The sequence below is a fragment of the Kitasatospora sp. NPDC023120 genome (assembly GCF_055560835.1).
Genome location: NZ_JBVHHY010000015.1, coordinates 55923 through 112034, shown reverse-complemented (window position 1 = coordinate 112034; position 56112 = coordinate 55923). Strand labels below are relative to the sequence as shown.

Genomic DNA, 56112 nt, shown 5'->3' with positions numbered 1-56112 from the left:
GTGCGGTTGCCCTGGACGTTGCTGTGCCCGCGCACGGGGGAGGGCCCGGCGCCCTCCCGGCCCAGGTTGCCGCGCAGCAGCAGCAGGTTGACGATCTCCCGGACGGTGTCCACGCCGTGCTCGTGCTGGGTGACGCCCAGGCACCAGCTGAAGATCGACCGGTCGGCGTCGCGGTAGATCCGCGCGGCCTTGAGGATGCCGGCCCGGTCGAGCCCGCTCTGGCGCTCGATCTCCTCCCAGGGCGTGGACTCGCAGACGTCCCGGTAGGCCTCGAAGCCGGTGGTGTGGCGGTCGATGAACAGCCGGTCCAGCGCCTTCTCGTCGGTCGCGGACTGCTCCAGGACGGCCTTCGCCATGCCGCGCAGCAGCGCCATGTCGCCGCCGATGCGCGGCTGGAGGTTGAGCGTGCTGGTGCGGGTGGACCTGTTCAGCGCCATGTCCGTGAAGTCGTGCGGGATGATCGTCCGGGTCGCCGCCGCCTCGACCAGCGGGTTGACGTGCACGATCTGCGCGCCCCGCTGGAACGCCTCGGCGAGCGCGGTGAGCATCCGGGGCGCGTTGGAGGCCGCGTTGACGCCCAGGATGAACAGCGCGTCGGTGACCTCCCAGTCCTTGAGGTCGACCGTGCCCTTCCCGGTGCCGAGCGCGGCCTGCAGGGCCCGTCCGCTGGCCTCGTGGCACATGTTGGAGCAGTCGGGCAGGTTGTTGGTGCCCAGCTCGCGGGCCATCAGCTGGTACAGGAAGGTCGCCTCGTTGCCGAGCCGCCCGGAGGTGTAGAACGCCGCCTGGTCGGGGTCGTCCAGCCCGCGCAGCGTCCGGCCGACCAGGTCGAAGGCGTCCTTCCAGCCGATCGGCACGTAGTGGTCGGTGGCGGCGTCGTAGACCATCGGCTCGGTGAGCCGGCCCTGGTTCTCGAGAGCGAAGTCGCTCCACCCGGACAGCTCGGTCACCGAGTGGGCGGCGAAGAACTCGCGACCGACCCGCTTGCGGGTCATCTCCCAGGTGACGTGCTTGATGCCGTTCTCGCAGATGTCCAGGTGCAGGCCCTTGGTGTCGTCGGGCCAGGCGCAGCCGGGGCAGTCGAAGCCGGTGTTCTCGTGGTTCATCCGCATGACCGCCCGTGGCCCGTCCACGTACGCGCCCTCGCGGGCCAGGAAGCGGGTCACGCTCTTCGCCGCGCCCCAGCCCGCGGCGGGGTGGTGGTACGGCGCGAACCGCGGCGCGCCGTCGGGGGAGGGACCGACCTCCTCCTTCGGGGCGGCGGGCGCGCTCTCGCCGGAGGTGCTCACGGCATCATCGGAGGTGGTCACGGGAATCGCCTTCCGTCGCACGGGTCGGGGCTCGGCGGACACCCGGCGCTCCCGTCGAGGTACGGCGGACGCCTGGCGCGCGCGTCGGGGTCGGCGGACACCTGGCGCTCCCGTCGAGGCTATGCCGGGCGGTCACCGCCCGCGACCCGAGCCTCCGAGGTCATGGCAGGCTGCCGAGGACGGTGGCGATCTCGGTGCGCCGGGCGACCTCGAGCAGCGCGCGGGCCATCACCGAGCCCGGTTCCCGGGCGGCGATCACCAGGCCGATCGGCGCGCTGAGCACCGGCTCCACCAGTGGCACGGCCTGCATTCCGTGCGGCACGCCGAACACGTGCAGCCAGGCGTACGGCACGACGCTCGCCCAGTGTCCGGTCCGCACGTGCGCGAAGAGCGAAGCCACCGAGTCCGTCTCGACCCGCGGGGTCGGCGCCAGCCCGACGCCTGCGAACACCTCGTCCAGTACCCGCCGGCCCTGCATGCCCGTGTGCAGCAGGCACAGCGGCAGCCGGGAGGCCTCCTCCCAGGTCGCCCTCGGGTGCCGGGCCAGCTCGTCGGCCAGGCTGGTCAGCAGGACGTACCGCTCCTCGTACAGGGGGAGCGTGCGCAGGTCGTCGGAGCCCGGGTCCGGCAGGTAGGTGACGCCCGCGTCGATCTCGAAGTTCCTTACCTGGCGTAGGAGTTCCTCGGATCGGAGGTCGGTGGACAGCTCCACGGTGGCCAGCGGATGGGCGGCGCAGAGCGGTCCGGTGAGCAGGGAGACGGCGCCCGAGGCGGTCGGCACCGAGCCGATCCGCAGTCGTCCGCTCAGACCGGTGCGCAGCGCGTCGACCTCGTCCCGCAGCGCGTCCCGGTCGGCCAGGATCCGCTGCGCCCAGAGCACGATCCGCTCGCCCTCGGGGGTCAGGCCCTCGTAGGCCCGGCCGCGCCGCACCAGCAGCACCTTCAGCTCCTCCTCCAGCTTGCGCACGGCCTCGGAGAGGGCGGGCTGGGAGACGTGGCAGGCCTGGGCGGCGCGGGCGAAGTGGCGCTCCCGGGCGAGGGCGACGAGGTACTCGAGCTGGCGGAAGAGCATCTACCGGGCGCCTCCTTCGTCCCCGGCTCCCCGCGAGTCCCCGGCTCCCCGCGCGCCGTCGGCTTCCCGCACGCGGTCGGCTTCCCGCACGCCGTCGGCTCCTCGCGTGTCCCCGGCTTCCCGGGCGCCGCCGGTGGTCTCCGTGTCGATGCGGTCGGTGCGGGTGTAGACGTTCATCGACTCGCCGCGCAGGAAGCCGACCAGTGTCAGTCCGGTCTCCTCGGCGAGGTCCACGGCCAGCGAGGAGGGCGCGGAGACCGCCGCGAGGACCGGGATGCCCGCCATCACGGCCTTCTGCACCAGCTCGAAGGAGGCCCGTCCGCTGACCATCAGCACCGTGCCGCGGGCCGGCAGCAGCCCCTCGCGCAGGGCGTGCCCGATCACCTTGTCCACCGCGTTGTGCCGCCCGACGTCCTCGCGCAGGCAGAGCAGCCGCCCGTCCGCGTCGAACAGGCCGGCCGCGTGCAGGCCGCCGGTGCTGTCGAAGACCTTCTGGGCGGCGCGCAGCCGGTCGGGCAGGGCGGAGAGCAGCGCGGGGGTGACGCGCAGCCCGTCCTCGGCGACGCTCCAGGGCGCGGTGGTGCGCACCGCGTCCAGGCTGGCCTTGCCGCACAGGCCGCAGGAGGAGGTGGTGTAGAAGTTGCGCTCCAGCGAAGCGTCGGGAGCGGGCACACCGGGGGCGAGGACGACGTCGACGACGTTGTAGGTGTTGCCGCCGTCGGCGGTGGCGCCCGCGCAGTAGCGGATACCGGCCACCTGCTCGGCGGCGTGCAGCACGCCCTCGCTGACCAGGAAACCGGCCGCCAGGTCGAAGTCGCTGCCGGGGGTGCGCATGGTCACCGTCAGCGGGCGCCCGCCGACCCGGATCTCCATCGGCTCCTCGGCGGCCAGGGTGTCGGGGCGGTACGAGGGCGTGCCCTGGCGCAGGCGCAGCACTCTGCGCGGTACGGTCACTCGGCCCATGGTCGTCGGCTCCTCGGCGGGGTCGGTCCGGTCTGTACGGATGAATCCTCTGCATCCTCGCCTGCATCCTCGCTCCTCCGGTGGCCCGGGTGCACCGCCGGGGAGCCGGTCCCGTGCAGATGGCGGCGGCTGTGCGCGGCGGTGACCGCCATGCAGAGCACGCCCACGACCGCCATGCCCGCCAGCAACGACGGGTAGGAGGCGTGGCCGGCGGTGCCGGCGAGCAGCAGCGGGGTGAGGAAGCCGCTGGAGGTGGTGCTCTGGTAGAGCGAGGCGGAGGTCGGTCCGGAGGGCACGGGCGTCAGCCGTTCCACCTCGCGCAGCCCGGCGCCGAGCGTCAGCCCGTAGCCGGTGCCGAGGACGACGGCGGCCACGACCACCAGGGCGACCGAATCGCGTTCGGCGGCGAGGGCGCCGACCAGCAGTCCGGCGATCACGGTGGCCATCGCGGTGAGCGTGGCCCGGGCGCTGCCCGCGTCGTCCAGCCGGGCCGCGAACGGCTGGGCGACCACGCCCATGGTCAGCGTCAGCGCCGCGACCAGGCCGCCGAACAACGGTGCGTAGCCGGGCACGCGGTCGGCGACCAGCGGCGGCAGCACGACGTACGCCACGGTGGCGGCGCCGAGGACGGCGGGGCTGGCGGGTAGCACCACGTAGCGGAACCGGGGGTGGCGCACGGCGGCGCGGTGGTGCTCCCCGAGCGGGGCCGGGCGGCGCGCCGCGGCGGTGTCCGGGAGGCGGCGGGTGGCCCACAGGACCAGCAGGCAGGCCGCGGCGTGGGCGAGGCAGGGCAGCACCGTCGGGTCGGGCAGCCACTGCGCGAGCACGCCGGATGCCAGCGCGCCCGCCGCGAAGCCGACCCCGGTGGCGTACATCGCCCGGCGGGCCGAGGCCACGGGCGACACGGACGGACGGGAGAGCTCCCGCATCCAGGTCGTCCCCGCCAGGAACACCAGCCCGGCCGCGAAGCCCGTGGCCAGCCGGGCGACGTACCCGGTCGGCTCGTCCGTCACGGCGAGCAGCGCGCTCGCGGCCGCCGACAGGCCGAGCGCGCCGCGCACCACCCGCCGACGGCCGTACCGGTCCGCAGCCGGGCCGCCCAGCAGCAGGCCGGGAACCAGCCCGACCAGGTAGACCGAGAACATCGCGGCCAGCGACAGCGCCGACCAGTCGGTGCGCGCCCGGTAGACGGTCGCCAGGGCGGTGAACTGGTTCGCGCCCCAGGCGGCGACGGCCACGGCGGCCGCCGCAGGGAGCCAGCAGTCGGGGGTGCGCATGTGCTGGCCCCGTCAGCCGGCCGGGGCCGGTTGCGGGCGGCTGAGTACCGCCTTCGAGGTGGGCGTGTCGCGGTGGTCGGATTTCCCGGCGAGTTCGAAAAAGGAATGCCCGTGGAAGAACTCCGGGGCGTCGATACCCGGCAGGGCGGCGGAGAGGTCGTCGACCGGGTCGTCGATGATGCCCATGCGCTGTGCCGCCCCATTTCCGGGTTTCCTGGATCTCTCCTTCCAGTGTGTTGTGCGAGGTCGCGGCACGTCAAAGAGGCAATTCCTGTGACCTGATAGGCGACGCTTATCTGGGCGGTAATTGGGGCGCTAATCGGGGCGCCAGTCGGGGGCGCTTATCGGGCTTTCGGCGCGGCTTTCCGGGCATCTCCGATGGATTCCGGGATATCGCCGAAGGACGGGCGATCGGGAATTCCCTAGCCCGCACCCGGCCCCACCGACACCACGACCGCGCTGGTCGCGCCGCCCGGTGTCTCGTAGTTCACCGTCTCCCCGGCGTGGCGCCCGAGCAGCGCCTTCCCGAGCGGGCTGTCGGCGGTCACCAGGGTCAGCTCCCGCTCCTCGGCGAGCTCCGCGATCTCGACGGTCTCCTCCTCGCCGTCCGCGAACCGCACGGTGACGGTCGACCCCACCCCCACCGTCTCCGTGGACGGGGCCCCGGCGACCGACGCCTCCCGCAGCCGCCCCTCCAGCTCGGCGATCCGCCGGTCCAGCCGCGTCACCTCCGACGCCCGCTGCAACTCGTCCGCCGCATCCGCCCGATCCCCCACCGGCTCCACCCCACGAAGCGTCGCGGCCACCTCCCCCCGCTCCGCCCGCAGTTGCGCCAACTCCTCCTGCACCGCGTGCAGGCCCTCGGCACTGATGGGTTCGGGACCGCCGGTCATGCCTGCTCCCGGGTCTCTCGCGAAACGCTCAAACACCGGACGCTCCCATTACCCCACCCCGCCGCAGCCCGGGCAACTCCTCCCCGGGCAACTCCCAAGCAGTTCCTCCCGAGACGGGGCCGGTGCCGGGGCGGGCTCACCCGATCGTCGTGGTCGCCCGCTGCCCCGGCACGACCGGCCGGAGGAAACCGCTCGGTTCCCCGTGCCAGGACACGGAGAGCGCTTCCCGGGCCCGGGTGCACGCGACGAAGAGCAGGTTCAGCTCGCCGTTCAGGTCCTCCCGGTGCTGCTGCGGGTCCGCGTCCTCCGGGGTGAGCGCGGAGGGCAGCGGTATCAGGCCGTCGCTCACGCCCGTGACGGCGACGCAGCGGAACTCCAACCCCTTCATCCGGTGCATCGTCCCGACCCGCACGCCGGGGGACGGCGCGTCGCCGAGCAGGAGGGCGGGCGTCCCGGCTCGCTCCAGGGCCCGGGCGATGTCGCGGCCGAACCGGACGGTCCGGGCGGTGACGCCGATGTCCTCCGGGCTCACGCCGGAGGCGGTCCACTCCCCGACGCGGGCAACGACCGCCCGGATCTCCTCGGCCTGGTCGACGTGGCCGTGCGCCTCGGGGTGCGCGCCGTGCAGGGTCGAGTGGTAGCCCACCAGGGTGTCCTCCCCGCCGTCCAGGTCGTCCGGGCGCTCGCCGGTGAGCAGGGAGGCGGACCAGCTGAGGATCTCGTGCGTGGTCCGGTAGCTGACCCGCAGCCGGGACGAGCGCCCGACCACCTGGATCCCGAGCGCGCGCAGCGAGACCCGGTTGTTCCCGTAGATCCGCTGGTGCGGGTCGCCGGCGAGGAACAGGTCGTCCGGCCCGGGCGCGACGAGCGCGCGCAGGAACCGCCACTGCGCGGGGTGCAGGTCCTGCGCCTCGTCGACCACCACATGCCGGAACAGGCCGTCCCGCCGCCCGTCCGGTGCCCGCTCGTCCAGTGCCCGCTCGTCCAGTGCCCGCGCGGCCCGCGCGCAGGCCTGCAGGAACGTCCACTCCCCGGCCCGCCGCAGCTCCTCCTCGAACGCGGCCACCGCGCTCCACAGCTGGGCCTTCTGCAGCGGACCGAGGGGGGTGCCCCGGCCGGTCCGCGGTGCCTTCAGGTACTGCTCCTCGCTCTCGACCGCCTGGGCCAGGACAACCTGCCGCCACTCCTGGTCGAGGAAGACATCGGTGAATTCGAGCCCGAGCCGCCGGGCGATCCGCCCCCAGCGGGCGAGGAGCGCGCGCTGGTCGACGGCGAGCTTCGGCGGGGCGCCGCCCGGGGACCGGCGGAGCACCTCGTCGGCCAGCGCGTCGATGGTGACCACCCGGACCTTCGCCCTGATCCGCTGGTCCGTGATGAGCAGGGCAAGGCAGCGCTCCAACTCCGCGGCCAGGTCCTCGGTGTAGGTGGTGAGCAGGACCGACCCGTCGGGGGCGTCCGGCGGCAGCCGGCGCGCCAGGTGGTAGGTCCGGTGCAGGGCCACCACCGTCTTGCCGGTCCCCGGGCCGCCGCTGACCCGGGCGGGCCCGTTGAACGAGTCCCGGTAGGCGATCCGGTACTGGGCCGGGTGCAGGAATATCCGCCAGGCGTCGAACGGGCGCTCCAGGATCTCCAGGAGCTCCTCGGGGCAGGACACCAGGGCGACCCGGCCGCGCGCGTGGGCCATCGCCGAGACCAGTCCGTCCCCGGACCGCGCGGCCGCCGGGGCCGCCGCCCGCGCGTACGCCTGGACGATCTCGCGGTCGATGTCGGCCGGCTCCATTCCGCTGGCCAGGCCGATCAGCACGTCGAACTGCTGCTCCGGCAGGACCCGGTGGAGCGCCTCCAGGTGCGCCTCGTCGGGCAGCAGCCGGATGATCGGCAGGATCTCCTCGTCGACGCCCAGACTGCGCAGGACCTTGTCGGACCGGTCGGCGAACAGCCGCCGGGGCTCGTCCGAGGCCCGGGTCCGCAGCGACTCCGTGGCCCGCTCCAGCGCGACGTCGTTGCGAATTTCCACGCCCTGGGTCGCGGCGTTGACCGAGGCCCGGTGCTTGCACGCCCAGTCGTTGGCCTTGTCGTGCGGGAGGACCTTCAGCAGCAGGTAGCCGTCACCCCGGTCGGCCTTGAGGACGACACCGCGCCAGAAGTCGGTGATCCGGATGGTCCGGATCCTGGGGTCCCGCTGATGGGTGATCTTTTCCAAGTGCGCGCCGGCGTGCGTTGCCCCAGTGAACTTCTCGAAGGTTTCGAAGACCCTCCGCTGCACCGACTTCTCCAAGGCCGCGAACTCCATCAGGAAGTCCCGGTGCATGCCCAGCGTCGCCACGCGGCCCCCTCGTGCTTCTGTCCGTTCGGGCGTGCGATCACTGTATCCGGCCCCGACGATCACCCGGGACGCGTACGCACGGCTGCCGTCCGCCCGGCCGGCCGGCGATGGGACGCCCGATTCGAGCGGCCCGCCACCGGCCGGGGCATTTCGCCGGACCGTCCCACCCGGTCGGCCCCCGGTCACCGGATCAGCGGCGCGACCAGCAGTTCCGGCAGCACCGGTTCCAGCCGAAGCCGGCCACCGTCCCGGTCGACGGCCCGGAGGGCCTCCAGGCAGGTCAGCACCCACCGGGCGTCGGGCACCTCCTGGTCGGCCAACAGCTAGCGCCAGAGGCCGAGTTGGTGCGGACCGAGGATCAGGACGGCGGCCCGGGTGACGTCCGCCCGGTCCGGCACGAGGGTGCGGGCCGGGGCCACCGCCTCCCGGCAGGTGTCGTCGCCGGTCTGCTTCTTCGCGAGGTCGCTGATGATCATCCGTCGTCCGGCAGGCCCTGACCGACTGCCGGCCCGGTCGGTGACCGACCGCAGCGTCCGGCGTCTTCGGGGGCGACCTGCTCGTCGACGCCGAGTAGTGCCGAGCGGTCCCCGCGGGGGGTACCGGGGGTGGGGCGTTCTATCCGGGTAGACCGTGTGGGGTGAGGGTGGCGGTGATCACCTTTGGGGGTGGAGGCCTCGGGGAAAGCGCAGGTGGGAGGGGTGGCGGCGGGCGGGTGAGGTGGGCCCGGCCGCTGGGCGGGGAGCGGGCGAAGCTACCATGTGGGCAACACCCTCAGCTCGAAAGATGGACTTGTGACTGTCAACGACGACGTGTTCACGGACTGGAAGAACCGCGAGGAGATCGCGGAGTCGATGATCCCGATCATCGGGCGGCTGCACCGGGAGCGGGACGTCACCGTTCTGTGCCACAGCCGTTCCCTGGTGAACAAGTCGGTGGTCAGCATCCTCAAGACGCACCGCTTTGCCCGGCAGATAGCGGGCGAGGAGCTCTCGGTCACCGAGACGATGCCGTTCCTGAGCGCGCTGACCGCCCTGGACCTCGGCCCCTCGCAGATCGACATCGGCATGCTCGCCGCCACCTACAAGGCGGACGACCGCGGTCTGTCGGTGGAGGAGTTCACCGCCCAGGCCGTCGCGGGTGCCACCGGCGAGAACAAGCTGGAGCGCCGGTCCGCCCAGGACGTCGTGCTGTACGGTTTCGGCCGCATCGGCCGGCTGGTCGCGCGACTGCTGATCGAGAAGGCCTCGGCCAACGGCCTGCGGCTGAAGGCCATCGTCGTGCGCAACGGCGGCGGCGATGACCTGGTCAAGCGCGCCTCGCTGCTGCGTCGCGACTCCATCCACGGCCAGTTCCAGGGCACGATCACCGTCGACGAGGCGAACAACAAGATCGTCGTCAACGGCAACGAGATCACGGTGATCTACTCCAACGACCCGAGCGAGGTCGACTACACGGAGTACGGGATCAAGGACGCGATCCTGATCGACAACACCGGCAGGTGGCGTGACCGCGAGGGTCTGTCGAAGCACCTGCGCCCCGGCATCGCCAAGGTCGTGCTGACCGCTCCGGGCAAGGGCGACGTCCCGAACATCGTGCACGGCGTCAACCACGACATGATCAAGCCGGACGAGCAGATCATCTCCTGCGCCTCCTGCACCACCAACGCCATCGTCCCGCCGCTGAAGGCGATGGAGGACGAGTACGGTGTGGTCCGCGGCCACGTGGAGACCGTCCACTCGTTCACCAACGACCAGAACCTGCTGGACAACTACCACAAGGCCGACCGTCGCGGCCGCTCGGCGCCGCTGAACATGGTGATCACCGAGACCGGTGCCGCCTCGGCCGTCGCCAAGGCCCTGCCGGACCTCAAGGCGAAGATCACCGGCAGCTCGATCCGCGTTCCGGTGCCGGACGTCTCCATCGCGATCCTCAACCTCCAGCTCAAGCGGGAGACCAACCGCGAGGACGTCCTGGAGTACCTGCGCAACGTCTCGCTGACCTCGCCGCTGAAGCGCCAGATCGACTTCATCGACTCGCCCGACGCGGTCTCCAGCGACTTCATCGGCTCGCGCCACGCCTCGATCGTGGACGCCGGCGCGACCAAGGTCGAGGGCGACAACGCGATCCTGTACCTGTGGTACGACAACGAGTTCGGCTACTCGTGCCAGGTCGTCCGGGTCGTGCAGTACATCTCGGGTGTCGAGTACCCGACCTACCCGGCTCCGGCGGTCTGATACGCCGGTCGGGCTGTGCGACGGGGCGGTGACCGGTTGGTCGCCGCCCCGTCGGCGTACCCGGGGTCTCCGGAGGGCGGTACCGTGCTGGGCGGGCTTCGGGCTTCGGGCTTCGGGCTTCGGGCTCCGGGGTTCGGGCTTCGAGGCTCGGGACTCGGGCGGTAGGAAGGGCGGGGATGGTGGACGGGTGGCCGACGGTCGAGCTGGACCCGGTGCGGCGGCTGCGGGTGATGGCGGCGGCCGGGGCCGGGCGTCCGCTGTTCGCCGAGCGGCGGCTCGCGGCCGGGTTCGACGAGGTGTGGTCGGTTGCCGCTGACCTGTCCGGTGAACTGCCCGGACTGGTCAGCGGGTTGCGCTCCTTCGAGATCGGGCCTGCGCGCGGCGGCGAGGCGCGCGGTGGCGGGGCGGGCGGGGAGCGGTTGGAGGGGCTCGCGGTGAGCGTGCTCGGGCACCGGGAGCGGTTCGACATCGTGCTGCGCAGCGGGTGGTGCCTGATGCAAAGCCGGGTGCTGCTCGGCGGCATGGCCGCCGTGCCGGACGGCGACGGGACGCGCTTCGCCCTGCTCGCCGCGCTACGGGTGCCCGGGACGGGGCCGGTGCAGCGCTTCTTCGGCGGGCTCGTCGACCGGCGCGGCGAGGTGCTGCTGGACCGGTTGGAGCGGCGGACCGGTTCAGCGCGCGAATAGGCGGCGGACGGCGGCGGCGACCTCCTCGGGGCGCTCGTGCGGCAGGAAGTGCCCGCAGCCGGGGAGGACTTCGGCGGTCAGGTGGTCCGCCCGCGCGCCGACGGGGGAGAGCAGGGCGGGGCGGATGACCGGGTCCAGCTCGCCGCCGAGCAGGTGGGTGGGGACGGTCAGCCGGCGGTTCCGGAACCGGCCGAGGGCCAGGCGCGGGATGTCGCGGACGACGAAACCCCAGTGCAGCCGCTCGGCGGCGCGCGCGGCCTCGGGTGTGCTGCCCGCGGCCACGTACTCGGCCGACTCCTCGGCGGGCCAGGGGGTTTCGGCGCTCACACCGCGCCGGAGCAGGTGGGCGAGGAGGCCCGGGTAATGGCGGACGACCCGGCGGCCGATGCCGGGGTATTCCAGCAGCGCGGTGTACCAGAACCGCCAGGCCGTACCGAGCAGGGCGCGTTGGCGCGGCCACGGGTGGGTCATGTTGAGCGCGAGGAAGCCGGTGAAACGCTCGGGTGCGCGCAGCGCCAGCTCGAAGCCGGTCCAGGCGCCCCAGTCGTGGCCGACCAGCCCGACGCGTTCGAGGCCGAGTCGGTCGAGGGCGGCGAGGACGAGGCGGGCGCGGTCCTCGGTGGTGTGGCCACCCCGGCGCGGGGCCTGCGACCAGCCGAAGCCGGGGAGGTCGAGGCAGAGCAGGCGGAACTCCCGGTCGAGCAGGGGGAGTAGGTGGCGCCAGGCGTACCAGTGCTGGGGAAGCCGTGGAGGAGGAGCAGGGGCGTTCCCGGGCCCGTGTCCGTGTCCGTGCCCGAGTCCGTGTCCGTGCTCGGGCCTGTGCTCGGGCCTGTGCTCGCGTTCGCGCGCGGGCCGGCTTCGGCGAGGTGCAGGCGGGTGCCGTCGACGTCGACGAAGTGGTGTCGGACGCCGGGGAGTCGGGGGAGGGGGCGGGGGTCCGTACGGTCGGTCATCGGGGTCTCTCTTCCGTTGCCGGGTGGTGTTCCCGGGAGGGGCCGGACGGCCTCCTCGGAAGAGGAGAGGGCGGCGCAGGCGCGGACAATCCCCGCGCCCGGAGGAAATTTTCGGCGGTCAGGGTTCGTCGTCGGCCCATGCGGTGCGGAAGCCGCGCCGGGCGCGGAAGAGTCGTGAACGGACCGTTCCGAGCGGGAGGTCGAGGATCTCGGCCACCGACTGCTCGTCCAACCCCTCGACATGACGGAGGGTCAGGACGGCGCGGTGGTCGGGTGGCAGGCGCTCGAGGACGTCGCGGATGTCGGCGGCCAACTCGCCGTCGCGCAGGTCGGGTTGCTCGTCGGCGGCGCCACCGGGCGAGGCGTCGGAGGGTCGGACCGGGGACGCCGTGGCGCGGCTGGCGAAGCGGACGGCCTCGCGGGCGGCGATCGCCCGGCCCAGCCGAACAGGGCCTCGGGGGACTTGAGTTGGCGCAGGTTGCGGACGATCGCGATCATCGCCTCCTGGGCGGCGTCGGGCGCGTCCTGCAGGGCGATCGGCGCGCAGACGCGGCCGACGTACGGCATGAGCAGGCTGACCAGCTCGTCCAGGGCGAGGGCGTCGCCCTGCTGGGCGGCCCGGACCAGTGGGGTGAGGTCCGGTCGTCGGCTGTCCGTGCCTGTCATGTCGTCCCCCCGGTCGCCGGTCACCGCCCCGGGTGGACCGTACTGGATGGGCGGAGGGGGCGTGGCGGCCGGCAGGCGGGCAGGCGGGCAGGCGGGCAGGCGTGGGGGTGAGCAGGGGGTGGCGGCGGGTGGGGGTGGAGCTGCGGCTATGTTGAGGGGTCACTGACAGCCGGAGGGAGCGGGCGATGGGGATGGGTGGTCGGCGGATGGCCGCCGCTGTGGCGGCCGGGGTGCTGATGACGGTGCTGGCCGGGTGCTCGTCCGGCGGGTCGAAGAGCACCGCCGGGACGGCGTCGGGAACGCCGGGTGCGGCGGCGAGTACGGCCGCCGCCACGGCTGCGGGTGCCTCGTCCGCGTCCGGGTCCGCGGCTCCGGCCGCACCGTCGTCGGCGGCCACCGCGGGTGCGACCGGGGCGGGCTCGGCGCCCGCGCCCGCACCCACCTCGGCCCCCGCCGCGGCGGCGCCCAGTGCGGACCTGGAGGCGGCGCTGCTGGACGACAAGCTGGTCGCCCAGGTGATGCCGGACGCCAAGGCGATGGCCGGTTGGGAGGAGGAGAAGCGCCGGGTCGACACCGCCGACCACAGCGTCACCTGCACCGCCGCCATCTCCTGCGCGGGCAAGCCGCTCAGCGCGTCGGTCCGCTACTCCTCGGGCGACGTGGTCACCCGCTTCATCGTGGAGACCCTGCCCAGCCGGGACGCGGCCAAGAACCGGCTGAAGGAGACGTACGCCTCGTACGCCACCGGGCCGTTCAAGAAGATCGACACCCCGGCACTGGGCAGCGAGAGCCAGGCCTTCCAGGGGCCGCTGGCCGAGGGGGAGGGCGTCGGCATCGTGGTGCGCTCGGGCACCGTGGTGGCGAGCGTGACCACCGAGGGCGGTCCGGTGAACGTGGCCGCGACCCGGCGGTTCGCGGTGATGCTGGTCCAGCGGATCGAGCAGGCGCAGGCGGGCAAGACGCCGGACGCCGGACCCGGTCCGGCCTGACGGAACCGGTGACGGGCGAGCCCCTGGCGGGTCCTCGCCCGTCCCGTAGTGGCCCGTCGCCCGTCCCCGGTGCGGTATCGGGCCGTCCTCGGAGCGCCCCTCGTCTGTCCGTGGAGCAGCTCCTCGCCTGTCCGTGGAGTAGCTCCTCGCCTGTCCCCGGAGCGGTGTCGGCCCGTCACCGGGCCTGGGGGCGCTGGGCTGGGGAAACCGATGTCAGTCGAGCGTGATATGTACTCATCTCGGGTGGCCGCAGTGCGGCCATGCGAAAGATGCCGATGACGTTCGAGGGGGCCACCACATGCCGCTGTTCCGACGCCGCTCCGGCGGGGAGGCCGCGCAGGACCGCGTGGGGCGGCGCGGGTTCGGGTTCGGGCGGCGGGGCGCCGAGGCGCGTGCCGCGGCCCGCGCTGCCGAGCCGCGGCTCGACCCGACCTTCGGGGACGAGTCCGTGCGCCTGCTGCTCGGACAGGCCGCCGCCGGGGACTGGGCCGCCCTGCGCCCCGCGCTGGCCGCCGTCGAGGACGGCGTCGAGCTGACCCGCCTCGCCGGGGCGATCGCCGAGGTGAGCGGGGTCGAGGAGTGGACCGGGCGGGTCCTCGCCGACACCCCGGACGACACGCTGGCGCTGCTGCTGTCCGGCGCCCGCCAGGTCGACTGGGCCTGGGAGGCGCGCACCGGCGCCCGGGCCAAGCAGGTCGGCGAGGAGCAGTGGAAGCTGTTCCACCAGCGGCTGGACACCGCCGAGGAGCAGCTGCTGGAGGTCGCCGAACGTGAGCCGTCCTGGCTCGCCCCCTGGTACTTCCTGCAGATCAGCGCGCGCGGCGCCTCGCTCGGCCCGGAGGTGGCCACCTGCCGCTTCGAGGCCGCCCTGCGCCGCGCGCCCGGGCACGCGGCCTCGCACCGGCAGCGGCTGCAGCAGCTGTGCGCCAAGTGGGGCGGCTCGCACGAGGAGATGCACGACTTCGCCCGCACGGTGATGCTGGCCGCGCCCGAGGGCAGCCACCTCGGCGAGCTGGTCGCGCTCGCGCACCTGGAGCACTGGCTGGACCTCCCGGACGGCGAGGACCACGCCTACCTGACCAGCCCGACGGTGCTGGCCGAGCTGCAGGAGGCGGCCTTCCGCTCCGTCCTGCACCCGGACTTCAAGCCGGCGCACGGCTGGCAGGGCGCCTTCAACGCCTTCGCGATGGCCTTCTCGCTCGCCGACCAGCGCAAGACCGCCCGGCTGCTGTTCGACGCGCTGGACGGGGTCGTCACCGAGTCGCCCTGGCACTACCTCGCGGGGGACCCGGTCAAGACCTTCCGCGTCCACCGCGACCGCTGCGCCGGGTACTGATGCGGACCGCGAACCGATGCGGACGGCGTTCCGATGCGGACGGCGTTCCGATGTCGACTTCTTGACGGCGGCAGCCCGCTTGACGTCGACCGCCCGCTGACGTCGACCGCCCGCTGACGTCGACCCGCCTTCCCGTGCCGAGCTGCCCTCCGGCGCCGAGCGCGCCCCGTCGAACCACACCCACCCCGCGATCGAAAGAGCCTCCGGTGTCCCCAACCGACAACCCGACGAGTGCGCACACCTTCCAGGTCGACCTGCGCGGCCTGGTGGACCTGCTCTCCCACCACCTCTACTCCAGCCCGCGCGTCTACCTGCGCGAGCTGCTGCAGAACGCGGTGGACGCGATCTCCGCCCGCCGCGCCCTCGACCCCGACGCGCCCGCCCGGATCACCGTCCGCGCCGACGACGAGCTGTCCGTCACCGACACCGGCGTCGGCCTGACCGAGAAGGACGTCCACACCTTCCTCGCCACCATCGGCCGCAGCTCCAAGCGCGACGCCGACGGCCGGCTGGACGGCGCCGGGCTGGCCAAGGCCCGCGGCGACTTCATCGGCCAGTTCGGCATCGGCCTGCTCGCCTGCTTCGTGGTAGCCGACGAGATCACCGTGGTCACCCGCTCCGCCGCCACCCCGGACGCCCCGGTGATCGAGTGGCGCGGCAGCTCCGACGGCAGCTACACCATCCGTACCCTGCCCGCCGAGGCCAAGCCCGAGCCGGGCACCACCGTCACCCTGGCCCCGCGCGCCGACGCCGCCGAGTGGACCCGCCCCGGCCGGGTGCTCACCCTCGCCCGGGACTTCGGCAGCCTGCTGCGCCACGACGTCACCGTGATCGACGCGGGCGGCACCGAGCACCGGGTCAACCGCACCCCGCCGTGGGCGCAGCGGTACGGCTCCCCGCTGGCCAAGCGCGACGCGCTGGGCGAGTACTGCCGCACCACCTTCGACTTCACCCCGCTCGACACCATCGAGCTGGACCTGCCGCTGGTCGGCCTGCGCGGCGTCGCGTACGTGCTGCCGGACGCCGCCCCGCCCTCGCGCCGCAACGGCCACCGGGTACACCTCAAGGGCATGCTGCTCTCCGACCAGGCGGACGAACTGCTGCCGGACTGGGCGTTCTTCGTCCGCTGCGTCGTGGACACCGACGGCCTGCGTCCCACCGCCTCCCGCGAGGGCCTGTACGCCGACGAGACGCTGGCCGCTGTCCGCGACGCGCTCGGCGCCCGGATCCGCGACTGGCTGACCGGCCTGTCCGCGAGCGACCCGGCGCTGCTGCACCGCTTCCTGTCCGTCCACCACCTGGCGGTCAAGGAACTCGCTCGCTACGACGACGAGTTGCTGCGGATGATGCTGCCCTGGCTGCCGTTCGAGACCACCGACGGCAACGTCACGCTGGACGAGTTCGCCCGCAGCCACCCGGTGGTGCTGGTGACCCGTACGGTCGAGGAGTTCCGCCAGGTCGCCCCGATCGCCGGCGCGGCCGGACTCGGCGTGGTCAACGGCGGCTACACCTACGACCGCGACCTGGTGCACCGGCTGCCCGAGATCCGCCCCGGTGTCTCGGTCTCCGACCTCGACCCGGGCACCGTCACCGCGCACCTGGACACCGTCGACCCGGCCGCCGAGCTGGCCGCCAACGCCTTCCTCGCGATCGCCCGCGAGGTGGTCGGCAGGTTCGACTGCGACGTCGCCCTGCGCAGCTTCCACCCGACCAACGCGCCCGCCCTGCTGCTCGACAACCGGGAGGCCCGGCACGAGCGAACCCGCGCCCAACTCGCCGACGAGGCGGACGGGTTGTGGGCCGACATCCTCGGCTCGCTGCGCGCCGAGGTGCCCCGCGCCCAGCTGGTGCTCAACCACCTCAACCCGCTGGTGCGCCGCGCCGCGACGGTGACCGACCGCGAGCTGGCCGTCACCGCCGTCGAGGCGCTGTACGGGCAGGCCGTGCTGATGACCCGCCGTCCGCTCAAGGCCAGCGAGTCCGCCCTGCTCAACCGCTCGTTCATCAGCCTGCTCGACCATGCCATGCTCGGCCACGAGGCGGGCGAGGCGCGTGGGGCCGGTGAGGCCGGTGGAGCCGGTGGAGCCGGTGGGGCTGGTGGGACGGGCGGGGCCGGCGGGTCCGGTGGAGCCGGCGGGGCGAACCGCGACGACGCGAAGGAGGCGTGATGCTGGACAGCCCCGACGCGGTGATGGCCGCGCTGCACGAGAACGACTCCCGCCCGTACGGCCGCACCCGGACCGTCACGGCAGAGGAACTCGTCGACGCCGCCGAGCAGTTCGAGGACACCAAGGTCCGCTCGATGGCCCTGCTCGAGCTGATGGAGGCCTACGAGTACGACGGCGAGCGCAACAAGAACCCGGTCGTCTTCGCCCGCGTGCTCAAGCTCTGGGACCAGGACCCGGACGGCTTCGGCGAGTGGGCCCGCCACCAGGTGTTCTGGCGCTTCAAGTGGGTGGCCGGAGCGCTGCGGGACAACCCGGACGTACCGTTGGCGGCCGTCGAGCGCTGGCTCACCGAGCTGCGCGACCGCTACCGCGCGGCCGGCTTCGGCCTCCAGCCGTACTACGCCGAGCGCTACCACCTGGCCGACGTCACCGGCGTCGGCGTCCAGGACGCGTACGAGCTGTGGACGGCCCGCCCGCGTTCCGAGATGAGCGACTGCCACGCCTGCGAGACCCGGGCCCGCGCCCGGCACTTCCTCGACCTCGGCGACGACACCCGGGCGCTGGAGATCCTCGCACCGGTGCTGAGCGGCCGCAGCAGCTGCGAACTGGAGCCCTACCTCAGCCAGTCCGTCGCCCTGCTGCCGCTGCTGCGCCGGGGCCGGCTGGACGAGGCCCGCTCCGCACACCTGACCGGCTACCGCTTCGCGCGCGGCAAGTCCTCGATGCTGGGCGCCGTCGCCCGGCACATCGAGTTCTGCGCGCTGTCCGGCAACGAGCCGCGCGGCCTCGAACTGCTCGCCGAGAACCGCGACCTGTTCGCGGTCACCGGCGAGGCCGCCTCCCGGCTGGACTTCCTCACCGGCGTCGAGGTGCTGATCGCCACCCTGGCCCGGGCCGGCCACGGCGAGCTCGCGGTGACCGGCCCGGCCGGCGGCGCCTGGACGGTGGACACCCTGCTCGCCCACCTCCGCACCGAGGCGGACGCGCTGGCCGCCCGCTTCGACGCGCGCAACGGCACCGACGCGGTCAGCGCCGCGCGGCGCGCCCGGCTGGCCGTCGAACCACTGCTCGCCGAGCCGCTGGCGCTGGGCGTGCGCGCCGCCGTCGCGCCCGAGCTGTCCGCTGCCTCTGCCGGCTCTGGCGGCTCTGGCGGCTCTGGCGTTGCCGGGGTCGCCGGGGTCGCGCCCGCGCCGCGTCGGGTGGTCGAGGCGGAGCCGGAGGACTTCACCGCCCTGGTGGTCCGGGCCCGCGAGCTGGAGGTGCTCGGGCACCCGGACTCCGACCGGCTCTGGAAGCGGATCGCGGAGCGTGCCGCCGCCCCGGACTTCGTCCACCCCGAGGGCACACAGGTCGGCAGCCCCGAGCGGCTGCGCGCCGAACTCGCCGAGCAGCGCGCCCACGAGGCGCTGCAGCGCGACGACTACGCCGAGGGCAAGGCGGGGCTGCTGGTCGCGGCCGAGCTGTTCGACGCGGCGGGGATGCCGGGGTCGGCGCTGATGGTCCGCACCCGGACGCTGATCGCGGACCTGGACGAGGACTCCGGTGCCGATGATGGCGCGGCTTCCGGCGGTGAGGACGGAGAGGGCAGCGAGGCCTCCGGCGGCGGCAAGCGCAAGGTGGCCGACTGGGCGGCGCTCGATTCGGCGCTGGCCCGGGCCGTGGAGCTGCGGGCGACGGGCGAGCTGACCGACGACGACTACCTGATCGTGCTGCAGACCCGCGCCTACGCCGCCCACCACGACCTGGTCGGGGCGCTGCCGGAGCCCTCCGCCGAGACCGCCGCGCGCTTCGAGGAGGCGGTCGGCGGCTACCACCGGACCGCTGTCGAGCTGGGCTCCGCCCGGCGGGCCGCGACTTCCCGGCAGTACACCGCGGACGCCGCCGCCAGGCAGGGCCGACTCGCCGAGGCCCGTGCCGAACTGCGCGAGGTGCTCGGCCAGTTGGACGCGGCGGAGCTGCCCTGGCACACCCCGCGGGTGCTCGGCCTGCTGGGCCAGGTGCTGCTGCAGAGCCGTGAGCCGGGTCAGGCCGTCGAGGTGTTCCACCGGGCGCTCGCCGAGGCCGCGCGCTGGGGCGACGACTCCTACCCGTACGCGCCGACGTACATGATGCTCGGCCACTCCTGCCTGCAGGTGGGCGACCTCGGTGGCGCGGTCCGCGCGCTGTCGGAGGCCGCCGCGCGCTACGACCGCAAGGGTCCGGAGGCCGCCGAGGAGGCTGCCCAGGTGCGGCTGCAGCTGGCCGACGTGCTGCGCGACACCGGCCGGGCGGCGGACGCGGTCGCCGTCCTGGAGTCGGTGCTGCTCGACGCGTCGGCGGCACGGCTGGACATCCGGATGCTCGCCCAGACCCGGCTGGACCTCGCCCGAGGCCTGGTCGAACTGGAGGAGTACCGGGACGCCGCCGAGGAGTACCTGCGGCTGGCCGACCTGGTGGCGGACTGGGAGGACCAGGAGACCCACACCATGGTCGCCTGCGAGGCCACCCTGGCGCTCGCCCAGGCGGACCGCTGGGACGCCGCCGAGGCGGCGCTCGCGCGGGCCCGCGAGGCCCACGGCAAGGCGCCGAAGGTCGACCAACTGGCGGCCACCCTGCGGGAGTTGGCGCGTGCCACGATGCGCGCGAAGGGCGCGGAGGGGCTGGCCGCCGCACTGGCCCTGCTGGCGGAGGCGGACGCCGTCGGCGCGACCGCCGAGGAGCGCGGCCAGGAGTACAACACCTGGTACCTGCGCGGTGGTTCGCACTACGAGCGGGCACGCTGCCTGGCCGTCGCCGAACGGTACGAGGAGGCGCTGGCCGAGGTCGAGCGGGCCATCGCGGTCTACGAGCAGGGCGGTGAGCGGGCCGAGCCGCCACGCGCGGAGTCCGTCCGGCTCGCCGCGCTGATCGAGGGCAGTGACCTCGGCCGCACCGGCGCGGCGGCGACCCGGCTGACCGCCGGCATCGCGCGCTGCGAGGCCGCCGGGCTGTTGGAGGCGGCGCAGGTGCTGGCGGAGCTGCGGGAGCGGTTCGCGGCGTCGGAGTGACCCGGGCGTCGAGCCGGACGTCGTCCGGACATCTTCCGGACACCTTCCGGACGTCGTTCGGACGTCGTCCGGACGACGGGCCGGAGCGGCGCAGGGGTCGAACTGATGTGAGGGGCCTCGGGGTTGTGATCCCCGGGGCCCCTCCGGTTTTCTATTGCCGAGGTCCGGGCCGGGTCGTACGGGCGGTGCGCGGGTGTTGCTCCGTCAGCAGGGTCCGTCGTCGGCCCAGACGCCCCACTGGCCGCTGGCGCTCGGCACCTCGTTCAGCGTCCACCACTTGGCGTGGTAGTTGTGCCCGTTGTACGAGACCTTGGCGCCGCCGGTGTACGTGGTGCTCGCGCTCCACGCCGGGGCGGTGCAGGTGCCCGGGGTTCCCGGGCTGGTCGGGGGCGTGGTCGGGGGAGTCGTCGGCGGGGTGGTGGGCGGGGTCGCCCCGGCGAACTTCACGGTGTACTTGGTGAAGTCCCAGTCGTTCTGCGCCACGCTGGAGCAGGAGCCGGACAGTCCCGGGTCCACCGGGCCCTGGCACTGCCGGTCCCGGTTGACCGACCAGTAGGTGTACCGGGCCAGGCCGTGCGCGGTGGCGAAGTCCAGCACGGTCTGGAAGTCCGCCTGGCGGAAGTACTCGGCGGCGTCGGTGCGGCCGTTCATCATCGACACGCCCTCGTGGGCGTACGCGGTGGCCTCGTTCCAGCCGAAGGTGGTCTGCAGGATCCCGTTGAACTTCACCAGTGCGTCGGTCTGAGCCGCCGCACCGTTGAAGCCGCCGTCGAACGGCATGATCGAGTAGTTGTTCGGCGTGAAGCCCTGCGACTTGGCCTCGTTGAGCATCTGGGTGCCGAACCAGCCGGTGCCTGCGGTGGTGCCGGCGGTGGTGATGGAGATGTACAGGCCGGGGTTGTTCTGCTGGAGGATCCTCGCCGCGCCGATCTCGTTGTGGATGGCAGCGGTGTTCTCGTACTCCGGCTCCTCCAGGTCGAAGTCGATCGCCTTGAGCTGGTACTTGGTGATCACCTTCTGGTAGCCGGCGGCGGTTGCTTCCGGTGTGCCGCAGACCTGGCCCAGCTTGGTGCCGCCGTACCCGCCGACGGACACCGAGACGTCTCCGCCCTTGCCGCGGACGGTCTGGATGACGTTCGGCATGGTGGTGTCGGTGTCGATCGAGGAGGTGCCGCCCCAGGCGGGGGAGCAACTGTTGCCCTGGGCCAGGATGAACGCCAGCTGGAAGGCCTTCTGGCCGGTGGCGTCCATGACGGCGGCGGCGTCCGGCGGGCTATTGTCCTCGGGCATCAGGTACGGCGCCGAGGCGTACCAGTTGCTGCCCAGGCCGGTCGCGGCGTTGGCGGCGGCGTCGACAGCGGTGACAGCGTTGGCGGTGGTGGTTGCGGCGGTGTCTGCAGAGGCGGAGCCGGTGCCGGCCAGGGCGGCGACGCCCCCGGCGAGCAGGCCGAGCACACCGGCTGCGGCGAGGGCGGCCCGGCCGGAGCGGTGCCGATGACTGACGGAGTGTTCCGAGCGGACGGGGTGTGGGGGAGTAGCGCGTTCCATCGGAGGCCTTCCAGGAAACGGCGGTGGGGGAGGACACCCGCTCGCGCCGTAGGTGGGGGTGGCGCGGCGGCAGGCCGAACTGCCCAGGGGCGTGGGGTGGCTGCCGCGGGGCTCCCACTGGTATAGACCTGTTTCGGAGGGTGGGTCAAGCCCCGGTGGAGGGGGAGTGTGAACCTCCGGGAACGGGAGCGTCTCATTCCGGATTCCCGTGCGTTGACGGCTTTCGAAGTTGGTCTAGACAAGCTCTCGAGTGGTCGGTCAGCTTTTCGAGCCGCGAGATCTCGTGAGTAAGTGCACAGCCTCTCCAATCCACCTTCCCGAGCGGATGAACAAATGGTTCAGGCAGTTCTCAACCTGGTCGACCGCGTGGTTTCCGGCGGCCGCAAGGCGAATGTCGCGGACGCGTACTGCGCCTGCCCGGCTGGTACCACCACCCACTGCAGCGGCGAAAACCTGTACGTCACGGAGTGCTGCTCCTGGAGCTGTGCGGTCAAGCCGTCCTGTGTCACCTGCGTCATCGTCGGCGGCTGCTGATCCGTCCCGGTTCGCCGGCCGGACCGGCCGACTGACACACGGCCGCCGGTGCCCCCGCCCTGCGTCGGCGGGGGCGTCGGTGGCGGAGCCGGAGTCGGAGTCGGCTGAGAGGGAGTCGACGGAGCGGCTGCCGGTTGAGTGGGAGTCGGCGGAGAAGCAGCCGACGGAGGGGGAGTCATGACCGCATACCTGTTGCTCGGTTGCCGCGCCGTGATCGCGGTGGTCTTCGCCATGTCCGCCCTGGCCAAGCTCCGGGCGCGCCGCGACTTCGCCTCCGCGCTGCGCGTGATGGCGGTCGTGCCGCCACGGCTGACCGGTGCGGCGGTGATCGGCGTGCCGGTCGCCGAGGCCGCCCTCGCCCTTCTGGTCTGATTGCCATCACCCCTAGCCACCTGGGCTTTTGCCGCGACCGGCGGGTTGATCGCGCTGTTCGCCGCCATCCTGGTCCGGCTGCTCCGGCAGGGGGCGGATGTCTCCTGCTCCTGCTTCGGCGCCTCCGGCGTGCCGTGAGCAAGGCTCATGTGGCGCGCAACCTGGTACTGATCGCCGTCGCCGCGGCCGGCTCGGCAGCGAGCGTCGCGCCCGGCCCCGGCGACCTGGGGGCGGCCGGGGCGCCGCGGTGCTGCTCGTGGCCGGCTTCGCGAGCGCGCTGATCATCGCGACCGACACCCTGGTCGAAACTCTTCTCGGCGGCACGCTGAGCCGCACCCACCTCTCCCGCTCGTGCGGGCGCCCGGTCGTCCCCGGTGGCGCGGGTGCCCTCCGGGGGTGTTCTCTGCGGCTGTTCTCCGCGGGTGCCCTCTGCGGGTGCCTTTGTGCTGTCCTCCGCCCGGTTCGTGCCGGGCATTCCTCCCTGTACCCGTCTGAGCCAGGAACGAGGCACGGAACCGTTATGACCATGCTTTTCGTGGTCATTATCGGCTGTCTTTCGCTGTTCAATCTCATGTTGACGCTCGCGCTCGCGCGGAAAATCAACAAACACGGTTCCGAGCACGGTTCTCCGACCTCCTTCGGAAACATCAGGAAGGGTGTTTCGGTACCCGACAACCGGATTCCGGACGGCGCCCCCATGCCGGAATTCCAGGCTCCCACCGAAACGGACGGCGAGGTCACTCGGGCGGACCTGGCCGGAGCCCCGGCGGTGGTCGGCTTCTTCTTCGGCACCTGCGGGCCGTGCCTGGAACAGGCGCCCGACTTCGTCAAGGCGATCAGCGGCTACCCGGGCGGGCGCGAGAGGGTCCTCGCGGTCGTCAAGGGAAGCGGCCCGGTGGTCGCCGAACTGCGCACGCTGCTGGAGCCGGTGGCCCGGGTGTCGGTGGAGACCTCCGGATCCGCCACCGAGTCGACGGCCGAGGCGTTCGGGATCGTGCGCTGGCCCAGCTACGTCTCGGTCGACGGCGACGGCCGGATCACCAATCACCTGGTGCCGGGAGAGCTCGTCATCCCGACCGCTGCGCGATGAGCACGACTCATACGGCCTCCTCTACCGGTGCCGCGGGCGTCGCGGGTGCCGTGGGTGGAGGCGGCGGGCCGACCGGGGGCGGGGCGGGGGCAGGGGCGGGCGCAGGGGCGGCGGGGGCAAGGGCCGGACGGGCGCTGCGCTCGGCGGGCGCCGCCTGTGCGCTCGCCTGGCGGGCCGGCCGGACCATGCTGCTGCTCTCGCTGCTCTGCGGGCTGGTCGCCGGTCTGCTGCCCGCCGCCACCGCGCTGCTGGTGAGCCGTCTGTTCGACGCGCTCACCGGTGCCGCGAGCGGTCCGACCACCGGCACGTGCGTCCTGCTGGTCGCCGCGAGCCTGGGCATGGCGCTGGCCCCCGCGCTCGGCGAGTACACCCGCGCGCGCTCCAGCCGGGCGATCCGACTGCGGGTGCAGGAGGAGCTGTTCGACGCGGTCAACCGGCTGCCCGGCCTGCGGCCCTTCGAGGACCCGCGGTTCCAGGACCGGCTCCGCCTCGCCCAACAGGCTGGTGGCGTCGCCCCGGACATCCTGGTCGGCGCGGCCTTCGGCAGCATCCAGGCGCTCCTCACCGTCGTCGGCTTCCTCGGCACGGTCTTCGTCGTCAACCCGCTGCTCGGCGCGCTCACCCTGCTGCTGACGCTGCCCCTGGTACGGGCGCAGCTGGCGGCCGGCCGTCGCAGGGCCGCCGTCCCGAGCGAGACCATGTCCCGCAACCGGCGCCAGTCCTTCTACAGCAGCCTGGTCTCCGACGTCGACGCGGTGAAGGAGATCCGCCTCTTCGGCCTGCAGGACTTCCTGCGTGGGCGTGCCCGGCACGAACTGCGGGCGGTCTGCGGCGCCGAGGAGCGCACCGACCGGCAGAATCTCGCCCGCCGCCTGCCCGCGTCGCTGCTCGGCGTCGTCGTCTACGCGCTCGGTCTGGTGTGGGAGGTGCGGGCCGCCCGGCACGGCGAACTCTCCCTCGGCCAGGTCTCGGTGTGCCTGGCGGCGGTGGCCGGCATCCAGACCGGCGTCGGCCAGCTCGCGGCCGGCGGCGCCTCCGCGTACCAGGCCGCGCTCACCTTCGACCACTACCGCACGCTCGGCGAGGCCCCGCCCGACCTCGCCCCGGCCGGCGACCCTCGCCCGCCCGTCGCGCTGCGCGGCACCATCCGGTTCCAGGACGTCTGGTTCCGCTACCACCCCGACGTGCCGTGGATCCTGCGCGGCGTCGACCTCACCCTGCGGGCCGACTCCGTCACCGCCCTGGGCGGGCTCAACGGCGCGGGCAAGAGCACCCTGGTCAAGCTGCTCTGTCGGCTCTACGACCCGGACCGCGGCCGAGTACTGTGGGACGGCCTCGACATCCGGGAGTTCCCGCCCGACGAGTACCGGCAGCGGATCGGCGTGGTCTTCCAGGACTACTGCCGCTACGACCTGACCGCCGGGGAGAACATCGGCCTCGGTCGCCTCGCCCACCTCGAGGACCGGGACCGCATCGCCGACGCCGCCCGCGCGGCCGGCATCCACGACCGGGTGCAGCGGCTGGACGGCGGGTACGGGGCCCTGCTCAGCCGGATCTTCCTGCCCGAGCGCGTGACAGAGGCGGGCTGGGGACCCTCGCTGTCCGGCGGGGAGTGGCAACGCCTCGCCGTGGCACGGGCGTTCATGCGCGACGACTCCGACCTGATGATCCTGGACGAGCCCAGCGCGGGGCCTCGACGCGGCCGCCGAGCAGGAACTCCACGAGAACCTCCGGGAGTTGCGCCGGGGCGCCACCAGCCTGGTCATCTCGCACCGGCTCAGCGGTCCGGGACGCCGACCGGATCGTCGTCCTCGGCGCCGGCCGGGTGGTCGAGGAGGGCACCCACGACGCGCTGATGGCCCTCGGCGGGCGCTACGCGGAGCTGTTCACCCTGCAGGCGTCGGGTTACCAGGACGCGGTGGTGTCGGGGCGGGCGGGGGAGTGACGGGTGGGGCGGGGGTGAGGGCTTGCGAGGGCGGGGCTTGCGGGTGCGCGGGCCGGGGTGTCGGGCCGGTCGGCCCGCTGAGCGGAGGAGGTGCGCGGATGGGGGTGTTGCCGGTGGTCGGCGGGGCGGTGCTGGTGGTGGCGGTCTCCGCGGTGGCCCTGGGGCTTCTGCTGCGGTCGGCGCTGTCGGTGGTCGTGGTCTCGGGTCCGAGCATGAGCCCGGCGCTGCGGCCCGGCCAGCGCGTCCTGGTACTGCGCCGGGGCCTGGCCCGGCTGCGCGCGGGCCGGATCGTGGTGGTATCCCCGGACGGACTCGCCGGGTCCGGGGCTGGGGCCGGGCCCGGCGACTCCGGGGCTGGGGCAGGGGCAGGGCAGGTCGGGCGGCAGCCGGAGCGCCTGCTGGTGAAGCGGCTGGCGGCGCTGCCCGGCGACCCGGTTCCGCGGCCCGTCCGCCCGGTCGTGGCGGGTGGGACGGTGCCGGGCGGGCACGTGGTCCTGCTGGGCGACAACCCGGAGTTCAGCACGGACTCGCGGATGTGGGGCGCCGTTCCGGCGCGGATCGTGGTGGGCGTGGTGCTGGACGGGGTCCGGCTGCGGGGTTGAGCGGCCGGTCGTGCCGTGGACCGGACGTGGGTTCGGTTCGGTCCGGTGACCGTCCGGCCTGCCCGGTCAGGGCCGACCGTGTCCCGGGGGCGCCGGGACCGGGCCGGCGGCCTTGAAGGTGTGCAGCACGGGGGCGGACTCCAGTGCGGTGATCTCCGGGACGGCTCCCAACTGCCGGGTCATGTACCGGTGGAGGTCCGCCGGGTCGGTGCACAGGGCGAGGGCGGCGAGGTTGCTCGGGCCGGTGGTGGCGGCGACGAACGCGAGTTCGCGGTGGGTGGCAAGGGCGCGGCCGACGCGGTCGAGGTGGGCGGGGGCGACGCGCAGCCAGAGCAGTGCCTGCATGTCCGCGCCGAGCAGCCGGGGATCGAGTTCCACGTCGAGGAACACCGTGCCGTCCGCCCGGAGTTCGGCGAGCCGACGGGCGACGGTGGCCGGGGTGCGGCCGGTCGCGGTGGCGAGGTCTCCGAGGGGCGTACGGCCGTCCCGGTGGAGCGCGCGGAGCAGGGCGGGGTCGGTTTCCTCCGGTCCGCCGGGCGGGCCGCTCACGGTGGTCGGACGGAGCCGGGCCTGCTGTTCTTCGCTGAGCGCCTCGGTACTGACCGGCCAGGCGGACGGACCGCCCCGGTAGGTGTGCAGCAGGCAGTGGGCGGAGACGTCGGTGACGGCGGCGGTGCGGGGGATGTCGCGCAGCAGCAGGCCGTGGCCTTCGGGTCCGGGGCCGGTGTCGACGATGGCGGTGATCTCGGTGCCGCCGGAGGTGAGCTTCACCCAGGCGGTGTCGGCGCGCCGGACCAGCGCCTCGGCGAGGTTCCGGGCGGTGTGCGGCCCGGTGGTCAGCCGCAGTAGCCACTGCGCTCGTCCGGCCCGGTGCGGGTCGGCGAGCCCGATCACCCGCAGCCCGGCCTCGGCCCGCAGCCGCCGGTAGCGGCGCGCGACGGTCTGCGGGGAAACGCCGAGGACGGCGGCGATCCGGTTGAACGGGGCGCGCCCGTCGACGCGCAGGGCGTGGACGAGCGCGCGGTCGAGGTCATCGAGCATGGGTGGGTTCCCGGTCGTCGGACACACCGCCTGATTCTGCCGGGTGCGGTTCTGCCGTGTCCGGTCCTGCTGTGTTTGGTCCTTCCGCGTCCGGTCCTGCCGTGTCCGATTCCCCGGCGTGGGTGGTGGCGCGGGCGGTATGAGAGCCGCTCATATGAGAGCGGCTCATGAGCCCTCCCGCCACCGCGACAGCCGCCAGCACCCCCACGGTCACCCAGCAGGCGCGCTGCGCGCCGGCGGCGTCCGGGGCGGCCAGGTAGATCCGCCCGAGCACCGCGACGCCGAGGGTGGAGCCGAGCTGCTGCACGGCGTTGAGCAGGCCCGCCGCCGAGCCGGTCTCCTGTGGCCGCAGCGGCTGCAGGGCGGTGGTGAAGAAGGCGGGCGTGAACAGTCCCTGCCCGAGCCCGACGACGGCGAGCGCGTACGGCAGCGCCTCCGGCCGCTCGCCCGTCCGGTAGGCGCCGACGGCGGCCACCACCCCGACTGCCATGACCGCCACCCCGGCGGGCATCACCCGCGCCCCGTACCGCCGGACCAGCGAGGAACCCGCCCACAGGGAGCCGACCGCCAGCCCGGCCGACATCGGCAGCAGCGTCAGGCTGGAGGCCAAGGCGTCGGCGCCGCTGCCGAGTTGGAGCTGCAGGATGACGACCAGGCTGAGCCCCGTAGTGGCGGCGAACGCGAGCGCCAGGGCGAGCAACGCGGCCGGGAACCGCACGGAGGTGAACAGGCTCGGCTCGACCAGGGTGTCGCGGCCGCGCCGGCCGCCGCGCCGCTGGTGGACGGCGAACGCCACCGCGACGACGGCCCCGACGGCCGTCCACACCAGCGGCGTGCTGCCGGTGGCCAGCAGCGGCAGTACGACCAGTCCGGTGGCGAGTGCCGCGAGCGTGCTGCCGGCTGGGTCGAGGCCCGGTCGGCGCGGGGCGCGGTCCTCGGTGAGCAGCGAGGCGAGGGCGAGGACGGCGAGTGCGAGCGGGAGGTTGACCAGGAACACCGCGCGCCAGGAGGAGCCGAACAGGTCGGCGTGGGTCAGCACCCCGCCGAGCACCGGTCCGGCGATCGCCGCGAGCCCCATCACCGGACCGATCGTGCCGAGCGCCCGGGCCGTCTCCGGGCCCCGGAACATGGCCTTGATCAGGCCGATGGTCTGCGGCACGATCACGGCCGCCGCCGCACCCTGGACGGCCCGGAAGGCGAGCAGCGCGCCGAGCGTGGGCGCGCAGGCGCAGGCGAGCGAGGCGAACAGGAAGCCCGCCACCCCGATCCGGAACACCCGTCGGCGCCCGGCCCGGTCGCCGATCCGCCCGCCGGTGAGCAGCAGGACGGCGAACGGCAGGGTGTAGGCGGTGGTGAGCCAGGGCACGGCGGCGGCCGGTCCGCCGAGGTCGGCGCGCATCCGGGGCGCGGCGACCTGCACGATCGTCGCGTCCAGCAGGTTCATCGCCTCGGCGGTGAGCAGCGCGCAGAGCGCCCACCAGCGGTGCGGGTGTACGGGGACCGGCTGCTCGGGCATTGGGTGCCCGGGCGGCAGGGGCAGCGGCTGTGCGGACAACAGGTCCTCCCTCGGGTGTACGGCCGGAATGCCGTCACCCTCCGGCCGTACACCCGCACCGACCAGCCACCGCCGCCCGGATCGGCAGAAAGTTCCACCGACCCCGCCCTCGGCGCCGAAAAACTCCACTCAGCCCGACGCGACCGCCAGGGCCTTGCCCTTCGTCATCGCTCCCACTCCCGCGAGCAGCCCGCTGACCGCCGGGGACCACGGTCGGCCCGCCGGGCCGGTGAGCGTGAGCGTCCGGTGGACGGCGGGCCGGATCGGGACCAGCACGCACTCGGCTGGGAGCATGGGCAGCGCCAGCGCGGGCATCACCGAGACCCCGACGCCCGCGTTCACCATGCCGATCAGGGTGTTGAGGTCGCGGATCCGGTGCCGGGGCGTGAAGCGGGTGCCGGCCCGCCGGTAGGCCTCCCGGATGTGGCGTTCGCAGCCGCCCTCGGAGAGCAGGAAGTCGTCGTCCTCCAGCTCGGTCACGTGGACGGTCTCCTGCCCGGCGAGCGGGTGGTCGCGGCGCAGCAGCGCGTGCATCGAGTCCGCGCCGAGGGGGACCGCCCCGGGCTGCGGCGGCCCGGCGTCCACCAGGACGGCGGCGTCCACCATGCCGGCCTCCAGCCAGGAGGTCAGCTCGGCGTCCTCGCCTTCGAAGACCCGGACGGTGACCTGCGGGTACGCCGCCTTCCAGTCCCGCAGCAGCCCGGGCAGCAGGGCCTGGCAGACGGTGGTCGGCGCGGCCAGCCGGACGGTGCCGGTCAGGCCGCCGGTGTGCTGGGTGGCGACGGTGCGTACGGCGGCGGCGGAGGCGACCGCGGTCCGGGCGTGCGGCAGGACCTGCTGGCCGAGCGGGGTCGGCCGGCACGGGATGCCGCGCAGCAGGACGGGCGCGTCCAGGACCCGCTCCAGGGCGGCGACCGCGTGCGAGACGGCGGACTGGCTGAGCCCCAGCTCGTCGGCGGCCGCGCCGAAGCTGCCGGTGTCGGCGACCGCGACCAGCGCCCTGAGCTGAGCCAGGTTCACCTCCGCGGTCATCGGACGTCCTGGAGCGTGTGACCTGGGGACATGAGACTTCCTCATCCACATCGGACTGCCACTTGTTGGACTCATGCTCGGCCGCCCGGCCACCCTCTGTCCAGACGGAGGGAACACCGGAGGGATACGGGGATGGTTGCGGCGCGGCGCTGGTTGCCGGGTTTTGTGGCACTGTCGGCGATTTGGGGTGCGAGCTTCGCCCTGATCAAGGTGGCGGTCGACGCGGGGGTGCCCCCGGTCTGGGTGGCGCTGTGGCGGTGCCTGCTGGGTGCGGTCACCTTGGGGGCCGTCATGGTGCTGCGCGGTGAGAAGCCCCCGCGCGACCGTGCGCTGTGGGTGCACTCGGCGGTGGTCGCGGTGCTGCTCAACACCGTGCCGTTCATCCTGTTCCCGTTCGGCGAGACCAGGGTCAGCTCGGTGCTCGCCGGGGTGATGAACGCGACCACTCCGCTGTTCACCCTGCTGTTCGCGGTGCTCACCGTGCCCGAGGAGCGCCGCCCCGGCGCCCGTCGGCTCACCGGCCTCGCCCTGGGGTTCGTCGGCGTGCTCACCGTGCTCGGGGTCTGGCACGGCATCGGCTCCGGCGAGGCCGCCGGGGGCCTCGCCTGCCTGGCCGCCGCCTGCTGCTACGGAGCGGGCTTCGCCTACCTGCGGCGCTTCCTGTCCGGTCGGCCGGAGTCGGTCACCGTCCTGTCCGCGCTCCAGATCGGCAGCGCCGCCGCAGAGTTGGCTGTCATCGCGCCGATCGCCGCGGGCGCTCCGCACTGGCCCGGGGCCGGCCCGGCCGCCGCCCTGCTGGCCTTCGGCGTCGTCGGCACCGGCCTGGCGTACCTGCTCAACCTCGGGGTGGTCCGGACCGCGGGCACCACGGTGGCCTCGGCCGTCACCTACGTGATGCCGCTGTGGTCCACCGCGATCGGCGCGCTGTTCCTCTCGGAGCCGGTCGGCTGGAACGCGCTGGCCGGTGGCGCCCTGGTGATCGCGGCCGTGGCACTGACCCGGCCCCGCCCCCGGACCTCGACCGGCACGGCGGACCAGGCCCCGAAGGCGTGCCAGCCCGTCGCTTAGGGCGCGCGCCGCCCCGACAACGGCACGTACGAAGATGCCACGCATGGGGATCTCCCTCCCCTAACGGCCCCTCCAGGACAAGCCGGTGGGAACCGGGCTGATCGGACAGCGGCATTCGTACCCGATCTGACGTTCGGTGTCCACTGAATTACGGAATGTCTTCGGCGCCCGCTATGGTGGCCGGGTGGTGAGGTCGTGGGATGCGGCGGTGGAGCGGGCACAGGACCGGCTGGCGGCGGGGCAGCGGCTGAGGGCCGCCGGGGAGGGGGACGAACGGCGGTTCGCGCGCTGGGACCTGGCGTCGCTGGTGGAGGGCGAGCTGGGTGAACTGGTGGACCCGGACGGGCTGGCGCCGCCGGCGGAGCGCCGCTGGCGCGAGCGGCTGGGGGAGAGCGGTCGGGAGTGGCCCGGCGGGGAGCTGTACCGCCGCCGGTACTGGATCCGGGACGACCACGACGGCGTCGTGGGCACCGTCGCGGTGGACAACTGGACCAAGGGCCCGGGCCAACTCGCCGTCTCCTCCCTCTACCTGAGCCCGGCCGCGCGCGGGCGCGGGCTGGCGGCCGCCGCGCTGGACGAGGTGTACGAGGCAGCCACCTCCGAAGGTCTGCCCGGGTTCCGGCTGGAGGCGCACTGGACCTGGCAGCCGGCCATCCGCTACTACCTGCGCCGCGGGCTGTGGGCGGTCGGCTGGAAGCGCTCGCTCTCGCTCGCGCGGATGCCTCAACTCCCCTCCTACCGGGTGTGCGAGGAGGACGGGCGGCTGCTCCTGCTGGTCGCCGACCGGCTGCGCGGATGGGTGCCGATACTGACCGCCGGCCGGGACGGCCGCTGGCTGCGCCTGGACGAGACGGCCGACTACCGGGGTGCCGACGGCTGGGTGCACGAGTACGCGCGCTCGACGCTGGCCCTGCACCTGGCGCTGGCGGGCTTCCCGCTGGTGCGCGGCCCGCAGTGGTGGGCGGAGGCGTGGCGCTGGTCGGACGCCGGTGAGCCGGAGGGACTGGCCTACCGGATCGAGGAGTTCGAACGGGCCGCCCGCCGCCCGGTGTCCTCCCCGTACCGTCCGGTGTCCGTGCCTGTTCCCCAGGACCGGGGATCGGGTCCTGCGGAGCAAACCGCGGTGCCGTCACCGCAGCTGGCAGACTCGGGGGATGGCTGAGATCGAGATCGACGGCGCCCCCGCCGACCCGGCGCGGCTGGCCGCGCTGGGGCTGCTCAACTACGGGCACTTCACCACCCTGCGCGCCGAGGCGGGCCGAGTCCGTGGCCTGACGCTGCACCTGGACCGGCTGGTCCGGGACTGCCGCGCGCTGTTCGCCGCCGAACTGGACCGGGCGGCGGTGCGGGAGCGGATCCGCGCGGTGCTGCCCGCCGACGGCACGCCGGTGATCGTCCGGGTCACCGTCTACGACCCGGCGCTCGGCCTGGAACGCCCCGCAGCTCCCGCCACGCCCGCCCTGCTGGTCACCACCCGCCCGGCCGCCGCGGCCGAGCCCGCCCCGCTGCGGGTGCGGACAGCGGCGTACCGGCGGGAGCTGCCGGAAGTGAAGCACGTCGGCCTGTTCGGTCTGGTCCACCACCGGCGCCAGGCCCAACTCGCGGGCTACGACGACGTGCTGCTGGTCGACCCGGACAGCCGGGTGACCGAGGGCGCGACCTGGAACGTCGGCTTCCTGGACGACGACAAGCTGGTCTGGCCGGAGGGCCCGAGCCTGCCCGGCGTCACCGAGGCCCTGCTGTCAGGGGCGTACCGGGGCCCGCAGTCCCGTGAGCCGCTGCCCGCCACCGGCCTCGACCGCTTCACCGCCGCCTTCGCCGTGAACGCGGGCATCGGGGTGCGGCCGCTGGCCGCCGTCGACGACACCGCCCTCGACCCCGCCCACCCGGTGCTCGCCGAACTGCGCGCCACCTACCTCGGGATCGCCGCCGAACCGGTGTAGGGATAACCCCACCCCCGGTCCGCCGGTGACCTCCATGGTTCGGCGGGCCCGGTCTTCCTAGCGTGGAGCACGTTGACGACGAGCGACGCAGCACCGAAGGAAGGCCCCTCCATGGCACGCCGCCACGACCGCCGCAGGACCGACGAGCGCGGGACCGATCCGTACGGCGGCACTCCGTACGCCGCCGAAACGTACGCCGCCGGAACGTACGCCGCCGATCCGAACGACCGCGGCCCGAACGGTACGGGGCGGATCGGCGCGCCGCAGCCGGCCCCGGCGATCGAACTGCGAGGCGTGCGCCGCACCTACGGGCGCGGCGAGGCGGCGGTGCAGGCGCTGCGCGGCATCGACCTGGCGCTCGCCCGCGGCAGCTTCACCGCCGTGATGGGCCCGTCCGGCTCCGGCAAGTCCACCTTCCTGCAGTGCGCGGCGGGACTGGACCGCCCGGACGCCGGGGAGATCCGGCTCGGCGGCGAGGAGATCACCGCGCTGAGCGAGAACCGGCTCACCAAGCTGCGCCGCAGCCGGATCGGCTTCGTCTTCCAGTCCTTCAACCTGCTGCCCTCGCTGAGCGTCGAGCAGAACGTGCTGCTCCCGCAGCGGCTCGCCGGGGAGCGCCAGGACCGCGCCCGGGCACGGGAGTTGCTGGAGAGGGTCGGCCTCGGACAGCACGCCCGGAGGCGGCCCGGACAGCTTTCCGGCGGCCAGCAGCAGCGGGTCGCGATCGCCCGCGCACTGATCACCCGTCCGGACGTGGTCTTCGCCGACGAGCCGACCGGCGCGCTGGACACCCGCACCGCGCACGAGGTGCTCGGCCTGCTGCGGCAGGCCGTGGACTCCCTGGGCGCGACCGTCGTGATGGTGACCCACGACCCGGTGGCCGCCTCCTTCGCCGACCGGGTGCTGTTCCTTGCCGGCGGCGCGATCGTGGACGACCTGCCGCACCCCGGCCCGCAGGCCGTCGCCGACCGGATGGTCGCGCTCACCGCCCACCCCGTGGGAGCGGCGGCATGACCAACGGACTCGCGCGCGCCTCGGTGCGCTTCCGGCCCGCCTCCTTCGTGGGCACCCTGGTCGCCCTGCTGCTCGGCGCCGCCGTCGTGACGGCCTGCGGCGTGCTGCTGCAGACCGGTCTGACCGCGAGCCTCAAGCCCGTCCGGTACGCATCGGCACCCGTGGTGGTCGCGGCCGAGCAGACGGTGAAGATCCAGAAGAAGGTCGGCGAGGACACCGAGACCCAGGAGCAGGCCACCCCGGAACGGGCCCGGACGGACGCCGCGCTGGTGGACCGGCTGACCGCCCTGCCCGGGGTCGCGGCCGCCCGGCCGGACACCGCGTTCCCGATCACCGCCGCGGCCGGTACCCAGGGACTGAGCGGCACTTCGGCCCTGACCGGTCGGGGCTACGCCGCGCTCGGCATCGCCGGACCGGCGGACAGGCTGGCCGAGGGCCGCGCACCCGGCGCGAACGAGGTGGTGCTGGACGCCGACACCGCGCGCGCCGCCCATCTCACGCCCGGCGCGAACCTCACGCTCACCGCGCCCGGCGGCACCGCGAGCTACCGGGTCTCCGGTCTCGCCGCTGCCCAGGCGGCCGGCCCCACCGCCTGGTTCGCCGACGCCACAGCCGACCGCCTCTCCGGCCACCCCGGCCGGATCGACGCCATCGCCGTCCAGCCCCGCGAGGGCGTGACCGTCGCCGCACTCGCCTCGCAGCTCCGCCAAGCCGTCGGCGGCGGGGCGAAGGTCTTCACCGGAGACGACCGTGGTGCCGTCGAACACCCCGCCCTCGGCGAGGCCCGGACCATGCTGATGGGCATCGGCGGCACCTTCGGCGGCTACGCCACCATGACCGCGATCTTCGTCGTGATGAGCACCGTCGCCCTCGCCACCGGCCAGCGCGCCCGCGAGTTCGCCCTGCTGCGCGCCGTCGGTGCCACCCCGCGCCAGATCCGACGCACCATCGCCGCCGAGGCGGTGCTGGTCGCCCCGGCCGCAGCGGCGCTCGGCATCCTGCCCGGACTCGCCCTCGCCCGCTGGTGGTTCGGCCAGTTGGCCGAACGCGGCGCCGTCCCCGAGGGCATCCGCCTCGACATCGGCCCGCTGCCGATGCTCGCCGCCGTCCTCACCTGCACCCTCGCCGCGCTGACCGCAGGCTTCCTGGCCGCCCGCCGCCCCTCCAAGCTGCGCGCCGGCCAAGCGCTCGGCGAGGCCGCCGTCGAGACACCCCGCCCGGGCAAGGTACGCACCGTCCTCGGGCTGCTCTTCGCGGCCGGCGGCATCGCGGTCGCCGCCGTCGCCGCCACCCTGGACGGCGGCAAGGCCGCCGAGACCGCGCTCGGCGTGGTCATGTGCTTCATGCTCGCCGTCGCCTTGCTCGGGCCCTGGGTGGCCCGGATCGCCGCCGTCGTGCTCGGCGCCCCACTGCGGGTGGGCGGTGCGTCCGGCTCGCTGGCCGCCGACAACACCCGTGCAAACGCCCGCCGACTGGCCTCCGCGATCACCCCGATCGTCCTGGTCACCGCCTTCTGCGGCACCCTGCTGATCCTGCAGAGCACCCTGCGCCACACTACCGGTGAGAACGTCCGGGCCGGCGTCACCGCCGACCACGTGATCGGCTCCACCGGACCCGGTCTTCCTGCCGGGACCGCGGAGCGGGCGGCGAAGGTGCCCGGCGTGGAAGCCGCCGTCGGCGTGCTGCGCACCGGCCTGGTCCTCGAGAGCGGAGGCCGACTGGGCTCCGCCCCCGCGCTCGGCGTCGACGGCGACCCGGCCCGGCTGCCCGAGGTGCTCGACCTGGGCGTGCGCAGCGGCTCGCTCGCCGACCTCGGCCGCGCCACCGACACCATCGCCCTGAGCACGTCCCTCGCCGACGCCCTGAACGCGGAGGTCGGCGACCGTGTCCCGCTGCGGCTCGGCGACGGCACCCCGGTGCGGCCCGCCGTGGTCGCCGTGTACGACCGCGGGCTCGGCGTCGCCCAGGCGGTGCTGCCCCGGGCGGCCGTGGCCGCGCACGTCACCGCCGGGTACGACAGCCAGGTGCTGGTCGCCGACATGCCGGGCGCCGACCGTACGGCGGTGGCCGCCGGACTGGACGCGCTGACCGGGACGGCGGCGACCGGGGCGACGGTGACCGGGGCGAGCGTGACCGACCGGGCCGGGTTCGTCGCCCAGGCCGACAAGGACATGGAGCTGAGCGGCTGGGCCAATACGGTGATGGCCGGCGTGCTCGGCGGGTTCGCCGCCGTCAGCGCTGCCAACACCCTGGTGATGACGGTGCTGGACCGGCGCCGCGAGGTCGCGCTGCTGCGACTGGCCGGCACCACCCGGCGCCAGGTGCGCGGCATGATGCGCTGGGAGGCGCTGCTGGTGGCCGCGACCGGGCTGGGGGTCGGCGCGGTGATCGCCTGGATCACGCTGGTGCCGGTCACCCGGGGCGTCGCCAACGCCTCCCCGTACGTCCCGCCGATGCTCGCCCTGCCGCTGGCCGCCGGAGCCGTGCTGCTCTGCCTCGGGGCGACCGGGCTGCCCGTCCGTGCGCTGCTGCGGACCCGGCCGGTGGCGCTGGGGGCGGCGCGACAGTAGGAGGGGGGTGAGGTGAGGGGACCTCATGGGGGTGGGGCATGTGAGCAGCTCATGAGCCGGGCCATGAAGGGAGCTCATGAGGCGGGTGAGCCATGAGGGGAGCTCATGGGGCGGGCGGGTCATGAGAGGACCTCATGGAGGAACCCCGCCTCCCCATGAGAGGAGCTCATGAGGCAGGCCCGTGAGAGCAACTCATGCGGCACCGGGCACCGGCACCGGCACCGGCGCCGGACCGCGGAGCACACGAGGGATGCCTGTGAGGAGTACTCACGGGCATCCCTCGTCCGGGTGACAGAGGCGGTCCCAGCAGGCGCAACGGGGTAACCGGAAGGCTCAAACACCGTTACTGGAGCTGATCGTGATGTCGGATCAGCTACGCTCTCGCCCGCCCCTCACCCCGCCCCTCACCCACGCCCCTGTCCCCCACTCCCGTCCCTCACCCCGGCCCGCCATCCGACCGCCGAAGCAGAGAGTAGCCCGACATGAGCAGTCCCCCTGCCGCCCCCGCGTCCCGCCGGCCGCTGATCCTGCTGCGCACCACCGCCACCGCGCTGGCCCTGCTGGTCCTGCTCCAGGTCATGCTCGCCGGAAGCTTCCTCAACGGCACCTACGACTCCCTGAAGGACCACGAGGACAACGCGACGACGCTGGCCACCGTGGTGGTGCTCCAGCTGGCGGTGGCCGTCGCGGTGCGGTGGCCCGGCCGGGGCCCGCTCTGGCCGCTGTGGACCACCCTCCTGCTCGCCGTCGCGGTCGTCGGCCAGATCGCCGCCGGCTACGCCCGGGCGCTCGGCGTGCACGTCACCCTCGGCGTGCTGCTGGTCAGCGGCATCCTGTTCGGCCTGGTCGGCGCCTGGCGGCTGCCGCTGCCCGCCCGGGCGGGACTGCCCGAGGCGAGCCCGGACGGCGGCGGCCGGCTGCCGCGCCCCGGCGGGCCGGTGGAGGTGGCCAAGTGAACCGGCGCCGGTTCCTGGGCATCGGCGCCTCCGTCCTCGGCGCGGGAACGCTGGCCGCCGTCGCCGTCCCCTCGGCCGCCCTGCTGCTCGCCGAGGGCCGCCCCGGGCGGCTGCTGACCAGCGACCTCGACCTGCCCGACGCGTTCCGGGTGCCGCTGCCGGTGCCTGCCGTGCTGAAACCGGTGCGCACCGACGGGACCACCGACTACTACGAGATCACCCAGCAGGTCGCCAAGCTGGAGATCCTGCCCGGCGTGAAGACCGAGGCCTGGACGTACGGCGGAAGCTTCCCCGGCCCGACCGTGGTCACCCGCACCGGGCGGACGGCGGTGGTCAAGCACCGCAACGAGCTGCCGGTGCCGTCCGTCACCCACCTGCACGGCGGGCACACCCCGGCGGACAGCGACGGCTACCCGGCCGACCTGCTGCTGCCCGTCGGGTCGTCGGCGGACGCCGCCCAGAGCGGGTCCGGTATGCAGACGGGGATGGCGGGCATGCCGGGGATGGCAGGCATGCCGGGCAGGGCCGGGATGAGCCACACGGCGGGCCGCAGCGTCGTCGGCGAGCGCAGCTACACCTATCCGGGCAGGCAGCGCGCCGCCACCCTCTGGTACCACGACCACCGGATGGGCTTCACCGGCCCCGCCGTCTGGCGCGGGCTGGCGGGCTTCCACCTCGTGCACGACGACGAGGAGGACGCCCTGCCGCTGCCGCGCGGCGAGCGCGACCTGCCACTGATGATCGCCGACCGCACCTTCGCCGCCGACGGCTCCTTCAGGTACCCCTCCGCTGACCCCGCGCTCGGCGAGCCCGGCGTCACCGCCGCCTACGCCAACGGCGTGCTCGGCGACGTCATCCTGGTCAACGGCGCCCCCTGGCCCCGGTTGGACGTCGACCGCGCCCGGTACCGGCTGCGCCTGCTCAACGCCTCCAACGCCCGTCTCTACCGGCTCGAACTCGACCCGCAGCCCCCCGGCGGCGACGCCCTCGTCCAGATCGGCTCCGACGGCGGCCTGCTCGCCGCCCCGGTCGCCCACGACGGGATCGAGATCGCCCCCGCCGAACGCTTCGACGTCGTGGTCGACTTCGCCCGCTACCTGCCCGGCACCCAGGTGCGCCTGGTCAATCGCTTCGGCAGCGGCCGCACGGCCGAGGTGATGCGCTTCGACGTCTCCTCGAAACCGGTGAACGACGACGCGACGGTGCCCGACAAGCTCGCCACCGTCGAGGCCCTGGACCCCGGCGCCGCTGTCGCCACCCGCGACTTCTCCTTCCGCCGCAGCCGCAGGGACGGCTGGATCATCAACGGCGAGCCCTACCGACCCGGTCAGAACATCGCCGCACCCGCGCTCGGGGCGGTCGAGCGCTGGCGCTTCTCTTCGGACCTGCACCACCCCGTGCACGTCCACCTCGACCACTTCCAGGTGATCGGTCGCAACGGCGCCGACCCGGGCCCGTACGACGCGGGCTGGAAGGACACCGTGGACCTGCGCCCGGCCGAGGCGGTGGAGGTGCTGGTGCGGTTCACCGACTACCCGGGGGCGTACATGCTGCACTGCCACAACCTGGAGCACGAGGACATGGCGATGATGGCGGACTTCACGGTGCAGTGAACCCGTCGAACAGTGACCCGGTGCGCAGTGACCCATTGCGCAGTGACCCATTGCGCAGTGACCCGTTGCGAAGTGACCGTCGCGCAGCGGTCCGTCGCACGACGGTCGGTCACACGGCGATCCGGCGAGCTGTCATCCGCTCGGTTTCACCCGGACGGCTGAGTGCCGGCGGGCGTACGCTGCGCCCTCCGGCACTCGTGTCCTAGCGTCGCGGGGAGGGGCACCCGCGGGCTCCCGGCGTCGCGGGGTGGACCCGCCGACGGACGGAGCCGCCGCATGACCACTCCCGCCGAACGCCGCCGCCGCGGCAAGGCCGCCCGCAAGCGCGTCTCCCGTTCCGACCACGGCCGGTGGATCCCCGCCGCCGACCGGCCCGACCCGCTCGCCGTACTGGAACGGCAGGCGGAGGACCGGATCGTCCGGCTGCTGCCGATCCGCTACGGGCGGATGGCCGACAGCCCCTTCGGCTACCTGCGCGGCGCTGCCGCCGTGATGGCCGCCGACCTCGGAGCCGTCCCCGACACCGGCCTCACCGTCCAGCTCTGCGGCGACGCCCACCTGTCGAACTTCGGCGTGTACGCCTCGCCGGAACGCGCCCTGCTCTTCGACGTCAACGACTTCGACGAGACCTATCCCGGCCCCTTTGAGTGGGACGTCAAACGCCTCGCCGCCAGCGTCGCCGTCGCCGCCCGCGACAACGGCGAGGACGAGCAGCGGGTGCGCCGCGCCGCCCGTACCGCCGTCGAGGGGTACGCGGCGGCGATGCGGTGGCTGGCGGGCCTCGGCGAACTCGAGGTCTGGTACAGCCGGGTGGACACCGCGCAGTTGCTGCCGATGCTGCGCAATCCCCGGCAGCGCAGGCGCGCCGAGGCCGAGCTCGCGCACGCCCGGCGCCGGACCAGCCTGCAGGCCTTCGACAAGCTCACCGAGGAGCGGGACGGGCGGCGCCGGATCATCAGCGCGCCGCCGCTGGTCGAACCGCTGAAGAAGAACGAACTGCACAGCATCGGACAGGTGTTCAGCGACTACCGGGCCACCCTCGCGGAGGACCGGCGGGTGCTGCTGGACCGCTACCGCTTCGTGGACGCGGCCACCAAGGTGGTCGGCGTCGGCAGTGTCGGCACCCGCTGCTTCATCGTCCTGCTGGAGGGCCGGGACGGTCACGACCCGCTGTTCCTGCAGGTCAAGGAGGCCGGCCGGTCGGTGTTGGAGGACCACCTGCCGCCCGCCCGGGTGGACGCCGAAGTCTCCTCCCACCACGGCGGCCGCCGGGTGGTCACCGGCCAGCACCTGATGCAGGCCGCCAGCGACATCTTCCTCGGCTGGACCACCGGCCCCGCCGGGCGCCACTTCTACGGCCGCCAACTGCGGGACATGAAGGGTTCGGTGGAGGTCGGCGATCTGAAGCCCTCCGGTCTGCGCGCCTATGCCGACCTCTGCGGCCGCACCCTCGCCCGCGCCCACGCCCGCACCGGCGACCGCCTCGCCATCGCCGGCTACCTCGGCAGCGCGGACACCTTCGCGGAGGCGGTCGCCGAGTTCGCGGTGCGGTACGCGGACCGGACGGAGGTGGATCACGGGGAGCTGACGGCGGCGATCGCGGCGGGGCGGATCACCGCGACCCGGGGAGTGTGAGGTCCGCCAGGCACTCCAACTGCTCCCGCTGTTCCCTCAGTTCGAGCGCTCCGAGACGGGCCACCAGGTGTCGGGCACCTGCTGCCGCGTACCGGGCGAGCTTGGCGGCGACCTCCTCCGCCGTGCCGAGCGCGAAGGCCTGGATCCGCTCCGTCTCGGCCAGTGGCAGGCCGTAGTTGGCGCGGGTGTAGGCGTCCATGGCCCGACGGGCCGCCTCCGTGTCGCGGTCGATCCGGACGTTGACGAAGAGCGCGGGGGTGACGGCCTCCGGTGCGCGTCCGGCCTGTCGCGCCGCCGTCCGGACGGAGTCGAGCCCGGCGGCGTAGTCGGCCGGGTCCGGCGGGTAGGGCAGCCAGCCGTCGTAGTGGCGGCCGGTGCGGGCCAGCGCTGCCGGGGTCGCGCCGCCGAGCCAGAGCGGCGGCCCGTCGGCGCGGAACGACGCGGTGGCGGGCGGGAGTTCGTCGAAGGAGTGGAACTCGCCGTGGAACTCCTTCGCGCCCGACCAGATCGCCCGCCACAGGGCGACCGTCTCGTCCAACCGGGCGAAACGGCGCTCCCACGGCACCTGGGACAGTTCGTGCAGCGGGCGGCCGAAGCGCCCCGGGAAGCCGGCGCCGACGGCGACCGTCAGCCGGCCGCCGGAGAGCTGGTCCACCGAGGCCAGTGTCTGCGCGGTCTGCACCGGGCGGCGCAGGACCGGCAGCAGCGCGCCGGTGCCGAGCCGGATGCGTTCCGTCACCGGGGCGACGGCCGCCAGCATGGTGAGCGGTTCGATCCGCGGGCTCAGCAGCGAGTCGTTGACGAACAGCGAGGAGAATCCCAACTCCTCGCCGCGGCGGGCGAACCCGATGAGATCGCGGGGGCTGTGGGCGGCCCATTGGTCCTGGCCGGTGGGGAGGAAGACGCCGATGTCCATGGCATCGAGGCTGGCAGCCGCGGTGCATGGGCTCAATTCCCGCCGGGGAATGGCGCACTGCGCGTCTTGCGGGTTGGCTGGTGGCGTGGACTTCCCCCAAGCGCTGCGAGAGCGCCGAACCAGCCGCCGCCTCAGCCAGCTCGACCTCGCCACCCGGGCGGGCACGACCCAGCGGCACCTGAGCTTCATCGAGTCGGGGCGCTCCGCACCCGGCCGGGGCATGGTCGTCCGGCTCGCCGAATCGCTGGACCTGTCGCTGCGGGAGCGCAACGAGCTGCTGCTGGCCGCCGGTTACGCCCCCGTCTACCCGGAGACGCCGCTGGACGGGCCGTCGCTCACGACGGTGCGCGAGGCGATCGGCCACATCCTGGCCGGCCACCTCCCGTACCCGGCCCTGGTGGTAGACCACCAGGGCGACGTGGTGGCTGCCAACGCCGCCCTGGACGTGATCACCGAGGGCGCCGACCCGCGGCTCGTGGGTCCCGGCACCAACGCCTACCGGCTCGCCCTGCACCCGGACGGCATCGCCCCGCGCATCCTCAACTTCACCGCCTGGGCCCGCCACATCGTCGAGCGCACCCGTCACCTCGGCGAGCTGAACGAGGAGTTGAGCTCATACGTACCCGAAGTGGAGGTGGGCGAGCAGCACTTGGGCTTCGCCGTACCGCTGGAGCTGCGCACCTCGCTCGGCGAGCTGCACCTGATGACCACGGTCACCACCTTCGCCACCGCCGTGGACGTCACACTCGCCGAGCTGAAGCTGGAGGCCTTCCTACCGGCGGACGCGGCGACCGCCGAGGCACTGCGGGGCGCGGCCGCTCGGAGGCCGGCCCAGGGCTCGGCCCACGACCCGATCCAGGGCTTGGCTCAGAGTCCGGGGAACTGATAGTCGGCGGTGATCCGGCCGTCGGCGTCCAGGACGACGAACTCCTCGCCGCCGCCGACCGGTTCGCCGTCGGCCACGGACACCATCTCCCAGGTGAAACGGACGACGTCCCGCAGCCGCACGGCGTCCGGCCGGGCGCGGAAGGTGAACTCGCCCGGCGCCACGAACTCCTCGTAGCCGCGGGCGACTCGGAACTCCAGCTCCTCGTATCCGCGCGCCTCGAGGACGGGCTCCGCGAAGCCGACCCGCGCGGCCGCCTCGCGGGCCTCGACGGGCGGGTGCAGGAGATGCACGCCGCCCTCGGCCCACAGCTGCTCGACCGCCTTCCGGCGCGCCGCGGCGTCGGGCTCGGTCCACAGCGCGGCGTAACGGTCGGCGAGCTGCTGGGCACTGGTGGTGGTGCTGGTGGCGCTGGTGGCGCTGGTGGTGCTGACGGTGGTCACGGTGGAGTCCTCCGGGGTGTGGCCGATCTCGGTGCCACCATCCTCCGAGCGGCCCGGCGGCCAGACAATTCCCGCCGGGGAATGGCCGGTTGGCAGTGGCACCGCGGCTCCGGACGCTCCCCGACCGGTGGTCGCCGCCGGTACCGGGACTTTTCCGCTTGCCCGAGCGGGCCGGGTGCCGTTGGGTTGGCCGCATGAACGAACCGCTGAACCGATCGCTGAACGCACCGCTGGACGAACTGCACACCGATCGGCTGCTGCTCCGCCGCTGGCGGGAGTCCGACCTCGCCCCGTGGGCCGCGATGAACGCCGACCCGGAGATCCGCGAGCACCTCGGAGGCCCGCTCACCCGTGAGCAGAGCGATGCCTCGGTGGCGCGCTTCGAGGCGGCGATCGAGCGGCGCGGGTACGGCTGGCTGGCCGTCGAGGTGCGGGAGAGCGGCGAGTTCATCGGTTTCGTGGGACTGGACGACATCGGGGAGACGGACCCGGTCGACGGCGTCGAGATCGGCTGGCGTCTGGCCCGCTCCGCCTGGGGCCACGGCTACGCCACGGAGGCGGCGCGCGCCGTCCTCGGGTACGGCTTCGACACGCTCGGCCTCCTCGAGGTCCTGGCCATCACCACCGCCGCCAACCACCGTTCCCAGGCGGTGATGCGCCGCCTCGGCATGTCCCACGACCGCGCCGAGGACTTCGACGACCCCGCCGCCCCGGACGGACCGCTGCGGCGCAACGTGGTCTTCCGCCTGCGCCGGGAGGACCGGCTGTCCTAGGGCCACGAGGTAGACGGGGAAGGGCGGTGGGGGCCGTCGGGAGTGGGGGGCGATGAAGCTTCGAGGCAGGATCGGCGGCATCCTGGCCGGCAGTGTGCCCTGCTGCCGCTGCTCGTCTGCGTCGTCGGGCACTGGGAGTCCCGCAGCGGCGGGCGCGCGACGGTGGCCTACACCCTGAACCGGCCTGTCCCGCTGATCGGCGTGTCTGCCGTCCTGTTGCTGGCCGCGGTCTGCGCCCGTCGGCGGTGGGACCTCGTCGGCCGTCTGACGGCGGGGGTCGGGGTCGTCGTGCTGCTGGGAGTGCTGGGTGCCTTCGTCGTCCGGCCGGTCTCCGGGGAGACCTCCCACGAGACCCGGACGAGTTCTCCGGCGCGGACGGACCAGGTCCTGGTCGTGGTCCACCACGGCGATCCGGGCGAGGAGACGGAGGCGCAGTACCGGAGGATCAGGCTGGAGTCCGGCAGCGGCCTGTCCGCCCGCCGGTGGCACGTCCTCGACCTGCCGGAGGGGTTCCCGGGCGAGGGGGCGTTCGTGTCGGCGGACTGGACCGACGCCGGCCACATCCGCATCAGTACCGACACCGGCTTCCGCGTGTTCGGCATCGATCCCGGCACCGGCGAACCGACCCTCACCGAGAGCGTCGGCCGCGTGAAGACACTGGAGGGGGTAGGCCGTGGCTGACGCGGCGTTCGCCGCCGAGGCGGAGCGGGCCTGGCAGGACTTCCTGCACTGGTGCGGGTCGGCGGAGCAGGCCGGGGATCGGTCGCTGCGGCTCCTGATCGAGGCGGCCGCCGACGAGCCGGTGTTGCGGGCGCTGTGTCCCTGGATCTCCATGAGCAGCCTGAGCGTCTCCACCTCGACGGACTTCCGGGTCTGGGGCGGCGAGGGGTTCCCCGCCCTCGTGGCGTGGCACGGCGAGTTCACGGTGCTGGAAGGGCCCGGACGGGAGAACCGCGTACTGCTGGAGGCCGATGACCGGGCGCTGGCCGTCGCCTACCTGGCCGACTGGCTCCGGGCACACCGGGGCTGAACTGCGGGACCGGCCCTGGGGAGTTGTCAGTGGGGTGTGCAAGGGTGGTCCCATGCTGGCGATCACGGTGCAGACGAACGACGGGAAGCGGCGCTCCAGGCTGAGTGCGGACGAGCTGGCGGGGCTGGTCCGGCGCATCGGTGCGGAGCACGACCGCTTCCTCGTCGTGGAGCGGATACCGGACCTGCCGGACGTGTACATCCAGGTGTGGCACGGCGGCGAGGACTACACGCTGGAGCACCGCGACGGCTCCGCCCAGCGGCACTACGAGGTACGGCTGGACGGTCCCGAACCGGTGGCCGAGGCGATGACGGCCTGGGCGCGCGGCGAGGCGGGCTGGGGCGACGGGCTGGACTGGCAGGCGCTCGACATGGGCCCGGCGTCGGAGCCCGTACCGCCGCTGGAGTTGGGCGCCGAGGAGCGGCAGGACTTGGAGGACCGGCTGCGGCTGACGCTGGCCTGCGGCTACACCGACCGGGCCCGGCTCGCCGAGGAGGCCGAGGACTACCTGGTGTCGGGCGAGCGCCGCCCGCTCTCGCGCGCCCAGGCCGAGCAACTCGCGGACCGGCTCTGGCTGGAGCGCGTCGGCGAGCAGACCGGCTGGATCGGCGAGACCGACCCGGAACGCCTCGCCCGTGCCTTCGCCGCCCTGGAGGCGAGCGGCATCACGGCCCGGGAGGACTTCACCTGCTGCCGCTCCTGCGGCGAGGCCGAGATCGGCGCCGCCGGCGAGCCGGACGCCCGCGGCTTCGTCTACTTCCACTCCCAGTGCACCGAGTCCGCCGCCGCCGGACACGGCCTCTCCCTGCTCTACGGCGGCTTCGACGGCTCCCCGGCGACCACCGTCGCCATCGGCCACGAGGTGGTCGCCGCGCTCACCGCCGTCGGCCTGCCCACGGTCTGGAACGGTGACCCGTCGCACGCGGTCGAGATACGCCCCCTGCTCTGGCGCCGCCGCCTGGGCGGGTGACCGGGCCGTCCGGACCGCCCGAACCGCCGTCTTCCCCGGGGACCCATGAGGGCGCTCGGTGCCGTCCGGCGGCGGTCGGCAGTGGTCGGCCTTGGTTGACGGAACGGGGGAGCAATAGGCCGCAGGGCGGCAGATGATCGTGGTTGCCGCGGAACGGGCGTGAGGAAGGAAGTCGGGAAGTGAGCGACGACGTCCTGTCGGTGATCCCGGCGGACCCGTACTGGCAGCCGGAGCGGACGGCGGCCGAACGGGCCGTGGCGATGGTCGCCGGGTTGGTCGGTGCGGATGGCGATGCCGAGGTGGAGGTCGGCTGGTACGAGCGGCCGACGGTGGTCGACTGCGGGGAGAACCTGGAGCGGATCGGGTGCCCGCACTGCGGTGGCGCGATCGCGCCGCAGTGGTGGGCGGACTTGCTCGAGGAGCATGCGGAGGACGGCTTTGCGACGCTCGCGGTGACGGTGCCGTGCTGCGGTACCGCCACCACGCTGGACGTGCTCGGCTACGACTGGCCGTGTGGCTTCGCCCGGTTCGAGATCGAGGTGTGGAACCCGGAGCTCCTCTGGTTCGAGCAGGCGGAGCTGGAGGCGGTCGCCGCCGTGCTCGGCCGCCCGGTGCGGCAGATCAGGGCGCACCTGTGAACTGGTGACCTGTGACCTGGTGATCGATGGCCGCGGCCGTGGTCCGGCCGGCTGACCGGACCGGTCAGTCGGTCAACCTGTCACTGGGTCGGACCACGGCCTCGGGGCTTCACGGCACCAGGAGGCGCAGGGCGTTCCGCTTCACCGCCACCTCGACGGGCAGGGGTGCGATGAACTCGCCGTCGGCGTAGGCGGTGATGCCCAGGGACTCGATGCGCAGGGACTCGGTGCGCAGGGTGGTGACCTCGGGGCGGGTGGTGTGGGTGCCCTTGAAGAGGGTGGGGAAGAACCGGGCGATGCGCAGGCGGGGCATGGCGTCGACGAGGGTGACGTCGAGCAGGCCGTCGTCGGGGAGGGCGTCGGGGCACATGAGCATGCCGCCGCCGTAGCTGCGGGTGTTGCCGACGGCGGCGAGGGTGAGGTCGCGTTCGATGACGGTGCCGTCGGCGAGGGTGATCCGGAACGGCAGCGGGCGCAGGTTGGCGAACTCGACGAGGATGGCGAGGTTGTAGCGCATCCGGCCGCGCGGCCAGCGCAGGCGGTTGGTGCGGTCGCTGACCAGGGAGTCGAAGCCGGTGGCGAGGATGGAGCCGAACCAGCGCTCGGCGCCGTCCGGGCCGGTGACCCGGCCGAGGTCGACGGTGCGGGCCCGGCCGGCGGCGATGATGTCGGCGGCGGCTTCGGGGGCGTCGAGCGGCAGGCCGTACGCGCGGGCGTGGTCGTTGCCGGTGCCGGCCGGTATGACGCCGAGCGGGACGGGGGTGCCGGCGAGGGCCTGCAGGGCGAGGTTGATCATGCCGTCGCCGCCGACCACGGCGACCGCGTCCACGCCGTCCGCGGCCGCCTGGCGGGCGAGGCGGACGGCGTCCTCGGCGGAGCGCCCGGCGTGCGGTTCGGCGTCGATGCCGAGGGCGCGCAGCCGGGCGACGGCCCGCCCGGCGGCGGGGCCGGAGTGGCCGGCTCCCGCCGCCGGGTTGGCGAGGACGACGACCCGGCGGACGGTTCGCGGCCCGCCCTCCCCCTGAGGCCCGCCCTCCCCATGAGCTTGGCTCATCTCCCCGGGGGCGTCATGAGGTCCGCTGCTCCCATGAGGTCCGCTCATTCCATGAGGTCCGCTCATGGGATCAGCTTGCCCGGGTTGAGGATGCCTGCCGGGTCGAGCTCGGCCTTGACGGCGCGCAGGATGCGGACGCCCAGGTCGCCGACCTCGTCGGTCATCCAGGGCCGGTGGTCGGCGCCGACGGCGTGGTGGTGGGTGATGGTGCCGCCCGCGCCGATGATGGCGTCCCCGGCGGCGCGCTTGGCGGCGCCCCAGCGGGTGAGCGGGTCCTCGCCGAGGGCGGCGACGACGGTGAAGTAGAGCGAGGCGCCGGTCGGGTAGACGTGCGAGATGTGGCAGAGCACGAGCGCGCCGGGCAGGGCGGTGGTCAGCGCCTCGGTGACGGCGACCCGCAGGGCGGGCAGCCGGCTCCAGCCGGTCGCCGTCTCCAGGGTCTCGCACAGCGCGCCGGCGCTGAGCAGCGAGTCGCGCAGGTAGGGCGCGTTGAACCGGCCGTGCTCCCAGGCGCGGGCGGGGGCCTCGCCGAGCGAGGTGGCACCGGCGGCGAGCAGCACCTCGCGGGTGGCGCGGTGCCGGGCGGCGACCTGCTCGGCACTGCCCTCGAAGACGGTGACGGCCAGGCAGCCGCTGACCGCCGGGGCGCCGCCGATCTGCTCGGTCATGGCGAGGTTGACCATGGTCTCGGCTTCGTCGGAGAGCCGGATCACGGTCGGGCCGGTGCCCTGTTGCTCGACGGCGCGCAGCGCCGCCGTTCCGGTGGCGAAGTCGGGGAAGCTCCAGGCCTCGTACGCCTTGACGGCGGGCAGCGGGTGGACGCGCAGCCGGACGGCGGTGATCACGCCGAGGGTGCCCTCGGAGCCGAGGAAGAGCTGGCGCAGGTCGGGCCCGGCGGCGGAGGCGGGGGCGCGGCCGAGGTCGAGCACCCCGACGGGGGTGACGACCCGCAGGCCGCGCACCATCTCGTCGAAGCGCCCGTACCCGGCGGAGTCCTGTCCGGAGGAGCGGGTGGCCGCGAAGCCGCCGATGGTGGCGTAGCGGAAGCTCTGCGGGTAGTGGCCGAGCTCCCAGCCGCGCTCGGCGAGCAGTGCCTCGGCGGCGGGGCCGGTGAGGCCGGCGCCGAGGACGGCCTCGCCGGAGGTCTCGTCCAGGTCGAGCAGCTGGTCGAAGCGGCGCAGGTCGAGCGAGACGACGGCGTCGAGGCCGCCGCGCTCGGGGTCGAGGCCGCCGACGACGCTGGTGCCGCCGCCGAACGGTACGACGGCGATGCGGCGCTCGGCGCACACCGCGAGGACGGCGGCGACCTCCTGCTCGCTGCCGGGCAGCACGACGGCGTCGGGCGCGTCCTGCGGCTCGCGGCTGCGGCGGCGCAGCAGGTCGGGGGTGGACTTGCCGCCGGCGCGCGGCAGGCGGTCGGCGTCGGCGGCGCTGACGTGGGCTTCTCCGACGGCGTCGGCGAGTGCCTTGAGGTCCTCGGCGGAGATCCGGGACGGGCGCAGCACGACCTCGTCGGGGCCGGGGCCGGGGGCGGCGTCGCCGGTGACGCCGAGGGCGGCGGCGAGCAGTCCCTTGACGTCGGAGGACAGCTCCTTGGCCAGGGCCGGGTCGCCCCAGGCGTCCCACTTCATCGGGGGGAGCGGAAGCGCGGCGCCCGCCGGTCCCGCTTGCGTCTCAGGTGCCATGCGTTACAGTTTCACACATCATGTCAAGTAGTAACGCCGAGCCGGCGAAAGCAGCCAAGCAGCCCACCAGCGCAGCAGCCGCGCAGCCCGGGACCCGCAGCACGGACGACGCGATCCTGGACGCCGCCGCCGACCTGCTCGTCCACCTCGGCGTGCGCCGCACGCAGCTGGCCGAGATCGCGCGCCGCGCCGGGGTCAGCCGGCCGACCGTCTACCGCCGCTGGCCGGACGTCCGGGCGGTGATCGGCGCGCTGCTCACCCGCGAGATCCTGGCCACCCTGGAGGGCGCCGAGCTGGACGTCCAGGACCGGGAGACCTTCGTGGAGCGGGTCGTCGAGGTCTCCGTACGGCTGCGCGACCACCCGGTGCTCGGCGCCCTGCTCCGCTCCGACGACTCCGACCTGCTGCTCGAGTACGTGGTCGAGCGGCTCGGCGCCAGCCAGCGCGGTCTGCTGGAGGCGCTGCGCAACGGCATCGAGCGGAGCCAGGCGCAGGGCTCGATCCGCGCCGGGGAGCCGCTCGAACTGGCCGCCATGGTCCTGTTGATCGCCCAGTCCACCGTCCAGTCGCACCGCATGGTCGCCTCCCTGCTGCCCGAGGCGGCCTGGCGGCGCGAACTGGCCAGAGCGCTGAACGGATACCTCGCACCATGACGACGCCCGCCGTCGGCCCCTTCGCGGGGACGAGCCGACTGAACGCCGTACGCCGCACGCTGGAGCTCGAGGCGCTCGGCGACGACCCGCACGTCGACCTGCTGGTGATCGGCGGCGGCGTCACCGGCGCCGGGGTGGCCCTGGACGCCGCCTCGCGCGGCCTGCGCACGGTGCTGGTCGAGTCCCGCGACCTGGCCTTCGGCACCAGTCGCTGGAGCTCCAAGCTGGTCCACGGCGGACTGCGCTACCTCGCCTCCGGCCGGATCAAGGTGGCCCGGGAGAGCGCGGTCGAGCGCGGCGTGCTGATGACCCGCACCGCCCCGCACCTGATCCGCGCACTGCCCCAACTGGTGCCGCTGCTCCCGGGCTTGCTGCGACCCGGGCAGGGCGCGCTGATCCGCGCGGGCTTCCACGCCGGGGACGCGCTGCGGGCCGGCGCCGGCACGCCGGCCGCGCTGCTGCCCCGGGTGCGCCGGATCGACGCGGCGCGCACCCGGCAGCTGGTTCCGGCCGTCCGAACCGCCGGTCTGCGCGGCGCACTGGTCGCGCACGACGGCCAACTCGTCGACGACGCGCGGCTGGTGGTCGCCCTGGCCCGTACCGCCGCGCAGTACGGCGCGAGCGTGCTGACCCGGGTGCGGGCCGAGTCGGTGACCGGTACCTCCGCCACCCTGGTCGACACGCTGACCGGGCAGCAACTGGCCGTCCGGGCGGGCGCGGTGGTCAACGCCACCGGCGTCTGGGCGGGCGACGTGGACACCTCGATCACACTGCGCCCGAGCCGCGGTACCCATGTCCTGGTGGACGCCGGGGCGTTGGGGAACCCGACCGCGGCCCTCACCGTGCCGGTGCCCGGCTCGACCAGTCGCTTCGTCTTCGCCCTGCCGCAGCAGCTGGGCCGGGTCGCGATCGGGCTGACCGACGAGGACGCCCCGGGCCCGATCCCGGACGAGCCACGGCCCTCCGAGGCCGAGCTGGCCTTCCTCCTCGACACCGTCAACACCGCCCTCGCCACCGTGCTGACCAGGGCGGACATCCTCGGCGCCTACGCCGGGCTGCGCCCGCTGATCGACACCGGGGGCGGCAGCACCGCCGACATCTCACGCGAGCACGCGGTGCTGGAGTCCCCGTCCGGGATGGTCACCGTGGTCGGCGGCAAGCTCACCACCTACCGCCGGATGGCCGAGGACGCGGTGGATGCCGCCGTCCGGCTGCGCGGTCTGTCGGCTCAGACCTGCTGGACGGTGCGGCTGCCACTGGTCGGCGCCCCGGGGCACCGGGACAGCCGCCCCGTGTCCGCGCGGGGAGTGCCCGCCTCGCTGCTCGCCCGGCACGGCGGCGCGGCCCACGAGGTGCTGGCCGCAGGGGAGTCGACGCCGGTGGCCGAGGGGCTGGACGTGACGCGCGCCGAGATCGCGTACGCGATCACCCACGAGGGCGCGCTGGACGTCGCCGACGTGCTCGACCGCCGCACCCGGATCGGACTGGTCGCGGCCGACGCGGAGCGGGCGCGGGAGGCGGTCGAGGAGATCCTGACGGAGGGTCAGGAGCGCTGATCGGCCCAAGGGAAGGGCGCCAGATCCGGATCGACCCAGGCGGTCCGGGCCAGCTCGCCCGCGAGCGTCCCCGGCCGGTAGTGGCGCGCGAGCAGATCCTTGTCGAGCAGTTCGGGGTGGCGGGCCGCGAACTCCTCGAAGTCCTCATTACCCTCGCCTCCCTCGAAGTCCCGTCCGCCGTCGGCGTGGTGGGCCACCAGCTCGACCCAGGCGCGGGTCATGGTGACGTGGAACTTCTGCGGCGCCCCGGCCTTGGTAGCGGTGCGCAGGATGCCGTCGCCGACCAGCTGGAGGGCGGTGGCGGCACCGTGACGGCGCACGGCGAGCCAGGCGAGGTGGACGTGCTGGCGGTGGCCGAAGCGCTCGGCGCCGGTCATCGCCTCGCGCAGCAGGTCGTCGAAGGCGTCGAAAGCGTCGAAAGCGTCGGGGGAGGCGGCGGAGGTCATGCGGCGGCTTTCGTCGAGAACGGGCGGAACGGCCGTGCGGCGCGAGATCGGGAGAGTCGGATATGGGGGAGAGCCGGGGGAGTGTGGACGGGAAATCGTAGGGTTTCGTGCCATTCGACGGCAAACCACCCGCACGGATGGTTTCAGCGGGCCGTCTTCTCCGGCATGGGGTGCTCGGCGCCGCCGAGCTCCAGGACGCAGGAGAGCGGGTGCTCGGCCGTGCCGGTGTGGTCCAGGGTGACCGCGAACGGCCGGGGCGGTTCCTCGGCTAGCTGCGCGGCGAGGGTCAGCGGGTAGGTGCCGTGCCCGTGGACGCGGTGGAAGGCGCACTCCTTGCCGTCCACCAGCAGTTCGGTCTCGGTGATCCAGCCGGAGCGGACGTTGACGGTCACGGAGTGCCCGCCCTGGTCGACGTGGAAGCTGTACCGATGACGCATGGGGAACCTCCCGCGAGGGCGCCGCAACCAGGGGCTGTGAATCGGGAATCCTCCGCCAGTCTAGGTCGGCGGCACCACCCCGGCTCCCCGGCCGGGTTCCGGCCCGGCCTGTACCAGCCCGGTTCCGGTCGCGGCCTTGGTCCGGGTCCTGGGCGGGTCCTGGTTCGGTTCCCGATCCGGTTCCCGTAGAGGCCCCTGAAAACGCCCCGGAGAAATTCCCGGGGCGGTGCCCGCCTGCAGACGGATTCTCGCGATCTCTACAGTGTTGTAGATTCGTCCGCAGGGAGAGATCAGAGGAGGGCATTGTGGGAGTTTCGCTGGCCAAGGGCGGCAACGTCTCGCTGAGCAAGGAGGCGCCCGGTCTGAGCGCCGTGATCGTGGGTCTCGGCTGGGACGTTCGCACCACCACCGGAGCCGACTACGACCTGGACGCCAGCGCGCTGCTGTGTAACGCGCTCGGCAAGGTGATCTCGGACCAGCACTTCGTGTTCTTCAACAACCTTCGCAGCCCCGAGGGTTCGGTCGAGCACAGCGGCGACAACCTGACCGGTGGCGGCGACGGCGACGACGAGCAGATCAAGGTCGACCTGGACCGGGTGCCGACCGACGTGGCCAAGGTGGTTTTCCCGGTGTCGATCTACGACGCCGACGCCCGGCTGCAGAACTTCGGCCAGGTCCGCAACGCGTTCATCCGGATCGTCAACCAGGCCAACGGCCAGGAGATCGCGCGCTACGACCTGAGCGAGGATGCCTCGACCGAGACCGCGATGGTCTTCGGTGAGCTGTACCGCAACGGCGCCGAGTGGAAGTTCCGCGCCATCGGCCAGGGCTATGCCTCCGGCCTGCGCGGCATCGCGACCGACTACGGCGTCAACGTCTGATCCCGGCGCGCGAGTAGAGGGTTTCGGCGGCCGTCCGGGCGCTCGTCCCGGCGGCCGTCCGATGATCATCCTTGGTCGTCCCGGCGGTCGTCCCGGCGGTCGTCCGGTGGTCGTTCGGCGGTCATGAGGACGGTCCGGTCCGTCCGAGCGCGTGGCCGCCGAAACCCCCGCTGCCGGTGAGCTGGTGCTGCCACCAGGCGGCCATCGCCGTTTCGTCCATGGTCGACCAGTCCGGCGCTTCGGTGACCTGCGCCCGGCCGAGCGTCCGGCCCAGGTCCACCAACTCCCGCCCGGCAGCGCTCCGTTCGCGGTCGTACGCGGCCAGCAGGGAGGGCCAGGAGGCGCCGGCGGCCGACCCCGCCTGCTCGAAGGCGTGCGCGTCCTGCAGCGCCTTCACCGCGCCGCTGGTGTTGTGCGGACGCACGACGGTGGCCGCGTCCCCGCCGATGAGCAGTCGACCGGCCGTGCGGCGCGGGGCCGCCAGGTCGTAGACCGGCTGCAGGAAGGTCCGTTCGCGCGGGGTGAGGGCGACCACCCCGGCCCAGTACGGCGGCAGGTGCCGCTCCGCGAGCTGCCGCAGCTCGTCCAGCCGCCCGTCGGTGAGGGTGCCCGCCGGGATGCTGGTCGGGCCGTCCAGGCGCAGCCAGGCGGGAGTGGGCGCGTAGAACACCCAGTTCACCTGGGTCTGGTCGGCGTCGAGCCCGGGGATGCGGTAGATCACGACCTGTCCGCCGCGGTAGCAGGCGGTGATGCACTCCTCCTCCGGCCAAGCGGCGGCCCCGCCGGTCAGCTCGTCCAGCAGCGCGGCGTCGTAGCTGCCGCGCCAGCACACGTACCCGGCGTACTCGGGCGCGGCCTGCGGGCAGACGGCGGCGCGGACCACCGAGCGGTAGCCGTCCGCGCCGATCACCAGGTCGTACGCGTGGCGGCTCCCGTCGGCCTCCTCGATCCACGCTTCCCCGTCGTCGCCGCCGACCGCGGTGACGGTGGTGCCCAGCCGGTACTCGACCTGTGCGGGCGTGCGCTCGCGCAGGGCCTGCCAGAGGACGGCCCAGTGGTGGGAGTGGAACGGGAACGGCTGGTCCCAGAGCACCGACCCGCGCCCGTCCGGGCCGTCACCCTCGCCGGCCGGTCCCCGGGTGACCCAGCGGCGGACGGTGAGGCGGTGGCGGCGGGTGTCCGCGGCGAGGTGCCCGGCGCGGACCAGTTCGTCGAAGCGGTCGTTGTGGGTGCAGAGCCCCACGCCGCGGTCCTCCAGCCGGCCCGGGCTGCGCTCCAGCACCACGATCCGTTCCGCGCCCAGCCGGGCGGCTGCCCCGGCGAACGCGCTCCCGGCGATGCTGCCCCCGACCACGGCCACCGATCCACCCCGCACGGCCGCCCCCTCTCCCGAGTCTGCGATTCCTGCGCCTGTGATACCGCGAGCTTGTGATTCCTGCGCCTGTGATACCGCGAGCTTGTGATTCCCGAGCTTTCGACGTCCGCGCTCGTGACGGTCGCGATTGCGGTGTCCGTGGTCGCGACGCCTGCGTCGACGACGTCCGGGACATGACGATACGCGGCCGGCCTCCCGTTCGCGTCGGGTTCGGGCACCCGTCCCTTGACGCCGTTATGCAACTAGTTGCATAACGCTCGACCCGTCCCCTACTCTGCGGTAACCAACGCCCCCAGCCCGCGCCCCAGGAGACGTCGATGAGCGCCACCCCCGGCAGCAGCCGCTACCCGCACCTGCTCAGCCCGCTCGACCTCGGCTTCACCACCCTGCCCAACCGCGTGATCATGGGCTCGATGCACGTCGGCCTGGAGGAGGCCCCCGACGGCTACGAGCGGATGGCCGCCTTCTACGCCGAGCGCGCCCGCGGCGGCGTCGGCCTGATCGTCACCGGCGGCATCGCCCCCAACGAGGCCGGGCGCCCCTGGGGGGGCGGCGCGATGCTGACCACCGAGGAGGAGGCCGACAAGCACCGCCTGGTCACCGACGCGGTGCACGCCGCCGGCGGGAAGATCGCCCTGCAGATCCTGCACTTCGGCCGCTACGCCTACCACAAGGACCTGGTCGCCCCCAGCGCCCTGCAGGCCCCGATCAGCCCGTTCGTGCCCAACGAGCTCACCGCCGAGCAGGTCGAGCAGACCATCGAGGACTTCGTCCGCTGCGCCGCACTCGCCCGCCGCGCGGGGTACGACGGCGTCGAGATCATGGGCTCCGAGGGCTACCTGATCAACGAGTTCATCGTCGCCGCGACCAACCACCGCGCGGACGACTGGGGCGGATCGTACGAGCGGCGCATGCGCTTCCCGGTGGAGATCGTTCGCCGGGTCCGCGAGCGCGTCGGCGAGGACTTCATCATCGTCTACCGCCTCTCCATGCTCGACCTGGTGCCCGGCGGCTCCACCCTCGACGAGGTGGTCCGGCTCGCCCAGGCCGTCGAGGCAGCCGGGGCGACCGTCATCAACACCGGCATCGGCTGGCACGAAGCCCGCATCCCGACCATCGCCACCTCGGTGCCGCGCGGCGCCTTCGCCTGGGTGACGAAGAAGGTCATGGGCAAGGTCGGCATCCCGCTGGTCACCACCAACCGCATCAACACCCCCGAGATCGCCGAACAGTTGCTCGCCGACGGCAGCGCCGACCTGGTCTCGATGGCCCGTCCGCTGCTCGCCGACGCCGACTTCGTCGCCAAGGCGCGCGAGGACCGCGCCGACGCCATCAACACCTGCATCGGCTGCAACCAGGCCTGCCTGGACCACACCTTCAGCCTCAAGATCACCTCCTGCCTGGTGAACCCGCGCGCCTGCCACGAGACCGAACTCGTCCTCGCGCCCACCAAGCTGCGCAAGCGCGTCGGCGTCGTCGGAGCCGGCCCGGCCGGCCTCGCCTTCGCCGTCTCCGCCGCCGAACGCGGGCACGAGGTCACGCTGTACGACGCCGCGGAGGCGGTCGGCGGACAGCTGAACGTGGCCCGGCGCATCCCCGGCAAGGAGGAGTTCGACGAGACGCTGCGCTATTACCGCACCCGGCTCGCCGAACTGGGCGTCACGCTGCGCCTCGGGACCACCGTCGGCGCCGAGCAGCTGGCCGGGGAGGGCTACGACGACATCGTCCTCGCCACCGGCGTCACCCCGCGGACCCCTGCCGACATCCCGGGGATCGACCACCCCAGCGTCGTCGGCTACCTCGACGTGCTGCGTGACGGCGCGCCGGTCGGCGAGCGGGTCGCCATCCTCGGTGCGGGCGGCATCGGCTTCGACGTGGCCGAGTTCCTCACCGACCAGGGCGACCAGGCGAGCCTCAACCCGCCGGTGTTCCAGGCGAAGTGGGGCATCGAC

Annotated in this window: 51 protein-coding genes and 1 pseudogene (2 of these 52 running past the window's edge); 29 read left to right on the top strand and 23 right to left on the bottom strand. The window is 73.8% G+C overall.

What is annotated here, in order from left to right; genetic code table 11:
• The 9 genes from ACZ3TI_RS22860 to ACZ3TI_RS22820 all read right to left on the bottom strand — a co-directional run.
• Positions 1-1289, bottom strand: the 5' portion of a protein-coding gene (locus ACZ3TI_RS22860; protein ID WP_465729140.1) for an FdhF/YdeP family oxidoreductase. It extends 1024 nt beyond the left edge of the window; the window shows 1289 of its 2313 coding nt (coding positions 1-1289); its start codon is at positions 1287-1289; its stop codon lies off the left edge, out of view.
• A 181-nt stretch (positions 1290-1470) separates the two neighbouring features.
• Complete coding sequence (locus ACZ3TI_RS22855; RefSeq protein WP_465728962.1) at positions 1471-2382, bottom strand: LysR family transcriptional regulator; 912 nt, start codon at positions 2380-2382, stop codon at positions 1471-1473.
• Positions 2383-3345, bottom strand: a complete 963-nt coding sequence (gene fdhD, locus ACZ3TI_RS22850; protein WP_465728960.1) for a formate dehydrogenase accessory sulfurtransferase FdhD — start codon at positions 3343-3345, stop codon at positions 2383-2385.
• Positions 3333-4622: an MFS transporter gene (locus ACZ3TI_RS22845; RefSeq protein ID WP_465728958.1), complete on the bottom strand. Its 1290-nt coding sequence runs from the start codon at positions 4620-4622 to the stop codon at positions 3333-3335. Before ACZ3TI_RS22845 ends, fdhD begins: the two co-directional genes overlap by 13 nt.
• 12 nt (positions 4623-4634) lie before the next feature.
• Positions 4635-4808, bottom strand: a complete 174-nt coding sequence (locus tag ACZ3TI_RS22840; RefSeq protein WP_465728956.1) for a hypothetical protein — start codon at positions 4806-4808, stop codon at positions 4635-4637.
• Positions 4809-5044: 236 nt separating this feature from the next.
• Complete coding sequence (locus tag ACZ3TI_RS22835) at positions 5045-5515, bottom strand: GreA/GreB family elongation factor (protein WP_465728954.1); 471 nt, start codon at positions 5513-5515, stop codon at positions 5045-5047.
• Between the two features lie 136 nt (positions 5516-5651).
• The gene (locus ACZ3TI_RS22830) at positions 5652-7841 is read right to left on the bottom strand and encodes a UvrD-helicase domain-containing protein (protein ID WP_465728952.1); all 2190 of its coding nucleotides are present in this window, start codon (positions 7839-7841) and stop codon (positions 5652-5654) included.
• 182 nt (positions 7842-8023) lie between these two features.
• Positions 8024-8161: a hypothetical protein gene (locus ACZ3TI_RS22825; protein WP_465728951.1), complete on the bottom strand. Its 138-nt coding sequence runs from the start codon at positions 8159-8161 to the stop codon at positions 8024-8026.
• Between the two features lie 3 nt (positions 8162-8164).
• Positions 8165-8317: a hypothetical protein gene (locus ACZ3TI_RS22820; RefSeq protein ID WP_465728949.1), complete on the bottom strand. Its 153-nt coding sequence runs from the start codon at positions 8315-8317 to the stop codon at positions 8165-8167.
• 315 nt (positions 8318-8632) lie between these two features.
• Between ACZ3TI_RS22820 and ACZ3TI_RS22815 the strand changes: the two genes are divergently transcribed.
• Complete coding sequence (locus ACZ3TI_RS22815; RefSeq protein ID WP_465728947.1) at positions 8633-10075, top strand: glyceraldehyde-3-phosphate dehydrogenase; 1443 nt, start codon at positions 8633-8635, stop codon at positions 10073-10075.
• Between the two features lie 176 nt (positions 10076-10251).
• Entirely contained in the window at positions 10252-10761 is a 510-nt protein-coding gene (locus ACZ3TI_RS22810) for a hypothetical protein (RefSeq protein ID WP_465728945.1), read from the top strand.
• Here ACZ3TI_RS22810 and ACZ3TI_RS22805 read toward each other — a convergent pair.
• From ACZ3TI_RS22805 to ACZ3TI_RS22795, 3 genes are read right to left on the bottom strand one after another with little or no spacing between them, the layout of a single operon-like run.
• Positions 10747-11793 (bottom strand): alpha/beta fold hydrolase, encoded by a 1047-nt coding sequence (locus ACZ3TI_RS22805; RefSeq protein WP_465729138.1) that lies wholly within the window; start codon positions 11791-11793, stop codon positions 10747-10749. The two genes, ACZ3TI_RS22810 and ACZ3TI_RS22805, sit on opposite strands and share 15 nt — an antisense overlap.
• A gap of 39 nt (positions 11794-11832) precedes the next feature.
• Entirely contained in the window at positions 11833-12027 is a 195-nt protein-coding gene (locus tag ACZ3TI_RS22800) for a sigma factor-like helix-turn-helix DNA-binding protein (protein ID WP_465728943.1), read from the bottom strand.
• Positions 11967-12380: an RNA polymerase sigma factor gene (locus ACZ3TI_RS22795; RefSeq protein WP_465728941.1), complete on the bottom strand. Its 414-nt coding sequence runs from the start codon at positions 12378-12380 to the stop codon at positions 11967-11969. The genes ACZ3TI_RS22800 and ACZ3TI_RS22795 overlap by 61 nt, the downstream gene beginning before the upstream one ends.
• A gap of 206 nt (positions 12381-12586) precedes the next feature.
• Between ACZ3TI_RS22795 and ACZ3TI_RS22790 the strand changes: the two genes are divergently transcribed.
• From ACZ3TI_RS22790 to ACZ3TI_RS22775, 4 genes are all read left to right on the top strand, one after another.
• Complete coding sequence (locus ACZ3TI_RS22790; protein ID WP_465728939.1) at positions 12587-13369, top strand: hypothetical protein; 783 nt, start codon at positions 12587-12589, stop codon at positions 13367-13369.
• Positions 13370-13667: 298 nt separating this feature from the next.
• Positions 13668-14705 carry a hypothetical protein gene (locus ACZ3TI_RS22785; protein WP_465728937.1) on the top strand — a complete coding sequence of 346 codons (1038 nt, stop codon included), beginning with the start codon at positions 13668-13670 and terminating at the stop codon, positions 14703-14705.
• A gap of 206 nt (positions 14706-14911) precedes the next feature.
• Complete coding sequence (locus tag ACZ3TI_RS22780; protein WP_465728935.1) at positions 14912-16873, top strand: HSP90 family protein; 1962 nt, start codon at positions 14912-14914, stop codon at positions 16871-16873.
• Positions 16873-19899 (top strand): hypothetical protein, encoded by a 3027-nt coding sequence (locus tag ACZ3TI_RS22775; protein WP_465728933.1) that lies wholly within the window; start codon positions 16873-16875, stop codon positions 19897-19899. The genes ACZ3TI_RS22780 and ACZ3TI_RS22775 overlap by 1 nt, the downstream gene beginning before the upstream one ends.
• A 204-nt stretch (positions 19900-20103) precedes the next feature.
• On the opposite strand, the gene ACZ3TI_RS22770 is transcribed toward ACZ3TI_RS22775, so the two are convergent.
• Entirely contained in the window at positions 20104-21447 is a 1344-nt protein-coding gene (locus ACZ3TI_RS22770; protein ID WP_465728931.1) for a carbohydrate-binding protein, read from the bottom strand.
• Positions 21448-21780: 333 nt separating this feature from the next.
• Here ACZ3TI_RS22770 and ACZ3TI_RS22765 point away from each other — a divergent pair, with 333 nt between their 5' ends.
• From ACZ3TI_RS22765 to ACZ3TI_RS22745, 5 genes and pseudogenes are all read left to right on the top strand, one after another.
• A complete protein-coding gene (locus ACZ3TI_RS22765; RefSeq protein ID WP_465728929.1) occupies positions 21781-21981 on the top strand; it encodes a hypothetical protein in 201 nt (66 codons plus the stop codon).
• Positions 21982-22158: 177 nt separating this feature from the next.
• Positions 22159-22491, top strand: a pseudogene (locus ACZ3TI_RS22760) (MauE/DoxX family redox-associated membrane protein).
• 382 nt (positions 22492-22873) lie between these two features.
• On the top strand, positions 22874-23443 hold the full coding sequence (locus ACZ3TI_RS22755) for a TlpA family protein disulfide reductase (protein WP_465728927.1): 570 nt from the start codon (positions 22874-22876) through the stop codon (positions 23441-23443).
• Entirely contained in the window at positions 23440-25299 is a 1860-nt protein-coding gene (locus ACZ3TI_RS22750) for an ATP-binding cassette domain-containing protein (protein ID WP_465728925.1), read from the top strand. The genes ACZ3TI_RS22755 and ACZ3TI_RS22750 overlap by 4 nt, the downstream gene beginning before the upstream one ends.
• A 187-nt stretch (positions 25300-25486) precedes the next feature.
• A complete protein-coding gene (locus tag ACZ3TI_RS22745) occupies positions 25487-25990 on the top strand; it encodes a S26 family signal peptidase (protein WP_465728923.1) in 504 nt (167 codons plus the stop codon).
• Between the two features lie 66 nt (positions 25991-26056).
• Here ACZ3TI_RS22745 and ACZ3TI_RS22740 read toward each other — a convergent pair whose 3' ends face one another.
• The 3 genes from ACZ3TI_RS22740 to ACZ3TI_RS22730 all read right to left on the bottom strand — a co-directional run bounded on the left by ACZ3TI_RS22740 (position 26057) and on the right by ACZ3TI_RS22730 (position 29618).
• Complete coding sequence (locus tag ACZ3TI_RS22740; RefSeq protein ID WP_465728921.1) at positions 26057-27031, bottom strand: Lrp/AsnC family transcriptional regulator; 975 nt, start codon at positions 27029-27031, stop codon at positions 26057-26059.
• On the bottom strand, positions 27021-28586 hold the full coding sequence (locus ACZ3TI_RS22735; RefSeq protein WP_465728919.1) for an MFS transporter: 1566 nt from the start codon (positions 28584-28586) through the stop codon (positions 27021-27023). Before ACZ3TI_RS22735 ends, ACZ3TI_RS22740 begins: the two co-directional genes overlap by 11 nt.
• A 129-nt stretch (positions 28587-28715) precedes the next feature.
• Positions 28716-29618, bottom strand: a complete 903-nt coding sequence (locus tag ACZ3TI_RS22730) for a LysR family transcriptional regulator (protein ID WP_465728917.1) — start codon at positions 29616-29618, stop codon at positions 28716-28718.
• Between the two features lie 132 nt (positions 29619-29750).
• On the opposite strand from ACZ3TI_RS22730, the gene ACZ3TI_RS22725 reads away from it, so the two are divergent.
• The 8 genes from ACZ3TI_RS22725 to ACZ3TI_RS22690 all read left to right on the top strand — a co-directional run bounded on the left by ACZ3TI_RS22725 (position 29751) and on the right by ACZ3TI_RS22690 (position 40417).
• Positions 29751-30686: a DMT family transporter gene (locus ACZ3TI_RS22725; RefSeq protein WP_465728915.1), complete on the top strand. Its 936-nt coding sequence runs from the start codon at positions 29751-29753 to the stop codon at positions 30684-30686.
• 187 nt (positions 30687-30873) lie between these two features.
• The gene (locus tag ACZ3TI_RS22720) at positions 30874-31848 is read left to right on the top strand and encodes a GNAT family N-acetyltransferase (RefSeq protein WP_465728913.1); all 975 of its coding nucleotides are present in this window, start codon (positions 30874-30876) and stop codon (positions 31846-31848) included.
• Entirely contained in the window at positions 31841-32629 is a 789-nt protein-coding gene (locus ACZ3TI_RS22715) for an aminotransferase class IV (protein ID WP_465728911.1), read from the top strand. The genes ACZ3TI_RS22720 and ACZ3TI_RS22715 overlap by 8 nt, the downstream gene beginning before the upstream one ends.
• 111 nt (positions 32630-32740) lie before the next feature.
• Positions 32741-33643 carry an ABC transporter ATP-binding protein gene (locus ACZ3TI_RS22710; protein WP_465728909.1) on the top strand — a complete coding sequence of 301 codons (903 nt, stop codon included), beginning with the start codon at positions 32741-32743 and terminating at the stop codon, positions 33641-33643.
• Complete coding sequence (locus ACZ3TI_RS22705; RefSeq protein ID WP_465728907.1) at positions 33640-36213, top strand: FtsX-like permease family protein; 2574 nt, start codon at positions 33640-33642, stop codon at positions 36211-36213. Before ACZ3TI_RS22710 ends, ACZ3TI_RS22705 begins: the two co-directional genes overlap by 4 nt.
• 482 nt (positions 36214-36695) lie before the next feature.
• On the top strand, positions 36696-37169 hold the full coding sequence (locus tag ACZ3TI_RS22700) for a hypothetical protein (RefSeq protein ID WP_465728905.1): 474 nt from the start codon (positions 36696-36698) through the stop codon (positions 37167-37169).
• Entirely contained in the window at positions 37166-38782 is a 1617-nt protein-coding gene (locus tag ACZ3TI_RS22695) for a multicopper oxidase family protein (protein ID WP_465728903.1), read from the top strand. The genes ACZ3TI_RS22700 and ACZ3TI_RS22695 overlap by 4 nt, the downstream gene beginning before the upstream one ends.
• A gap of 276 nt (positions 38783-39058) precedes the next feature.
• Positions 39059-40417 (top strand): DUF2252 domain-containing protein, encoded by a 1359-nt coding sequence (locus ACZ3TI_RS22690; RefSeq protein WP_465728901.1) that lies wholly within the window; start codon positions 39059-39061, stop codon positions 40415-40417.
• On the opposite strand, the gene ACZ3TI_RS22685 is transcribed toward ACZ3TI_RS22690, so the two are convergent.
• The gene (locus ACZ3TI_RS22685) at positions 40395-41333 is read right to left on the bottom strand and encodes an LLM class flavin-dependent oxidoreductase (protein ID WP_465728899.1); all 939 of its coding nucleotides are present in this window, start codon (positions 41331-41333) and stop codon (positions 40395-40397) included. The two genes, ACZ3TI_RS22690 and ACZ3TI_RS22685, sit on opposite strands and share 23 nt — an antisense overlap.
• A gap of 85 nt (positions 41334-41418) precedes the next feature.
• On the opposite strand from ACZ3TI_RS22685, the gene ACZ3TI_RS22680 reads away from it, so the two are divergent.
• Positions 41419-42219 (top strand): helix-turn-helix domain-containing protein, encoded by an 801-nt coding sequence (locus ACZ3TI_RS22680; RefSeq protein ID WP_465728897.1) that lies wholly within the window; start codon positions 41419-41421, stop codon positions 42217-42219.
• On the opposite strand, the gene ACZ3TI_RS22675 is transcribed toward ACZ3TI_RS22680, so the two are convergent.
• Complete coding sequence (locus ACZ3TI_RS22675; RefSeq protein WP_465728895.1) at positions 42201-42662, bottom strand: hypothetical protein; 462 nt, start codon at positions 42660-42662, stop codon at positions 42201-42203. The genes ACZ3TI_RS22680 and ACZ3TI_RS22675 overlap by 19 nt on opposite strands.
• A gap of 230 nt (positions 42663-42892) precedes the next feature.
• Here ACZ3TI_RS22675 and ACZ3TI_RS22670 point away from each other — a divergent pair, with 230 nt between their 5' ends.
• The 5 genes from ACZ3TI_RS22670 (at position 42893) to ACZ3TI_RS22650 (ending at position 46073) form a co-directional block, all read left to right on the top strand.
• The gene (locus ACZ3TI_RS22670) at positions 42893-43435 is read left to right on the top strand and encodes a GNAT family N-acetyltransferase (protein ID WP_465729136.1); all 543 of its coding nucleotides are present in this window, start codon (positions 42893-42895) and stop codon (positions 43433-43435) included.
• A 201-nt stretch (positions 43436-43636) separates the two neighbouring features.
• Positions 43637-44116, top strand: coding sequence for a hypothetical protein (locus ACZ3TI_RS22665; RefSeq protein WP_465728893.1), 480 nt, complete (start codon positions 43637-43639; stop codon positions 44114-44116).
• Positions 44109-44465 carry a DUF6193 family natural product biosynthesis protein gene (locus ACZ3TI_RS22660; RefSeq protein ID WP_465728891.1) on the top strand — a complete coding sequence of 119 codons (357 nt, stop codon included), beginning with the start codon at positions 44109-44111 and terminating at the stop codon, positions 44463-44465. Before ACZ3TI_RS22665 ends, ACZ3TI_RS22660 begins: the two co-directional genes overlap by 8 nt.
• Positions 44466-44517: 52 nt before the next feature.
• Positions 44518-45435: a DUF6891 domain-containing protein gene (locus tag ACZ3TI_RS22655; protein WP_465728889.1), complete on the top strand. Its 918-nt coding sequence runs from the start codon at positions 44518-44520 to the stop codon at positions 45433-45435.
• A 179-nt stretch (positions 45436-45614) separates the two neighbouring features.
• Positions 45615-46073, top strand: a complete 459-nt coding sequence (locus tag ACZ3TI_RS22650; protein ID WP_465728887.1) for a hypothetical protein — start codon at positions 45615-45617, stop codon at positions 46071-46073.
• Positions 46074-46182: 109 nt separating this feature from the next.
• Here ACZ3TI_RS22650 and ACZ3TI_RS22645 read toward each other — a convergent pair whose 3' ends face one another.
• Entirely contained in the window at positions 46183-47127 is a 945-nt protein-coding gene (locus tag ACZ3TI_RS22645; RefSeq protein WP_465728885.1) for a diacylglycerol kinase, read from the bottom strand.
• Between the two features lie 62 nt (positions 47128-47189).
• The gene (locus ACZ3TI_RS22640; protein WP_465728883.1) at positions 47190-48758 is read right to left on the bottom strand and encodes an FAD-binding oxidoreductase; all 1569 of its coding nucleotides are present in this window, start codon (positions 48756-48758) and stop codon (positions 47190-47192) included.
• Between the two features lie 74 nt (positions 48759-48832).
• Here ACZ3TI_RS22640 and ACZ3TI_RS22635 point away from each other — a divergent pair, with 74 nt between their 5' ends.
• Together ACZ3TI_RS22635 and ACZ3TI_RS22630 are read left to right on the top strand one after the other, a co-directional pair.
• Positions 48833-49465, top strand: a complete 633-nt coding sequence (locus ACZ3TI_RS22635; RefSeq protein ID WP_465728881.1) for a TetR/AcrR family transcriptional regulator — start codon at positions 48833-48835, stop codon at positions 49463-49465.
• Positions 49462-51021, top strand: a complete 1560-nt coding sequence (locus ACZ3TI_RS22630) for a glycerol-3-phosphate dehydrogenase/oxidase (RefSeq protein WP_465728879.1) — start codon at positions 49462-49464, stop codon at positions 51019-51021. The genes ACZ3TI_RS22635 and ACZ3TI_RS22630 overlap by 4 nt, the downstream gene beginning before the upstream one ends.
• Here the strand turns inward: ACZ3TI_RS22630 and ACZ3TI_RS22625 are convergent.
• Together ACZ3TI_RS22625 and ACZ3TI_RS22620 are read right to left on the bottom strand one after the other, a co-directional pair.
• Positions 51009-51467: a hypothetical protein gene (locus ACZ3TI_RS22625; protein ID WP_465728877.1), complete on the bottom strand. Its 459-nt coding sequence runs from the start codon at positions 51465-51467 to the stop codon at positions 51009-51011. The two genes, ACZ3TI_RS22630 and ACZ3TI_RS22625, sit on opposite strands and share 13 nt — an antisense overlap.
• 143 nt (positions 51468-51610) lie before the next feature.
• The gene (locus tag ACZ3TI_RS22620) at positions 51611-51904 is read right to left on the bottom strand and encodes a hypothetical protein (protein ID WP_465728876.1); all 294 of its coding nucleotides are present in this window, start codon (positions 51902-51904) and stop codon (positions 51611-51613) included.
• A 305-nt stretch (positions 51905-52209) separates the two neighbouring features.
• Between ACZ3TI_RS22620 and ACZ3TI_RS22615 the strand changes: the two genes are divergently transcribed.
• Positions 52210-52785 (top strand): TerD family protein, encoded by a 576-nt coding sequence (locus tag ACZ3TI_RS22615; RefSeq protein WP_465728874.1) that lies wholly within the window; start codon positions 52210-52212, stop codon positions 52783-52785.
• Between the two features lie 121 nt (positions 52786-52906).
• Here ACZ3TI_RS22615 and ACZ3TI_RS22610 read toward each other — a convergent pair whose 3' ends face one another.
• Positions 52907-54145, bottom strand: a complete 1239-nt coding sequence (locus ACZ3TI_RS22610; protein WP_465728872.1) for an FAD-dependent monooxygenase — start codon at positions 54143-54145, stop codon at positions 52907-52909.
• 332 nt (positions 54146-54477) lie between these two features.
• Between ACZ3TI_RS22610 and ACZ3TI_RS22605 the strand changes: the two genes are divergently transcribed.
• Positions 54478-56112 carry the 5' portion of an oxidoreductase gene (locus tag ACZ3TI_RS22605; protein WP_465728870.1) on the top strand. The gene runs 408 nt beyond the window's last position, so 1635 of the gene's 2043 nt are visible here — the first part of the coding sequence; its start codon is at positions 54478-54480; its stop codon lies off the right edge, out of view.

What these genes read in the sequence shown, in the direction of transcription:
- ACZ3TI_RS22855 (WP_465728962.1), bottom strand. Translation starts at nt 2,382, where the DNA reads ATGCTCTTCCGCCAGCTCGAGTACCTCGTCGCCCTCGCCCGGGAGCGC.
- fdhD (WP_465728960.1), bottom strand. Translation starts at nt 3,345, where the DNA reads ATGGGCCGAGTGACCGTACCGCGCAGAGTGCTGCGCCTGCGCCAGGGC.
- ACZ3TI_RS22845 (WP_465728958.1), bottom strand. Translation starts at nt 4,622, where the DNA reads ATGCGCACCCCCGACTGCTGGCTCCCTGCGGCGGCCGCCGTGGCCGTC.
- ACZ3TI_RS22840 (WP_465728956.1), bottom strand. Translation starts at nt 4,808, where the DNA reads ATGGGCATCATCGACGACCCGGTCGACGACCTCTCCGCCGCCCTGCCG.
- ACZ3TI_RS22835 (WP_465728954.1), bottom strand. Translation starts at nt 5,515, where the DNA reads ATGACCGGCGGTCCCGAACCCATCAGTGCCGAGGGCCTGCACGCGGTG.
- ACZ3TI_RS22820 (WP_465728949.1), bottom strand. Translation starts at nt 8,317, where the DNA reads ATGATCATCAGCGACCTCGCGAAGAAGCAGACCGGCGACGACACCTGC.
- ACZ3TI_RS22810 (WP_465728945.1), top strand. Translation starts at nt 10,252, where the DNA reads ATGGTGGACGGGTGGCCGACGGTCGAGCTGGACCCGGTGCGGCGGCTG.
- ACZ3TI_RS22795 (WP_465728941.1), bottom strand. Translation starts at nt 12,380, where the DNA reads ATGACAGGCACGGACAGCCGACGACCGGACCTCACCCCACTGGTCCGG.
- ACZ3TI_RS22790 (WP_465728939.1), top strand. Translation starts at nt 12,587, where the DNA reads ATGGCCGCCGCTGTGGCGGCCGGGGTGCTGATGACGGTGCTGGCCGGG.
- ACZ3TI_RS22785 (WP_465728937.1), top strand. Translation starts at nt 13,668, where the DNA reads ATGCCGCTGTTCCGACGCCGCTCCGGCGGGGAGGCCGCGCAGGACCGC.
- ACZ3TI_RS22775 (WP_465728933.1), top strand. Translation starts at nt 16,873, where the DNA reads ATGCTGGACAGCCCCGACGCGGTGATGGCCGCGCTGCACGAGAACGAC.
- ACZ3TI_RS22770 (WP_465728931.1), bottom strand. Translation starts at nt 21,447, where the DNA reads ATGGAACGCGCTACTCCCCCACACCCCGTCCGCTCGGAACACTCCGTC.
- ACZ3TI_RS22765 (WP_465728929.1), top strand. Translation starts at nt 21,781, where the DNA reads ATGGTTCAGGCAGTTCTCAACCTGGTCGACCGCGTGGTTTCCGGCGGC.
- ACZ3TI_RS22755 (WP_465728927.1), top strand. Translation starts at nt 22,874, where the DNA reads ATGACCATGCTTTTCGTGGTCATTATCGGCTGTCTTTCGCTGTTCAAT.
- ACZ3TI_RS22750 (WP_465728925.1), top strand. Translation starts at nt 23,440, where the DNA reads ATGAGCACGACTCATACGGCCTCCTCTACCGGTGCCGCGGGCGTCGCG.
- ACZ3TI_RS22745 (WP_465728923.1), top strand. Translation starts at nt 25,487, where the DNA reads ATGGGGGTGTTGCCGGTGGTCGGCGGGGCGGTGCTGGTGGTGGCGGTC.
- ACZ3TI_RS22740 (WP_465728921.1), bottom strand. Translation starts at nt 27,031, where the DNA reads ATGCTCGATGACCTCGACCGCGCGCTCGTCCACGCCCTGCGCGTCGAC.
- ACZ3TI_RS22730 (WP_465728917.1), bottom strand. Translation starts at nt 29,618, where the DNA reads ATGACCGCGGAGGTGAACCTGGCTCAGCTCAGGGCGCTGGTCGCGGTC.
- ACZ3TI_RS22725 (WP_465728915.1), top strand. Translation starts at nt 29,751, where the DNA reads ATGGTTGCGGCGCGGCGCTGGTTGCCGGGTTTTGTGGCACTGTCGGCG.
- ACZ3TI_RS22715 (WP_465728911.1), top strand. Translation starts at nt 31,841, where the DNA reads ATGGCTGAGATCGAGATCGACGGCGCCCCCGCCGACCCGGCGCGGCTG.
- ACZ3TI_RS22710 (WP_465728909.1), top strand. Translation starts at nt 32,741, where the DNA reads ATGGCACGCCGCCACGACCGCCGCAGGACCGACGAGCGCGGGACCGAT.
- ACZ3TI_RS22705 (WP_465728907.1), top strand. Translation starts at nt 33,640, where the DNA reads ATGACCAACGGACTCGCGCGCGCCTCGGTGCGCTTCCGGCCCGCCTCC.
- ACZ3TI_RS22700 (WP_465728905.1), top strand. Translation starts at nt 36,696, where the DNA reads ATGAGCAGTCCCCCTGCCGCCCCCGCGTCCCGCCGGCCGCTGATCCTG.
- ACZ3TI_RS22690 (WP_465728901.1), top strand. Translation starts at nt 39,059, where the DNA reads ATGACCACTCCCGCCGAACGCCGCCGCCGCGGCAAGGCCGCCCGCAAG.
- ACZ3TI_RS22685 (WP_465728899.1), bottom strand. Translation starts at nt 41,333, where the DNA reads ATGGACATCGGCGTCTTCCTCCCCACCGGCCAGGACCAATGGGCCGCC.
- ACZ3TI_RS22655 (WP_465728889.1), top strand. Translation starts at nt 44,518, where the DNA reads ATGCTGGCGATCACGGTGCAGACGAACGACGGGAAGCGGCGCTCCAGG.
- ACZ3TI_RS22645 (WP_465728885.1), bottom strand. Translation starts at nt 47,127, where the DNA reads ATGAGCCAAGCTCATGGGGAGGGCGGGCCTCAGGGGGAGGGCGGGCCG.
- ACZ3TI_RS22640 (WP_465728883.1), bottom strand. Translation starts at nt 48,758, where the DNA reads ATGAAGTGGGACGCCTGGGGCGACCCGGCCCTGGCCAAGGAGCTGTCC.
- ACZ3TI_RS22635 (WP_465728881.1), top strand. Translation starts at nt 48,833, where the DNA reads ATGTCAAGTAGTAACGCCGAGCCGGCGAAAGCAGCCAAGCAGCCCACC.
- ACZ3TI_RS22630 (WP_465728879.1), top strand. Translation starts at nt 49,462, where the DNA reads ATGACGACGCCCGCCGTCGGCCCCTTCGCGGGGACGAGCCGACTGAAC.
- ACZ3TI_RS22625 (WP_465728877.1), bottom strand. Translation starts at nt 51,467, where the DNA reads ATGACCTCCGCCGCCTCCCCCGACGCTTTCGACGCTTTCGACGCCTTC.
- ACZ3TI_RS22620 (WP_465728876.1), bottom strand. Translation starts at nt 51,904, where the DNA reads ATGCGTCATCGGTACAGCTTCCACGTCGACCAGGGCGGGCACTCCGTG.